This is a genomic window from Paenibacillus larvae subsp. larvae (genome assembly GCF_002003265.1).
Lineage (GTDB): Bacteria > Bacillota > Bacilli > Paenibacillales > NBRC-103111 > Paenibacillus_H > Paenibacillus_H larvae.
This window is the reverse complement of the sequence record NZ_CP019687.1, coordinates 2527707-2584256: the sequence shown is the minus strand read 5'-3', so window position 1 is coordinate 2584256 and position 56550 is coordinate 2527707. Positions and strand designations below refer to the sequence as shown.

Sequence of the window (56550 nt, the reverse complement as noted above, 5' to 3'; positions counted from 1 at the left end):
TATTTCAGTTCGAGAGGGATCCGGGCATATGCATTACGTGAACTGGTGGAGCTGGATGGTTCCGCGCAGCTCAAATCAGAAGAGCGCTTTAACTCCATCAAGTACACGATATTTTTTGATGGACATATGGTTGCCGTTCCGAATGACCTGTACCATGTTCCGCTGCGCAAGGTGGTGCCTGATCGTTCGGTGACGGAGCTTATGCCGCTTCAACTTCGGGTAAAGGAAGGATTGGATGAGGAAGTGTTTCCTCACGCAGTCAAAGCTTTGTGGTGGGTTGAGCAGTTTTTTAAGGACGGTGACATTCGGATTGAACATGGTGTTCTGGTAGATCCGATGGGGATTCGCGGGCCACAGGAACAAAGCCGTTATATTTTGAGCGCACGTGCCCTCATTGCCCGCAAGGAGGAAGTTGCGAGGAGCATTCGTGAGCTGTCGCTGAAGCTGGAGGAACTCGATGAATCGATCCGGCAAGATACAAAACGAATGCAAGAGCTAAACAGCATCATTCATTTGGTTCGGGAAGCAGAGGCATTTATGACGAGGGAGCATGAGCGGGCCAGTAGAGTCATAAAACAGGAAGAGGAAACAGCGAGACGAGAAGAACTTGTGGAGCATATACGGGAGTTGCGAAAAGTTCAAAAAGAGCTTATAGAAAAGCGGCTGAAGTTGGAACGCGATCAGGGCGAGCTGAAGGGAGAAGCCGAGTTTTATGTGAGACTTGGTCAGCAGAAGGAGAAATATCAAGATCTGAACGCCAAGCAGCGGTATCTTCGAAGCTTGAGTGGGCAGCATGAAGAACTGGAACATCAGCATGAGAATTGTGAGGATCAACTGGACAATTTAGAGAAGGAGCTTCGAAAGCAGCAGCGTGAGCTGCAGGACATCCAGGATCAACAGGAGCGCGAGGAACGCAAGTTGCGCCAGATTCATAATCAACTGCAGTCAAGAATCGACTCTCTTGACACTGTGAAGGGAGGGTATGTGAGCTCGATTCAGGAATTGGAAGAGTTTAAGCGGTTAGCTCCGCATATTTACAACGAAGTGGCAAGGGGGGATAGTTTGCAGTCAGTCAACCCAAGCCAACTTTCTTCCTTATCTCAAATCCGTTCGGACCTTGAAACAGGCAAAGTAAAATTCAACCATGCCCGAAATGAAACGGGTATCGACCCAGAGGCGCCGGAAAATTATAAGGTGGTTGAAAAGGAATATCAACGTCATCAAGATGAATATAAACGGACGAGCGTATTGTTCGAGCAGGACCAAGAACGTACCGGCCAACTGAAGGACCAGTTGGAGACTACGATTAACATGAGAGTTCTCGAAATAAAACAGCGTTTCAAATCCTATATGGGTTTGTTTCAATTCGAGGGAGAAATTGAATGGGATCAATTTGAGGATCGTCGGGGGCGGACACATTTCAATCTGTATATTAAAGCGCGCAAGGAGGGACACAGAGGAACTCTGGAAGATGTCAGCGTTAAGGCTCGCGGCGGCAAAGTCGGCAAGGGTGTATCCGGCGGCGAGGAATCCTTGAGTTCCCTGCTGTTCGCACTCGCCCTACTGCAAAATTTGCAAACGACCCCGGGATTCATTGTATTAGACGAGTTCGACAGCGCCTTGGACGAGCAGCGGAAGTTGAAGGTTTTCGATCTTTATGGACGGGAGCTTGAGCGAAAGCTCATCATACTTACACCAAAATCCCATGAGAAATCGTACCTCGACCGATTCTCTAAAGCGTACATTGTACATCATGATCCGACTGTACCCCGAAGTAAAGTTACGGGAATAATAAAAAAATATTAATTTGATTATGGTAGTTTCCGATAATTCCCTGAATAAGTGATTTTAGTGGATTATTGGTAACGAGATATAGGGACGCGAGACGATTCGCGTCCCTATTCGTGATTATTGACGTCGAGGTGATTACTGACGAAAGCATCGAGAAGATCATCGAGCATGCGGAATTGGAAAGAAGAAATCGTGAATTACCATCAGTGTCGATGGACAAATGCAACCGCAGAAGGCCGTCATAACCGAATTAAGGCCTTTCAGCGTCAACGTTACTTCACTCGAAATCGAAGTCATTATAAAGCTGGCATTCTACTTGAATGCAACTGTCATCGGATATGAAGTAGTTGTCAAGCACTGATTTTGATGTTGAGCCATAATTAAAATAGATTAATCATCTAAGAAAACTCGTCAAAGAGTCGGTGGAATCTACTTTACACTGAAGCCCTCGTTATTCGTCAAATAAACTCCGATCATTTTCTCTCCATTTCAAGTACATCTTTCAATTCTACTTCAATCTCTGAACTAAGCGACATTTTCGAAATGGCTTTAAGATGACATTATAGCGAAATCACGTCATTAATTACAAATATTTGGATTGAAACTTAAAATTACCTGTGATAATCTACCAACAACAAAAAGAGGAGGATTTGTCATATATTGTTTCGATCGACCGTAAATTGTCTTAATATGCTAAATTTACTGAAACAGAATTTGTTATCTTTATCGTTGATATAATGAGGGATCTTCAGTTATAGCGATAACAACTTCAAAGAAATTTCATGTGTGCGATTTGGAGTTTTTATTTTATGCAAATTCCGTAGAAGCGAATCGATGGAGTCTCAGATAGAATTTACGGGTGATAGTTTCTAAATCGAAGTCTATTGAAGCTGATTGCGCATCGTACCGATGTTCGCGATGATAAATTTCAGAATTCAAAGTCAAAATTAAGTGCATAGCTTTAGAACCCGTTTTCTCGTACACTTCAACCGGATATCCTGCGAACCAGTACATTCCATTGCATAATGAAATGTCATACACAACCAATTGGCCGTTAAAAATTTGGTTTTATGCAGTACAAACTGCAAAAAAAGGAGGGGAAACTCAACTCGCGGACAGTCGAAAAGTATATGAGCGTATTGATCCAAGTATAAGAAAGATGTTTAAAGAAAAAAGGTGATGTATGTCCGCAACTATGGAGAAGAAGTGGACCTGCCGTGGCAAAATGTATTTCAGACGGAAGATAAGTCGGTTGTCGAGCAATTTTGTTGGGAACAGAACATAAAATTCTTTTGGCAGGGCGATCGACTGAAGACGTATCAGGTGTGTCAAGCTATTGCTGTTCATCCCAGGACGGGCGAGATGGTGTGGTTTAATCAAGCGCATTTATTTCATATTTCCAGTTTGGACAAGATAACTCGTGATTTTCTATTAGCAGAATATTCAGAAGGAGGCTTGCCTCGCAATGTGTACTATGGTGACGGTTCATCTATAGAAGATTCGGTTTTGGATGAGGTCCGTCATTGTTACAAACAGGAGACGATTCTTTTTCCTTGGAAGGAAGGGGACATCTTGATGCTTGACAATATGCTGATGGCTCATGGTCGTACACCATTTACTGGAGAACGTCGCGTTGTCGTTGGAATGGCGGAACCATACAGTAGTGTACCGTCAAATGATTATCGAAATTGATGTAATGTTACAACCCGTACATGAATGGGGGTTTAATCCTAGGCTATGAGTATAATGATAGTAAGCAATTTGAACAAGCAGTTCTTGGTTAAACAGAAGGAGCCTGGAATGCAAGGGAGCCTAAAAGCGCTTTTAAATCCGAAATACAAAACGGTTGATGCGGTTCGGAACGTCAATTTTCGTGTAGAAAAGGGGGAAATTCTAGCATTCATTGGTCCCAATGGTGCTGGGAAGTCAACTACAATCAAAATGTTGACTGGCCTACTATACCCTTCCTCAGGATCAGCTGAAATTCTAGGCCTCAACCCATGGAAGCAAAGAAGGCAACTTGCTTACCGCATAGGTACAGTTTTTGGCCAAAAAGCCCAATTATGGTATTATCTCCCTCCGCTAGATACTTTCAATTTACTTGCTAAGATTTACGAGTTGGATCAAAAAGAATTTCGTGCACAAGCCGATATGTTGATTGAATTATTCAAACTTCAGGACTTTTTGAACACACCGGTTCGCAAACTCAGTCTTGGACAGCGAATGAAGTGCGAGATCACAGCTTCCCTTTTGCATAAGCCTGAATTAGTGTTTCTTGATGAACCAACGATCGGTTTGGATGTTATTGCAAAACAACAGATTCGCGAAGCGATTCTCGCAATGAATGAAATTAACAAAACAACTATTTTTCTAACAAGTCACGACGCTGGGGACATCGAGAGCATCTGTCAGCGAGTAATTGTGGTAAATAATGGAGAGGTCATATTTGATGATCCCCTTTCATCACTAAAAAAAGGCTTCCTGACGCATAAGAACATCGAGGTTCGGTTTTCAGAGCCCTTACACGGTGAGTTCGCACTCCCTGGTGTTGAAGTGATCAAAAGCACGCAGCATTCGGTGAAGTTACGGGTTAATACCGGATCGGATTCAGTTTCACAGATCATGAAACAAATAATTGATGGTTATGCTGTGTCTGACTTCAACGTAGATGACCCGACAATGGAGGAGATCATTCGCACGATCTATAACACCCAACCTTTGCATAACGAGAAGGAGGCGATGTCCATTGAGGCTCAATCGTAAAGTCGATAAATACGTGGCAGTGACTCTCACGAATTTGCGTAGTAATTTAACGTATGTCGGTGAATTAGTTTATCGAACTACGTTCATCCTTATGATATTGTATATTTTTATCCAACTTTGGAAAACCGCTTATGGCGGGGAAGAGCAGTCAGCCGGTATGACTTTGATCCAGACAATCTGGTATCTGGTGATTACAGAGGCGATAATCCTGAGTAAAACGTCGGTGGCACAGACAATTGCACAAGAAGTGCGAGATGGCTCGCTAGCCTATTCAATTAACCGTCCTTACAGTTATCTTATGTATCACTTTTTTAACGGGCTTGGGGATACGTTCTTGCGTTTGGTTATCAATTTTATCGCCGGGAGCATGCTGGTTACTTATTTGATCGGTTTGATACCTGTCAAACCATGGGTCCTGTTGCCTGTCCTGCTCACCATATTGTTGGCGTTGATCCTAGATTATTGCATCAGTGCTCTAATAGGATTATTCGCTTTTAAAATGGAGGATATATCCAGTTTTTTGTTTATCTATCAGAAGATTTTATTCATTTTAGGAGGAGTTTTAATTCCATTAGATTTTTTTCCAAGCTGGCTAAAGGTGACCGCAAATTTGTTACCGTTCGGGTTAATTATCTATGCTCCCGCGAAGCTGTTTGTTAACTTTAGTTGGGCCGGATTTTGGGAGGTGGCAGGCTTCCAAGTCTTATGGAGTTTGGTGTTTGTAATTCTGTTGACGATTGTATATCGGAACGGTATTCGCAAAGTAACGTTAAATGGAGGATAGGACCATGCTCAAAGGGATTATTCGCGAAATGAGCTTTTTGAAGTCAGTTTGGCTAATGAACTTAGCCTCCGCAATGGAATATAGATTCAATTTCATCATTCAGATTGTATTTATGTTTATAAATAACGCGATCTACTTTGTATTTTGGCTCTTATTCTTTGAACATTTTGAATCTATCAAGGGCTGGAGTATGACAGAGATGTACCTTCTCTTCGCTACAGTCACTACTGGCTTTGGCATTGCACTAACTATTTTTGGCAATGCAACGCGCTTGAATAACATGATCACGATGGGACAAATGGATACCTACTTATCTTTTCCTCGTCCTGTGATGCTGTATGCCTTGATTTCACGTTCATCAGTGGCAGCCTTGGGTGATATCTCGTTCGGTGTGATAGCCTTTCTATTTGCAAAAAAGTTTACGTGGCAGGCTGTTGTTCTCTGGATGGGTTGCAGTGTATTGGTAGCACTGATTTTCGTCGCATTCTGCTCATTGGTTGGAAGCTTAGCTTTTTGGTTAGGTAAGTCTAATGTACTTGCAGAACAGGCAAACATGGTGCTACTCACGTTTTCGATGTATCCGAACGGCATTTTTGACGGCTTTGTACGTCTGTTATTATTTACGATTGTTCCCGCTGGTTTAATCGGTGCGTTCCCGGTGGAGATTGTACGAGATCTAAACGGTGATTTGTTTGTCAAATTGGCGATATATGCGCTAATCATCTGTGTTATATCGGTGATGGTGTTCTACTTCGGACTTAGGAGATATGAATCCAGTAATGTTATTAAGATGAACTCGTAATTGAAAGGAAAGCGGAACGATTGAACTGTTTGGTGAGACAGACTAATCGAAACAGATAATATTAAAAAAACATTCGCCTATCGTCGTTTCTTTTGGATTTATATTGACCAGAATCTTATATCTCTCATTTTCGCATCAGGGTAAATTATGCCGGTTTCATTATATCCTACCAACTCGATCAGTGGTCCACTTCCTTTTTAGTTGCCTCTTTCAAATGGTTCGTCCTGGTACAAACGATTATAGAGAGAGCAGCTTTTTTTCTGCAATTCCACATTTCGTTACAAATACGACGTATTTAGGTATTTCTTATTAGCAGGAAATGACCATTCTTTTATCGAAATTATTTTCCTGGATTTTCTTAATTGACGAAAACATAATTCGGAGGGGGGAAAGTATGAAGAATTTCAGAAGCTGTTCACGTCAGCAATTGACACTTCACGGAGAAAACGTAATAAAATGTTATTTGTTATGACCACCCGTTTCCCGCTATAAGCGCCTGCTTGTTTAAGAAAATTGAAATAAGATCAGATATCCATCATAATAGGCTCTTTCATGACGAATATATTGACATCTAAAATTAGTATATGTTATATAAAAGTAAGGATTAGCACTCTAAAGATTGGAGTGCTAACAGTGTGACATTCTAATTTAACGACTTCTTAGTTATATTACTACACCGATTAGAAATTGCCGGTTCTTTATTTTCAAATTGAAAGGAGATTTATTTATGGCAAAAAAACAGTTTAAAGCAGAATCCAAAAGATTGCTGGAAATGATGATTAATTCGATTTATACGCAAAAAGAAATATTTTTAAGAGAGCTTATTTCTAATGCGAGTGATGCTATTGATAAAATTTACTATAAAGCATTAACGGATGAACAATTGGTATTCAATAAAGAAGATTATTACATAAAAGTAGCGGCTGATAAACCTGGCAGAACATTGACCATCTCCGATACAGGTATTGGAATGACGAAAGAGGAGCTTGAGCACAACCTGGGGGTTATCGCCAAAAGCGGCTCACTCACATTCAAGAATGAGAATGAGCAGAAAGACGGGCACAATATTATTGGCCAGTTTGGTGTCGGCTTTTACTCCGCATTTATGGTAGCGGATGTAGTGACGGTTATCAGTAAGGCATTGGGCAGCGACGAGGCGTTTAAATGGGAATCTAAGGGTGCCGACGGATATACCATTGTGCCATGGGAGAAAGATTCGGTAGGTACGGAGATTATTTTGAAAATGAAACAAAACACCGAAGAAGAACAATATGATGAATTTTTGGAAGAGTACCGTTTAAAAGCGATTATCAAAAAATATTCTGATTTTATCCGCTATCCGATCAAGATGGATGTAAAAGGGCAAAGGCCTAAAGAAGACGACGAAAATGAGCTTGAGGAATATCAGGAAGAACAAACTATCAACAGTATGGTTCCGATCTGGAGGAAAAATAAGAGCGAGCTTACGGCAGAAGATTACGAGAATTTTTATACGGAAAAACGTTACGGTTTTGATAAGCCGCTCAAGCATATTCATATCAGTGCCGATGGTTCCGTAGTCTATAATGCCATTTTATTTATCCCGGAAAATACGCCGTTTGATTATTACACAAAGGAATATGAGAAAGGACTGGAGCTCTATTCCAATGGCGTCTTGATCATGAATAAATGTCCGGACCTGCTTCCTGACTACTTTAGCTTTGTTAAAGGGATGGTGGATTCCGAAGATTTGTCTCTGAACATTTCGCGGGAGATGCTGCAGCATGACCGTCAATTAAGCCTGATCGCCAAAAACATCAAGAACAAAATCAAAAGCCAGCTGCAAAGCCTGTTAAAGGATGAAAGGGAGAAATATGAGAAATTTTATAATTCCTTTGGCAGACAGCTCAAATACGGGGTATACAGCGATTACGGAATGAATAAAGAAGTGCTGCAAGACTTGTTATTGTTCCATTCCTCCAAGGAGAAGAAACTTGTTACCCTGGATGAATACGTATCGAGAATGCCTGAAGATCAGAAGTATATCTATTATGCTTCCGGAGAATCAATCGATCGAATAGAGAAGCTTCCGCAGACAGAGCTGGTGGCCGATAAGGGATATGAGATCCTGTACTTTACCGACGATATCGACGAGTTTGCCATCAAGATGCTCATGAAATATAAAGAAAAAGAATTTAAATCTGTTTCAAGCGGAGACCTGGGCATTGAACCGGATGAGAACGAAAAAGAGTCTGGTGCGGAAGAGAACGATAATAAGGACCTCTTCGAAGCTATGAAAAATATACTGGCGGACAAAGTGAAGAACGTCAGGGCATCGAAGAGACTGAAAAGCCATCCGGTATGCCTCTCAACAGAGGGCGAAGTCACGATCGAGATGGAAAAAATACTTAACGCCATGCCGAACAATCAGGAAGTAAAAGCGGACAAAGTACTGGAAATCAACATCCATCATGAGGTCTTCCAATCCTTAAAGGATGCCTATGAAAAAGATAAAGAGAAGCTGAATCTATATACAAATCTGCTGTATAATCAAGCTCTCTTAATTGAAGGATTGCCGGTCAGCGATCCTGTAGAATTCACCAATGATATTTGTAAAGTAATGGTTTCATAAGACTTAAAAAGCAGGAATAACCCGATGCTGGAAATAAGGTCCAGGTCGGGTTATTTGATGTTTATCTTTCAATAGTTTTGTTGGGAGATGGATAATTATGGTTTAATGACTCTTGTGGAGTGAGTCAAAAAATGGATAAAAGAGTGGCGCTGCGTTGTGAAATTGCTTTTCCTGATTGTGAAGGAGGGTAGTTTTTTTGTTTTAGGATAATTTCAGCCACGCAGGGGACAATAGCCTTCCGACTTCCTATTGGGAAGCGAAAGGGCTCCATAGTTTGCTTCTTGTTGTCCAGGGCTTGGGTAGTCTTTGGAATGCCGTTTGCCGCACAAACGGACCGTATTCTAGCAGTGTCGTGATGACGGATTATCCGCTTCTCTTGCCTCATGATTAGACGGTTATCTCAATTTCATAATTTGTAAACGCTCACCAGTTGTTTTATGAAATGGATTCGGTTGTGTTTTTTATCCATTTTGCATTGCGTCCCCGGGAGAGGAGTTTTATGGCGTTTTCTTTCTGGAGACACTCAAACACTTTGTTAATTGTACTTTGTGACACATCAGCAAATACGGCTCGTATATCTTCTTTTGTAAAAGGTGCTTCCTGCTTCATAATATAAACTTTAATTTTATCACTTTTATTTTTTTTCATTTGATAATCGGCATCCAGCAATGTATAGGCTTCAAAAATAATATTAAGCAGACAATGTAAGATGAAGGTTATATTGTACTCTTGAAAATCCCAGTTGGCAGAAGATTTTTTTAGTGATTCAAAATATTCGGTTTTGTATTTTTTTATTAATTTATCTAATGAAATGTATTTCACCAAGGAATGTTTACTTTTCAAAAGCAAGAGATAAAGAAGCAGTCGGGCTATTCTTTCATTTCCATATTCAAAGGGAGAGATACAAATAAAATGGAAAATAAAATGGGCTATTAATATTAAAGGATCAATTACTCCTTCCTCTATTAAATCATTATATTCCCGGCATAATTGTTCCATGTATGTAGGTATTTTTACAGAAGATACTGGTTGATGACAACAAAAAAAAAGGCAATTTTAGTTGTGGATTATCGGGAATTACCGTTTCTTTCTTTCTCCATGTTCCGCTATCTGATGAAGCATATTTAAATAGCTGAAAATGAATTTCTAAAATAAAACTTGGCTGGATAGATATATGTTTAAATTTATTATGAATAAGGGTTAATGTATCATAGCAGCACAATATCTCGTCTTCTATAGCAGTTTTCGGCGCTTTGTTATAAGCAAACAGTTCTTTTAATCTTTTACCGGTTATTTTCAAGTGTTTATGCATCGTTAAAAAATCTTGTGTCTGTTGAATTTTTATTGCTTTATGCAGATTTTCCAAAATGCATGGAAATTCTTTTTCGTAAACTTCCAGCCATCCTTTATAATAATTAATTCTCCCGATCAAGCTTACCGTCTCTAAATTCAGTGATAAATTTTTGAACTTTTCGTTAAAAAAATACATTATTTTCCCCTCCTTTGACATTAAATTATACAATAATTCTGTTTTTTGTACCATTTTCTAACCTCCCGGCATCTTTAAAGAAAAGATTTTTGCATAAAATTAAAGAAAAAAAGTGCAATTCTGAATTTTTTGGCTTATTTTCTGCAAAAGTGTATTATAACGGTAGATAATACTTAGAAGAAATTTCTAAGTAGAATTTCTCATAATTGGATCACTCCTTTTCCAATTGAAGCCGCAGTTTATACCAACATTTTTTACCTGCAAGTTTAAGCGTTACTGCTTGACTTGTTATTGAAAGGGGGCCCGGCATCAAGAGCATACCCACACTTGTCTGCACCGAATTTGTCTTAAAATCGGGTTCTGGTTCAGAACTAGAAAGGAGGAAAAGATATGGACGGCAAGAGCCCTATCATTTCTATTAAAAACATGAATAAGTCATACGGCGATTACAAGGTTATTAAAGATTTACATTTAGACATATACGAAGGGGAGATTATAGGGTTATTAGGACCGAATGGGGCAGGAAAAACAACCCTTATATCTATATTATCGACACTGCTGCTGCCTGATGAAGGGGAAGGAGTAATTTGCGGGTACAATTTGCTCAAAAACCGGCACGAAATAAAAAAAGTTGTCAGTATTGTACCTCAAGATTTAGCCTTGTATCCTACTTTAACGGCATATGACAATCTATCCTTCTATGCGGATTTGTATGGCTTAAAAGGGAGCAGAAAAAAGAGCCAAATCATAAAAGCGCTTCAGTTAGCCCAATTAGAAGACTGGGCAAATAAGAGAATTGATTCTTTTTCAGGCGGAATGAAAAGACGGATTAACTTGGTGATTGGTTTGTTAAATGAGCCCAAAGTTGTCTTTTTAGATGAACCGACAGTCGGAATTGATCCCCAATCAAGAAATCATATTTTCAGCTGTATTCGCCATCTTGTAGACGATCTGGGCATTACCGTTATTTATACGACTCATTATATGGAAGAAGCAGAAACGCTCTGCGACCGGGTAGCCGTCTACGATAAAGGAGAGATTCTGGATTTAGATACTCCTAAAAACCTAATAAAAAAATATGGGGAAAATGATGTGGAGTTTGTCATGGAGGATACCTCCCTAAGCTTTATTGAAAAAGTGCAATCGATTGAAGAGGTCAAGTCTTTTACACAGATGGGTCAAAAAATCATGATTCAATGTGCAGACAGTTTTGCGGTCACACAAAAAGTAATGAGTCTTGCTCAGGAGGAGGAGGTCCAAATTGATTCCTTAAATGTGAAAAACTCCAATCTGGAACATGTCTTTTTACATCTGACCGGAAAAACATTGAGGGCTTGAATGGAAGAACAGCGGCATGTTCCCCGTAAGAAAGCCGGAAGAGGCGGATAGACGGGATGAACGGGATGAACAATTTCAACGGGTTCTCCGGCAATTTGAACTCCTCCATTACAGCCAAAGAATGGCATGGACCTGAACATAAGGGATAGGCATTACAAATATGGGGAGGGGATAAGATGAAATCTTGGTACATAGCCAAGAAAGATTTATTGATACTGCTAAAAGATATCCCTGGTCTTATCTATTTATTCATTACTCCAATCATTGTTATTGCTGTTGCAAGTTTTGCTTTATCGAATGTATTTGACAGCAAGACAGAGAAATTCAAAATTCCGATTGTTGTACAAGATCATGGCGAGTTAGCAGAGAAAGTCGTTAAAGAATTGAAAAATATACCGGCACTGGACATCCAAGAAACTTATAAAGCGGATGGCACAAATCAGCCGTATACCGAAGAAGAGGCAAAAAAAGAGGTTCAAACCAAAAAAGCCGCCATTATCATTCCGAAAGACTTTACACAACATGCCTATTCGGGCATGGAGACTAAAATTATCGTAATTGAAGATAAGGTGGACCGCATCATACCAAGCATTGTTTCGAATGCCGTTACCCAAATCATATCGGATTTGGAAAAAGGGATAGCGGATCAGCAGCAAGCCTCTGCACAAACGCAGTTGAATATGAAAGTAGAGTCGAAGGAATTAGCAGAGGAAAGTGAACATAAGCCCACTCCCTTTGAATCCAACGTACCGGGTTATGCGGTTATGTTTGTGCTTCTTGGAACAGCATCAGCAGCAGGTGCCTTTGTAGAAGAACGGGAGAATGGAACGTTAAGGAAAATTCTTACTTTACCCGTAAACTCCTTGTCCATCATTTTGGGGAAAATGTTATCTTGTTTTATTACGGCTATTGTTCAATGTGCCGTGCTGTTCAGTGTAGGCCATTTTGTATTTGGCATGTGGCTCGGAAAGAGCATTCTGGCATTAGCCCTATTAGTAGTTTGCACGGCATTTGCGTCCTCCAGTTTGGCTATTCTGCTGGCTTCCATCTGCAAGTCCAGATCACAGGCTAACGGGATTTCCATTTTAATCGTGTTATCGATGTCTGCCTTGGGCGGTTGATGGTGGCCGTTATATATCGAACCGGAATGGATGCAGAATTTGGCGCACATTACCATTACGGCCTGGGCAATGGGGGGATTTAACGACCTGTTAATTTACAATAAAGGATTTTCAGCTGTTCTGGGTTCAGCCGCTGCATTAATGGGCATGGGGATTTTGTTTTTATCCATATCTATACGGAAATTTCATGTTTCCGCCAAAAGCAGGTGAAGCAGTTGAATCCGGTAAAAGTTGAAATCAAAGTTCGGTTTGGAGAATGTGATTTTATGGGAGTCGCCCATCATTCCCATTACTTTCATTGGTTTGAACTGGGGAGATTTGAACTCCTGCAGAACTCAGAAATAGGAGGGTATATAAAACGGCAAGGATATTATTTTCCTGTCATTGATATAGGCTGCAAATACAGAAAGGGGGCCGTATTTAACGATATTGTTATTGTCGAGACTTATTTGAGAAATAAGAGTAAAGCTTATTTGGAATTTGATCATAAGCTGTTTAGAAAAAAAGGCCGTGTCCTATTGGCAGAAGGGTTTTCCAAGCATGTATTAACAACTGCGGAAGGCCAAATGTTATACCGGCTGCCGGAAAAACTGTTAAACATGGTTCAATTATTTTGCGAGGAGGGAGTTACATGATTGCTTTTATTTTTCCGGGTCAGGGATCACAAACCGTTGGTATGTGTAAAGGCTATTATGATAAGTTTCCTGAGATTTTCAATCCGTTATTTGAAGAGGCAAATGATACATTAGGATTTGATTTGAAAAAAATATGTTTATACGGCCCGATGGAACAATTAACTGAGACAAGTGTAGCACAGCCGGCTATTTTAACAGTGAGTACAGGGATATCCCGGGTTTTGGCATCCATGAATATAAGGGCATCGATGGTTGCGGGGCACAGTTTCGGACAATTCTCGGCTTTAGTAGAGGCTGGAGTATTACCATTCAATGACGCATTGCGCATTGTCCGTAAACGCGGACAAGCCATGAGCCAAGTGAAGATCCCGGGGTCCATGCTCGGGGTTGTGACAAATACACGCGAAAAGATTTTACAGATTATTGAGGAAGCCAAACCGTATCAAATTGACATCGGGGCCTATAATTCCCCGACACAGGTTGTATTTTCCGGTGCCAGTGCCAATGTGGAACAATTCCAGAAAGACATCTCCCAGCTACCGGGCGTAAAAGTAAGAATGCTGGCCACAAGTCAAGCATTCCATTCCCGCTTAATGAGCGAAATGGTTGCAGAGTTCATGGAGTATGTACATTCATTTCCTATGCAGCGGGCCCGTATTCCTATTATTCTTAACTGTTCGGCAGAAAAAACAGTTGATGAAGGGGCTATTTTGGAAGATATAAAGCTTCAGTGTACAGAAACCATTCTATGGGAGACAACTATAAATGCACTATTGGATGCCGGAATAGAACATTTTATAGAAGTAGGTCCGGGAAATACTTTAACAAAGCTATGCTGGTTATTCCAGCAGAATATATCCGTTTTTTCTACAGAAACCCCTATGAAGCTGAAGAAAATGGCCGAATTATGGAAAAAAGAATGGAAGGGGGAATGCACAGATGTTTAACGGGAATGAAGTAGCGCTGGTAATGGGAGGATCAAGGGGAATAGGGAAAGCGGTTACGAAGGATTTGGCCAGGTATGGGCTAACTGTCTATTTTACCTATCAAAGCAACCGGCATGCGGCCGAAGAAGTAGCGGAAGAAATAGGAAAAGAAGACGGTAAAGGAATTGCCGTTCAGGCAGATCTTTCCGACGAACAGTCTATTCATGATTTATTTCAACAGATTCACTCTCAGGAAAAAAGAATAGATATTGTTGTAAATAATGCGGGTGTGACCAACGATGGATTTGCGGCGATAATGAGCAAGGAAAAATGGAGCGGCGTGCTGGATGTAAATTTAACGGGGACATTCTTATCGTGCCGCCAGGCATTAAAAATCATGATGAGACAAAGAAGCGGGGTTATTTTAAACGTAACCTCCACAAGCGGAATAGCGGGAGCAAAAGGACAGAGCAATTATTCCGCTTCCAAAGGAGGTATTATTTCATTAACAAAAACCTTGGCATTGGAAGCTGCAGAATACGGTATCCGCGTCAATGCTGTTGCACCCGGATATATTAAAACGGATATGATCAAAAGCATGAATCAGCAAGTTTTGCAGCAAATGCTCAAGTTTGTTCCGCTTGGACGAATGGGGGAGCCTGAGGAAGTGGCATACTTAACCACATTTTTATGTTCAAATTATGCAAGCTATATTACAGGAAAAGTATATACGATCGACGGCGGGCTGATTCACTCTTAATGTACTTCCCGATAATAACAAATTGTATAAATCTATCAATTTCATATCGGATGGATATTTAAGTTATGAAATTGATTCAATCTTTGAGGAAATTTAAATAAGCTAAAGAGAGGTATAGAGACATGCTAACGTATGAAAAAACAAAAACCCAAGCTGAAGAAAGAAAACAACTAACCCATAGAATTAAAGAAATTATTATAAACCGCTTAGATTTGAATATTGAACCGCACCTTATTACGGATGACCAGCCATTATTCGGAAGAGGATTAGGAATAGATTCACTGGATGCATTAGAGCTTTTACTGGCTATCGAAGAAGAGTTTGGAATAGCTTTGTATGATGAAAATATGGTAGTGCTGGGTTCTATTAATAAAATTGCAGATTTCATTGAAGAAAACAAGGAGGGTTGATGTGGAGTGAGGCCAGTTTTAACCGCAGATCAAATTCGGGATTTATTGCCCCACAGGTGGGCGTTTCTTTTACTGGATAAAGTCATTGAATTGGAACCGGGAAAACGGGGAGTAGGCATTAAAAATGTGACCATTAGCGAACCTTTCTTTGAAGGCCATTTTCCGAAAGAATCGATTATGCCGGGAGCTCTCATTATTGAAGCTTTAGCTCAAATGACAGCGGTTGTTTATGTAACAGGGGAATTGGAGAAAAACGGCAGTCAAATGAATGGCGAAAAGTTGGAAGTAGACCCGAGTTCATATGTAGGATATTTAGTATCTCTACGCAATATGAAATTTTTAAAACCCGTTGTACCCGGAGATCAACTGCAATTACATGTTCAAATAGGACGGTCATTAGGATTCATTTCCCAAGTGGAAGTTCAGGCGTACGTGGAAAATAAGAAAGTGGCGGAAGGAAGCATTCAAGTATCTAAAAGGGCTGAACCGGTATGATTTCTAATGAGCCTATCGGCATTCGCGAATGTACAGAGAGTGACAGTTACCGTTTGGCGCAATTTTACAATAAGTATCAGTACGGGCCTGTCCAGTACGGGTATCCGTTAACTGAGCAGGATATCAAACAGCTGTTTCAAGAACGGAAAATCAATTTATATCTTGCAGCAGAGTATAAAGGGGACATCATTGCAACGTTATTATTCTCGAATTTGTCAAGCCAAAGAGCGGCGGAACCGGATGCAACATGGGCCGGATACTTTTTAATTCACCCGGAGTTTCGTTCGGGAAGTATTCCGGACAAATTTTTTACCTATGCTATCCGGAGACTGATTCAGCAAGGTATCCAATACATTGATACGGAAGTGAACCCGGAAGATAAGCTGGCCATGTCTCTCTATAAACGGGTTGGGCTCTATCAGACCAGCAGGTCTTACATAAATTACGACGGCTATTTAAATCTACGAAGTTATTTGCCGTATCTAATCCGTTATTTTTTGCAAGCTTTCCAACCGGCCGATCAGGAAGCCTTGGTATCAAGGGGATGGAAGACGGTCAAACCGGTACAGTCCATGCGGAATCTTAACAGTAATGCCATATTGGAAAATGGTATTGAAACGGTCAAGTATTCCATTGATCTTGGTTCAAGAGAGGTAAATGGCTGGATTGATGTAAAAAGCCAAAAAATGACAAAGGTAAAAACGAAGCATGTTTTCTTTACAAGCTGCATCAAGGAAGGCAACGATCTGACAGCAGGACAGGAAGTGTATGTCCGGTACGTGTTTCAGCATCACTTTAAAGAAGCTGTCACAGCCGGCATCTCGGCATTTTTGGGTAAACAAACCATCTCGGAAACAAACCGATCCTTTTATCCGGATCAGCTATATGAATGGGAAGATGTAGTCCAATTAACCGAAACCTTTGAAGGTGAACTGGTTACAAAGTTAAACACAAAGGATTTTCAACTGGATATCTTTTTTGGAGTAACCGTTAAAGCTCCTTTGGAAGTGTATGTGAAGGAACCGCCCAAATTATTAAGCGGCAAGGAAAGTATCTGCCCTGTCACCGTAAAAAATAATTCCGGCGAAAATTTGATGTATACATTGCAAGTTCAGTCTGATAATCCAAAAGTATTGGATGCGGCGGTTTTGGAACCAGCTGAAGAGTTTGTTGTTGAATCCGGCTCAAAAGTCATGCATGAACTCGAATTAAACGCCCGAACTAAAGGAGTTGCCAACCTGCTGATTTCTGCCGCGGGCCGGCAAAACAACGATTCGGATAAGGCAAGTATACAAGTTCCCGTCCATACAAACGGGCACTGCAACACATACGAGGATGACCAGCATCTGATCCTGGAAAGCATGTATATAAGTGCTAAAGTAAATAAAAAAACAGGATGTATGTATCTGTATGATTTTAAAACAGGACAGCTGTTAGCTCAAGAAGCCTGGCCGGATCTGGATTATCCCTTTTGTAATGGCGTGAAAGAACCGAAGCTGAATGATCTTATATGGGTCAAGCATTCGGAAGACAGTGTTCACATCTTTCACCAGCAGACAGGCTTGAAACGACATATCTCCTTTTTCTCGGAAAAAACATTGAAAATAGAAGATTATGCCGAATCAGGAGAAAGAATAAAGATCTATCCCTGGTGCATGCTTTATGCCGCTCAGATGACCGTGCCTTTGAAAACGCAGGATATAAAGTTTCCTATGATCTACGGGGAAAAACCGTTTTCCTTGCATGACTTTGAATATGTGAATGGTTTTGATTTACCTGCTCAAAACGAAGAATACCGGATGAACTATACCGTATTCGAAGAGCAAAATAAGACAGTAGGAATGATGTGGGAAGGAACGGCAGAACGTGTATTATACGGGTTAAGATGGATGCCCGCACTGATATTTGGGAAGGGCCCGAATGACAAATATATGAGCAAAACCCATTATTATACGGTTGAAGAAAAGGTAGAAGAAGTATACGCGAATATAGTAAAGAGTAAACATGTACCCGCTCTGCCGTCAGGTGCAGCCGCCATTTGGGTAGAGGAAAAAATCATCCATACGGAAGAAGAGCAGCATTATATTATTCAAAATAACAGGTTTGATATAAAAATTGGGAAGCGGCAGGGGGCAATTACCAATGTTGCTTATAAAGACAAAGAGATTGGAAAAGCAAAGCCTTCATTGGACGGATGTATTTTTTTGCCGGGTTTAATGATTCCTGATAATATTCCGTATTCATTCAATGATAAAGGTCTGGTTTTTCAATCCATGTCAGAACACCCCCGGGTTCAAGACATACAAATTACTGATAAAAATCTGAAAGGCCATGTTCTAAAACTGCTTTCCTGCGACATGGGAACTTGGCAAGTTGAATATTTAACGGGTTATCCTCTTCCGGTACTGCAAGTCAATATGAAAAAAACAAAAGATGATAAACATTTTGTTTTTCACTTTTTCTGGGGACGGCAGGGAAAATCGTATATAAAAAAAATGTATGGTTGGCAAAATGGAAAACAAATCGTTATTTTACCGAAAAATCAAAATAGAAAAATATACTTGGACAGTAAAATGACTATCGAATTAGCTAATAGATTATATGTGACTATTTTCGTTACATCGTCCAATACAAAACTGGCTGTTTATGAATGGTTTAAAAAAGGAATACAAATCGGACTGTTTACATGTGAAGAGGGGGAAAATCTGCAATTTCATTTCGCCGTTGGAGAAACGCTGCAGGAGAGTATTTATTTTTCACAAATGCTACTATATAAGTTGAATCAATATTCTTAGCAAACCTTGGCAAGGAAAAAGGAACCATTTGTCGAATAAGAAACAGATCAAGAATAGACAAGTGGGGATGACAATGGATAAACATACCGAACTGGCAAAAGTAACGGCAGCCATGCAACAAACCAAAGAGCGCCGAATGTATGAACGCTACCAAGCGATCTATTTGCATTTGAAAGGCACATCCATGAAGGCGATCGCTGACATTTTGAATCGAAACCGAATGACGGTGAGCAGTTACATTCATACGTACGAGAACGGTGGACTGGGAGCCTTGCAAATCAAGCATTCCTCAGGTGCTCCTACTCGGTTGACGAAGCAGCAGCAGGATCGCTTGAAACAAACCGTCGCCTATTCGGTTCCCCATGAGGTCGGCTTTACGGCAAAGCACAACTGGACGCTTGAACTGATTGCCACGTACGTGGAACGCGAATGGGGCCATTGCTATTCGCTCCGAGGCATTTCCAAGGTCATGGAGCGGCTAGGGCTCAGCTATACGAAACCGACCTACACGCTCGCAGCAGCAGATCCCAAGAAACAACGCCATTTCACCGAAACGACCTTTCCTGAACTGAAAAAAAGCTACTGAACGAGGAGATTGATCACTTGCTGTTCGAGGATGAGTCGATGATCCGGGACTACCAGGCGATTCAGAAGACCTGGTTCCTTCGCGGGAAGCAACGCATCATTCCAACCACGGGCAAGCATCGTGGGGTCAAACTGCTGGCCACGGTTGACTATGAAACGGGACACATCGTTTGGCAAGAAGATGAACAGTACACCGCTGAAACGTTTCTTTCCTTTCTTCAAAAGGTCATGGCGACTTATCCAACAGGGAAACTGGCTCTGGTTTTGGACAATGCCCGGATTCATCATGCAAAGCTGCTTCGGCCGTTTCTGGAAGCGCAAAAAAATCGGCTTGAGCTTGTGTACTTGCCTCCATACAGCCCTCAGTTAAATATCGTAGAAGGACTCTGGAAATGGCTCAAGTCCAGTGTGATCAATAACGTATTCTATTCGGCCGTTTCCGAAATCCGTCTGCGTGTCGGGCAATTTATGGATGAAATCATGAAGCATCCTCATGCCATTATTGACCGGCTGTGCGTGCGACTTTGATTGCTATTTTCTTTCGTTCAACTTATATAATAAGTTTGGATTCATTAAACCCTCCTCTAAGGCGAGGATTCACCCACATCTGAAGGTGGCGTGATGAATCGTCTTTTTTTGTTATCAAGATCCAAGGATTGTATTCCATTTCTACCAAAATGTCCAAACAAAACTGTGAAAGATTCATAGAATATAGCAATCAACTATGAGAGGAGGGGAAAATGTTGCCGACTTATTTAGACGCTCAGATCTCTCAAAACTCAGGATCATTTGGAGCTCCGCTGACTCTTGTTACCAGTATTCCAGTCTTATTTGGAACGTTGGGGTTAATCACAGCAGGTGCAGGAGCGAATTTGCGTGTACAATTTAAATCCACCGTTACAATAGGTGCGATTGTTACTGTTGCTTCATCCGTTATCATTCAAATTGTCAGAGGAGTGGGCGGACCAGGAGTAGGAACGACTGTTTATACAGCGATCCATACTTTACCTCTGCTCGGTGATGCCACTTTTAGCACAGAAGTCATCACAATTACTGGTTCCGACTTCCTGCCTCCGAATCCTGGCTTCTTGACTTATCAGGCTTTTGTCAGCGTAACTGGTATAGCTGTAGCAACTCGCGTAGGTCCCGAAAGCTTCAATGCTCTTGCGGTTTCCGATTAAATTCAAATAATCCCAAGGCCCCTTTTCTTGGGGTTATTTGCTTTCTTTCATCTGTACAGAATATGTCCAGCCCGCCGAAGCTTATATTCAGCCGTATATCCTCATTTGGACCGAATTTCAAAAGATCGTAATTATGGCGTAGGATTTTTAGCAAATAAGGTAGCCCATGCCGGGACGGCAAGCCGAAGGCTCTGGGTTTTACAAAAAGGTTTTATGATAAACAGCTACTGTGAAAAAATAAGGTCAAGTAGACTGAAACTAACCTAGTTTGAGGAGAATTTAACTACTATGACAACAAAAGAAAGTTGGTAACGAAATTGCTGCAGTACTTCCCGTACAGCCACGAGGTGCGCACGATGTAGTAGTTGTCGCAGATCACCTGGACGAATTTCTCTCCGTGCAGTTTGGAGCTGCGGTATACGCTGAGCGGATTCGTACAGTCCGATTCGGCATAGATGCCTTCTTTTTTCCTGTCGAAAACATAGTCCGTGCTGATAAAGACCAGCCTCGCATCCGCCTTCTTTGCGGCAAGCGTGACACTACGGGAGCCAACGAATTGATCATATATGTGGTCTCCGGGTCCCGCTCTGCCTGATCAACCTGAGTATAGGCAGCCGCATGAATGACGATGTCGGGGCGTGCCCCCGCGATCGTCTCGCTCACCGCCTGCATGCTCGTCACATCCAACTGGGACCGGGTCAACGCGGCGATGTCATGTTTCGGACCAAGTACGCCACCAGATCTTTGCCATGCTGTCCTCCCGCTCCGGTAATGACGATTCTCATCCGACGTGCCCTCCCGTCCCGGCCTGATTAGTCTGACGGTAAGTCCCATCCAGTATGCTTTGCTACCATGCCGCGTGGCTCACGTACCATTGCACGGTTTGCACAATGCCGTGTTCAAACCGGCATGCCGGATTCCACCCGAGCTGCGAGCGGATTTTACCCGAATCGATCCCATAACGCCGGTCATGCCCCAACCGGTCAGGGACAAACTCGATCAGCGAGGCCGGCTTGCCCAGCTCCTGCAAAATGCGGTGAACGAGCTCCAGGTTCGTTTTTTTCGTTGCTGCCCCCGACGTTGTATATCTCCCCCGGAACCCCCGCCTCAATCACCCTCTCGACCGCGGAACATTGGTCGTGTACATGCAGCCAATCGCGCACGTTCAGGCCGTCGCCGTATACGGGAAGCGGCTAGCCTGGGTGATGAGGGTCGGAATCAGCCTCTCCGGAAACTGGAAAGGTCCGTAGTTATTCGAGCAGCGGGTGACGATCACGGGGAAGCCGTACGTTTCGAAGTACGCGCGGGCAAGCAGATCCGCCCCCGCCTTGCTTGCCGAGTAAGGACTGTTGGGCTCAAGCGGCGTCGTCTCCGTAAAGAGCCCCTCCGGCCCAAGCGTACCGTACACCTCGTCGGTGGAAATTTGAATAAACCGGGTGACGCCCTGCCGTTGTGCTGCTTCCAGCAGCACTTGCGTGCCAAGAACATTTGTTCTGACGAAGCTTTGCGGGTCCGCAATGCTGCGGTCAACGTGGGATTTTGGCGGCAAAATGCACGACCGTATCGATCTGCGCTTCTGCCATCACCTTGGCGACAAAGTCCGCATCGGCAATATCACCGCAAACGAAACGATAGTGCGGCCCCTCTTCCAGATCGGCCAGGGTTACGCATATTGCCCGCATAGGTCAGCAGATCGAGATTGACGACGATATCCGCAGGATGGCGCTCCCGCCAGTAACGCACGAAATTGCTGCCAATGAACCCCATCCGGCCGGTTACAAGGACCCGCCTCATGGCGTGGCCTCCCCTGCCATTCTTTGGGCAGCCTCCCTGAACGAAAGGTGGGTTCCCGCATCGATCCACCATCCTCTCAGAATGTCGTAGGAGAGCATGCCGCAGGCCGCATACATATTGTTCACGTCGGTAATTTCCATTTCGCCTCTCGCGGAAGGCCGGACCGTTCGGATGATGTCAAACACCCCGGCGCCGTATATATAGATGCCGGTCACGCAGTAGGACGATTTCGGCAATTCCGGCTTCTCCTCAATCCGCACAATGCGCGAGCCGTCCATGACCGGCACTCCGTACCTGCGGGGTTCTTCAACTTCTTTTAAGAACACGCGGGCTTGCTCGGGCTGCTCCCTGAAGCGGGCGAATTCCTCCGTCAGCGAGTCTTCGAACAGGTTGTCGCCGAGAAGTACAACGAATTTTTCCCCGGGATTAACGAAGCCCTCCGCCAAGGCAAGAGCCTGAGCGATGCCTCCCGGCTCTTCCTGCACTTTAAACGACATACGGACGTTCCACTCCCGGCCGCTGCCGATATAGTCCATAAACAACCCGCCGGAATGTTTTCCTGTAACGAGCAATATATCACGGATTCCCGCCTCGGCCATTTTGGAAATTGCATAATGAATCATCGGGTAAGGACCGACAGGCAAGAGATGCTTATTAAGAAACCGGGTCATCGGCTTTAGCCGGGTACCTGATCCTCCGGCAAGAATAACTCCTTTCATCAAGCGGCCGCCCCTTTCTGCACAATGGTTGGCATATTTTTTTACCATAGTTAAATGATATGCTCCATTGACAGAAGCTCATGGACGCTTATCGCATAAGGCGAAAAAATTGGCTCATGTCCTTGCTGGCGTGGCGGCGGGAACACTTCGCATACCGGGTCCCCCACTTGCTGACAAATTCAGCCAAAAACGCCGAATATAGATGAGTGTTTGGCACGACACGAATTTAAGACGTACGGAGAAACCTACCGGGCTGTTGGCGGGTACATTCGGTCTTACAACGAGCAACGAATTCATTCGAGCATTTGTGATCTTTCTCCATATGAGTTTTACGACAAAAACCAAATTCAATCCATCTCAATTAAGACTGTCGGGCATAAATTGCAACCTTGAGAAAAGTGATGATTAAGATAGTATGTGTCCAAAATAAATAATGATCCCAAGTAAAAAAAATTTATACAACAGGGTAACAAACAATAGATATAAAGGCCAATCGTGTGACTTTAAAGTGGAATCGTTCTGAAAGTAATGTTGGCATAAAAGGGTACTGCTTTCTTATCTTTTTTCATCAACTCTGAATAAAAATACATGGGGAAAGGATGAGAAAAATGAGTAAATCATGAGGGGACCATGTAAGTTTTCTGATAAAACTCCCCCCATATTTGTAAAAATAGTTCGTTCAAACTATTGATACCACTAGTTTTTTCCCTTTCCTCAGCTTTTTCTCAGAAGCTTTTTTTCCATATTATAGTTATTTATTTTTGGTAGATACATATGATAGTTTGTAGAGCAAATAGAGAGCCCGCAATCCGGGCATATGAATAAATGTCGAAACCTATTTTGGAACGGAAAATAGAAATCGATCATAGAATGAATCTACTTCATCAAAAAACTACTGTTGATCGTTTAATAGACCAGTTTAGATGGAAGTCTGGGCTATTCGAGAAATGGAGCTATCTTAACAAAAGGAGTAAACTAGTATGAAGCACGTGAAAACATGTATTGCCAGTGCAACTGCCTTGCTGACTTTGGTTGGATTTACGGCTCCCACTAGCGCACAGATGACGGAAGGAGCCAAAGTGACCCAAATTACCCAATCCTATCAGGATGTGCTTGGTTCCTACGCGATAAACCCCGGAAAAGAATTTCAAGAGTTAATTAAAGGACAAGCTTCTACCACGGCTGACCATGATACGGTGGTTTTGGAGGAAGATGATACATTATGGAATGTCTCCAACCGTCTGGGGGTAGATGCTTTGGAGCTTATGGCTATTAATATAGACGCCGACCCATTAAAACTGACCAAGGGCATGGAATTGAAGGTACCTAAAAAGGTAGAAATGGCCTCACAGGAGACGGCGGAACCAGCAACTGATTCTAAACCGGAGCAACCCTCCCAGCAAAACCAGCAAGCTCCGCAGCAAACTTCTAAACCTGCCAAACCGGCAGCCAAAACAGAAGCTGTCAAACCTGAAGCGAAGACACCTAATAACAAGGAAACAGCTGCGAGCGGCAACTCGTTGACCACTGCTTCAGGCAAGACAGTAAATTACAGCAAAATGGTGAACATGAAAGCTACCGCTTATTCCGGTGATCCCAGTGAAAACGGTCCATGGGGTGGTGTTGATTCTTTCGGCAACAAGCTGACTTTGGGTACTATTGCGGTTGATCCTAAAGTTATTCCGCTAGGTTCAACGGTATACATTACAGGCTATTCTTTCCCGGGACTTCCTGCTAAAGGAATGATCGCCAAAGCTGTCGATACAGGCAGTGCGATTAAAGGGAATAAAATCGATATTTACATCCCGGGTTCAAAAAAACACGTAAATAATTTTGGGGTTCAGCAAATCCAATTGTATGTTTTAAAATAAATAAAGGGAAAAGGTTTTGCTTCCGGCCCTGTTCATTCCAGGAAATTTGAAAGATACTGTATCGTGATTTCCCGGAATGAAAGGCACCCGCTAACGCTCTCCAGCTAAAACCTTTTCCCCCGTAACAATGAATGCAAAGGCTTTGCCGGCAGTAAGAAAGGGACTTCCCGTAAATTGGGGAGTCCCTTTCATTGAGCAGACAAAGTATGCAAAGGGAAAAGATTTTTGCTTCGGCGCTATTCGTTCCGGAATATCTGAAAAGAAATTGGGTCGTTATTTCCTGGAATGATATTTTTCTATTTATTACCGGGAAGAGGGTATATTCAGAAGTTCCGGTACGGTAACAAATCGATATCCTTCGGCCGCAAGTTTCTCAATAAGCTGGGGAAGTGCCTTTACAGAGCCGGACAAATCATGATTTGCATTCCCTGCCCCGCAATGTTGGAGGACAATAGCCCCCGGGTGTCTGTGACTCCATATATTTGTCAAAACCTGTTCTGACGAAAGTCCCTTCCAATCGAGGGAATCAATATCCCAGTTTGTGACCAGATAATTTTTGGAAGCCGCCCAAACAAGCTGCTCTTCATTAATGGCACCATAGGGAGGGCGGAAACACTTAGGTAAATAACCGGTTAAATTGAGTAAAATTTGTTCCGCTGATTCTACCTGCTGCTGGAATTGCCGGAGACTCATTTTGGTCAGAAGAGGATGGGAATAAGAATGATTGCCTACCGTATGCCCCTCTTTGACAATACGTTTTACAATATCGGGATTCGCCTTGGCCTTGTTTCCAACTAAATAAAAAGTTGCATGTACCCTATATTTTTTCAGGATATCCAAAACCTGAACCGTAAAATGGCGGTCAGGCCCGTCATCAAAAGTAAGGGCTATGTTTTTTTGCCTGGACGGGCCGCTGAGAATGAATGTTTCTGCATACTTTCGCCTCAATTCCCCCAAAGATAGCTTTTTTTGCTGGGCAGATTGTTTACCGGATCGTTTCCCCGCTTTATCCGATTGTTTTTGTACCGGCAGCGACGGCTTATTAGTTTCATGCCTCTCTCCCTTAGGTTTTGGAGTCGGCTTCGGAACAGGCGAAACCGGAAGAGTAGGGACGGGAATCGGACCGGGCGGATATTTGTCAAGGACGGGGGTGTATTTGGTTTGCTGTTCGGTCCATTCCTGCATTATATCCTGGGATTTTGTACCGGCAGGTGGCTGTACGGATTTAGAAGGAGAACTGGAAGGCATGCATCCGGTGGCTATAAACGTCAATAAAATGACACAAATCCAAACAATACCAGGTTTACTTTCCATTAGAAACCGCCTCCGTTCTAAGATTTTAATGAGAATAGTTTTTGTAAGCGGAATCTTTTTTATGCGGACCGAGCCAATGAATCAATTTCATAACTCAGAATTCAATCCGAACGGTTACAAGAAGTAGTTAAATCTGAACCGTATTCATCTATATCTTGTCTATTAAGCGCTCACCAGTTGTATTATGAAATTGATTCGAATTATAAAAGTTTTTAATAGGCGGCAGGGTTGTAAACTCTGATGAATTATGCTAACCTTTCAACAGGGAAATTTGTTGTACTTTTATAAGAATATGATGCCGAGTCCTGCTCTTTCACAATCAGGGAGCAGGTACGGGGGACGATTTACTGGGGTGAATTTGCTAGATTTACGCATTAGGGAATACCTCTTCCCGAACCCGTCAACTAACCTCGGAGGCTATAAGGAGGAAATGTTTTTGTCCACGAAATGGTTGAAAAGTCTTGTCCTTTCAGGTGCTTTAGTAACTACAGGTTTATTTGCATCCGCTACGACTACACACGCAGCTATTCCAGACGGGGTTAAAGTTCAGATCAACGACCATCTGGTTGATTTTCCGGATGCTATGCCTTATTTGTATCAAGGATCATTGATGACTCCTCTTCGGGCAGTAGCCGATGATTTAGGTTATAAAGTGGAGCATCAAATGATTAATAACGATTCTCAAGTCAGGGTCAAAGTCACAGGAAACGGCCATGTGCTTGAATTGGGATCCGGTAAGGTTGAAGCAAAGGTAGATAATAGAAGCGTAACTTTGCGCACTCCACCTGTTATTAAAAATGGGCGTGTTTATGTACATATCCGCTCTATAGGAGATCACTTTGGACATATTGTCCAATGGGATGCAAACAATGAAATTGGTATTCTTGGAGCAGACGGCAAATACCATGCTCCGGCTTGGTATAAGCCTGCAGTACCAGACAACGATACAGCCTCATCTGTTAAGAAAGCAATCGTATCTACAGCCAAACAGTATATCGGAGTCCCATACCAATGGGGAGGAACATCTCCAAGCGGGTTCGACTGCTCTGGGTTTGTAACTTATATCTTTAATAAACAGGATATTACTCTTCCGAGAACTTCTTCAGGCATGTACAGTTCTGCGGGAACTTCCGTATCCAACCCGGAACAGGGAGACCTTGTCTTCTTCGCAAGCGGCGGTAAGGTGTTCCATGTGGGCATTTATATCGGCGGTAACCAATTTATTTCCGCTACCAGTGATGGAGTCAAAATCGATAGTTTAGGAAACAGTTATTGGAAAAATGTGTATGTAGGCGCTAAAAAAGTAATGTAAGGACATACCTATATTGGAACGAGTTAGAGAGTCAGACCGCTTTCGGACATTGTCCGGAGGCGGTTTTTCTTGATAGATAATAGAGTCTAAATACCGGTCTTACTTGGGGCGCTAAAAAAGCACTACGGAAATAGTAAAAACTGTAATTTCTACTTGTCCCAGAAAAACTCAGATATTCTTCTTTGTTTTATTGTTTTCATTATAGAATAAGCCGTACAGGCAAATGGTTACAACTTGACAACAAAAATGACATGGGTGACGCCGTTCCCTTTTTAATAGAGTTTCATAGACTGATAGGGAAAGGAGGCGAAACCCGATGAGCCTTTTCATATTCAGCAGCAGCACAGCAGTTCTAGGGACAATTATCACGTATGCTTTCGGCGGCTGGTCCGATCTGCTTTCATTCTTTCTTTTAACCATTGCTATTGATTATATAACAGGTATCGCCGCTTCAATAAAAGAAGGGAAGGGTCTGGACAGCAATACCGGCTATTGGGGGTTGGCTAGAAAAGGTCTTATTTTACTGGTCATACTTCTGGCCCATCGTCTGGATCTACTGATGAAAACAAATGTTGTGATGAATGCCTCTGTTTTTTTCTACTTGGCCAACGAACTAATCTCTATCACCGAAAACTATGGCCGGCTTGGACTTCCAATGCCAGATAGGTTAAAGCAGGCGATAGAAGTTTTAAAGAATAAAAATCAAAAACCATAAGTGCTGATCCCCTTCTTATTTGTGGATAAATTTGAACCGTATTTGTGCATTGGGCACGATTTGATTAAAAAGATCACAGGCATTTTTACAAAATGAAATGGTTTAATCTTTAGACAGCATCCTTTGGACGATTTTTTCAAAAGAGCGCCGCCAGGGGAAAAATGCCTTGGCTGCAAGAGTCGGGCGAATTCCTTTTCCCGCCGTATAACGGAGCTTAGGATGTTTGGCACGTAAACTTTGGAGAAGAATCTCAATAACGTCCATTGGATTTCCTGCGGAGGCTGCACTTTTTCGAATTTCTTTTTCTAGACGGGCAGTCTCCTTTTTGAGACAGCTGTGGGCAATCCTATCCTGAGCAGAGGATATGCTTTTCTCCCATATTCCCGTTTGAAAGGGACCGGGTTCGATCAATATAATATCAATGCCCAAAGGACTCGCTTCGTGCCTTAGTGATTCGGCAAATCCCTCTAATGCAAATTTCGAAGCTGCATAGGGGGCCAGACCGGGAAATCCTACCCTCCCGCTTATAGAACTGATCAGAACAATTTTCCCCCGCCCTTGCTCTCTCATAAAAGGCAATACCTCTTTGGTGACGGCTACCGTACCAAAGAAATTTACCTCCATCTGTCCCTCCACTGTTCCATCGTAACATCTTCTACATAGCCACCAACCGCAATTCCCGCGTTGTTGACGACCCGTCCATTCTTCCAAATTTGTCTATAGCCGCTTTAACTGCCGACCGGATGGATTGTTCGCAGGTAATATCCATAGGAAGCAGGTAAAGGCTGGATACGAGCCCCTGCTCTCCGGCCTGTTTGAGCAGATGATCCTTACTGGATAAATATGTAAGAAGAAAAGTTTGTATGCTTGGAATTCTATCATGAATTTTCTGTCCATGAATGGGTGAAAGAGAAGCAAAAATGGATTCTATTGTATAGACGGGAGAAAAAGGAGGGAACCCTTCAGATAAGGTTGCAATTTTAATCAATTTCTGTTTCTATAAAAATAGAAGTAACTTACTAAAATAAATTTTATATAAAGGATGATGGTCATGATTCAAGTATATCCTGCTTCGTCCCGTTTTCACGCTGACCATGGCTGGCTGAAAACCGATTTTAGCTTCTCATTCGCTGAGTATTACGACCCGGATAACCTGTTTTTCGGCCCGATGAGAGTGTTGAATGATGACTATATCGCGGGTCACAAAGGCTTCGGAATGCATCCTCACAGGGAAATGGAGATTGTTACTATTGTTCTGAAGGGACAATTGGAGCATCAGGATAGTCTAGGAAATAAGGCGGTTACCAGTTTTGGAGAGGTACAACGCATGTCAGCGGGCAGTGGTATTATGCATTCTGAAATCAACCCCGCCGCAGAAGAAGTAAATTTACTGCAGATGTGGTTCTTACCTGAAGAAGAAAACCTGACACCGTCTTACGAAACGTCCAAATTTGACCCGCATAAAATGGTGAACACTCTGCTGCCAGTGGTATCCAAGCATAAATTTGAGCATTCTGCCCGTATTCATCAGGATATGACAATCTATCTATCTGAGCTTAAGCCAGACCAAGCCGTTGATTTTGTACAGGAGAAGGGACGCCGTATTTTTTTCTTTGTGCTGGAAGGAAGCGTGAAGCTGAATGGTAATACCGTATTGGCCAGAAGAGATTCTGCCAGGATTACGGAAGAGCATGAACTCAGCATCGTTTCTTCGGAAGGTGCGAAGTTTATGCTTACAGATCTCCCCTGATCAACCCGTATAAAAAGCAGCAAGCCCCGTTAATCGGCACGATGATGTGCCGGTCAACAGGGCTTTTTTCATAATAAAGGATGGGATTAGGCAGGCAATTGATTTCCTTTGATCCAAACTTGTTGAAGTTCCAGACCGTTTTGGCTGACAAGCAGCATGTCCGCGTCTTTTCCTTCTGCAATGGACCCGATGCGGTCATCCAGACCCATATGTTTGGCTGGAGTTGTGCTGGCAAACCGGCTGGCTTGAGGTACGGATACCCCGATTTCCCGGACAAGAAAGCGGAAGCCGCCGATGGTAGTCAGTGTGCTTCCGGCAAGACTGTCACCATCTTTAAGACGGGCAACACCATCTCTAACTACCACATCCTGGCCGCCTAATTGATACATGCCGTCACCCAGACCGGCTGCGGACATGGCATCGGTTACCATGATGAAGTTGTCCTGATCTTTAGCTTTTACCAGCAGTTTGCCGCAAGCTTTATGCACGTGAATACCGTCTGAGATCAGTTCGGCTACGATGGCCTCCTCCGTCATCACGGCTCCGACCGTACCGGGTTTACGGTGATGCAGTCCAGTCATTGCATTGAATGTATGGACAGCGTGGTTAAGACCATGCTTAACTGCTTCTACGACGGCATCATAATCCGCGTCCGTGTGTCCTGCCGCGGCAACAATGCCTTGACTGCGGACGAATTCGATCACTTCAAGGGCATGTTCACGTTCCGGAGCGAGGGTTAGCATACGGATTAATCCCGGATAGTGGTTTGTCCATTCTTTCATCCATTCCAGTTGAGGATTCACGATAAAAGCAGGATTTTGTGCACCTGGCCATTTTGGGGAAATGAAGGGACCTTCCAAATGTACCCCCAGCAATTGGGCATATTTCATTCCTTTACGCTGATAGGCATCCACAGCGGCAAGTACATCTTCAATGGCTTCCTTGGAAGCCGTCATCGTGGTTGCCAATAGACCAGTCGTTCCCTGGCTGGCATGGAAGCGGGTAATCGTATCATAGGCTTGTTCATCCGCGTCCATGAAATCAGCTCCGTAGCCGCCATGAATGTGCATATCAATGAAGCCGGGCAGAAGCCAGCTTCCTCCGGCATCTATTACGTTGCCTTGTGCTTCCGGGTATTCTCCGTTTTTCAGAATACGGGCAATTTTTCCATCCTTAACAAGTACCGTACCGTTCTCAATAACTTCCTTTTCCGTTACGATTGCAGCGTTTTTGATAGTCAGTTCATTGGAACTCATTTAAATAACCTCCCGGCTTCCGCATCTAGCAGCACAATAAGGTTCGGGTGCATTTGCAGCAGGCTCGCCGGTATTTCAGTAGTAACCGGACCTGTTAGGGCACGGTGGACAATTTCTGCTTTATCTGCACCGCGGACAACCAGCACAAGAGTTTTGGCTTTCATGATAGTGCCAACCCCCATCGTAACTGCTTGTTTTGGAACTTCGTCAATAGAGTTGAAGAAACGGGCATTGGCTTCGCGGGTTTCTTCTTTTAATTCTACCACATGAGTTCCACTGATAAGCTCATGTCCCGGTTCATTAAAACCAATATGTCCATTATGACCGATACCGAGAATTTGCAGATCTACCTGGTTTACTTTCTCCAGTTTTTTATCATATTCCGCACACTCTTTCTCAAGATCTTTGGCTCTACCGTTTGGCAGATTAGTCTGCTCAGCAGGAATATCAACCAGATCGAAGAGATGTTTTTTCATGTAGGCAACATAGCTTTCAGGGTGATCTTCGGAAATGCCGACATATTCGTCCAGATTATAAGTGCTGACGTTTTTAAAACTGACCAGGCCTTTATTATACGTTTTGACAATTTCCTCATAGATGCCGATAGGTGTTCCACCGGTTGCAAGCCCCAATACGGCACGGGGATTCATTTGGACGAGGCTGGTAACCAGCCCGGCTCCGACTTGATTCAATTCTTCCTGTGTCTTAAATACATAAATAATCATTCGTTATTCTCTCCCTTTGTTTCTGTATTTTCTTACAAGCTGATAGCTCCGTTCCAAACGGGGGATGAGTTCATCAAACTCTTCACTCACCAGGCTGGTGAATAAAATATCAATCACATGTAGCTGGGCAATACGCGAGGCCATGTCTCCCCGGCGCATCCCTTCCTCAAGTGTTGAAGCAAACAGCCGGATGTCGGAAAGGTTAGCCAAAGGATTAGTTCCGAATTTAGTCAGGCTGATCGTTACAGCCCCCCGTTCCTTCGCACATCTCAGGGCCTGGATTGTCTCTTCCGTATCACCTGAGTAGGAAATGGCGAATACCACATCATTTTCGCCCAGATTAGAAGCGGAGGTAATTTGCATGTGGGGATCCGAGAAAACGGATGTACGTTTTCCGATCCGCACCAGTTTCTGATAGAAATCTTGGGCGACAATACCGGAGGTAGCCACACCATACAAGTCGATCTGCCTGGCATTCTTAAGAGCGCTTACGGCCTGCTGAAGCTGCTTTATGTCATTTAGTTGGGTAGTATCCGCAATCGAACGAAGATGATTGGCCTCGATCGCTGATACAATTTCACTCAGTGGATTTCCGGCAACGATATCTTGATAGGAATGTTCGGAAGGCTGCTTTGCGAGTTCGCCGGATAGTTTCAACTTAAAGTCGGTAAAACCTTGAAAATGAAGTGATTTACAAAAACGAGAGATTGTAGCAGGGCTTGTCTGGGAGCGTTCCGCCAGTTCCGTAATCCCCATGCTTACCACCTCATGGGCATGTTCTACAATATAGGATGCCAGAGCCTGTTCTTGACGATTCATGTTTTCCTTATTTTGCTCCAACGCATGTAAAATACCGGACATCGCAACCCGCCTTTTTTGGAAATTTTTTCTGAAATAATCCTTATTAATAGGAAAATATTTTTCATTTCTATGATACGTGATTTCTTTCCGCCGTTCAACCGTGTTTTTGCTGCAATAAAGACGATTATTTGACAAAACGCTGTATTTTTGACATGCTAACTCTGATTGTATAAAAGGAGAGATACTATGACTGTAGAGAAACCGGAATCCATGATTTTTGATCTCGACGGAACATTGTTTAAAACAGAAACGCTTCTACTGCCTGCTTTCCATGTTTCCCTGACACAAATGATTCAAGAAACAGGATACGAAGGTCCGGTACCGGAGGACCGCGAAGTTCTGGGTACTCTTGGCATGCTGATGGATGAAATCTGGAAACGCCTGCTGCCGGGATGCACACCTGAACAAATTGACAGGATGAACGAATTACTCGCTTATCATGAACTATCAGGACTGGAATCCGGTAGGGGAGTCCTGTATGAAGGAGTTGCGGAAACCTTGACCCGTTTACAGGATGCCGGAGTCCGGCTGTTTGTAGCGAGCAACGGTCTGGAGTCTTATGTAAAAGGTGTATTGAACATGAGAGGAATCTCTTCTTTCTTCGAAAAGATATACAGCGCCGGCGAGTACAGGACTAAATCCAAAGTCGATCTGGTTAAGCTATTGCTTGAGGAGAATCATGTCCAGGATGCTTTTATGGTAGGAGACCGTTCCTCTGATGTGGAAGCGGGACATAAGAACGGACTGACGGTGATCGGTTGCGATTTTGCAGGCTTCGGTGATCCCAAAGAGTTGGAGGATGCTGATATCCGTATAAAGGACTTCCGGGAATTGGCCCGGCTTATCCGGATATAGGCATAAATAAGCTTTGCTAAAGAACATAAAGGAGGAGCATTTGTTATTATGACCTCGGAAAGAGTCAAAAAGTCAGCTATCTGGCTCATTTTGGCGTTTGCACTGTTTCTCAGGCTGTATTATGTCTTGAATGAAACGTATGAGCCCGTTGAATGGGATCAAAAGAACTATACGACCATGACCGTCCAGATGATTGAAGACGGGGTTTACGGGTACCTGGATACGAAACCGAACACGTATGTAACCCCCGGTTTTCCTATGTTTTTGTATGTTGTGTTTAAAATCTTCGGATACAGTGATATTATGCATACTCATATGATCGTAAGGGTCATTCAGGCCTTTATCAGTCTGGGTGCCATTACTTTTATCTATTTAATAGGAAAAAGGCTGTTCAATCGTCCTACAGGATGGATAGCCGCTTTGTTCGCCGCTTTTTACGGCACGTATGTATGGATGGCTTCCCTTATTTTAACGGAGACTCTCTTTCTGACCTGCTTTATGGGACTGATGTATATGCAGGTACGTATTATCCAGGAAAATAAAAAATGGGATCACTTGATCGGAGGGCTGCTGCTGGGTATATCTGTCCTGATCCGGCCGAACTGTATAGTAGTTGCCCCGGTACCGTACGTTTTCCTCTGGTTCCAGGAGCGCAGGCTGTGCCTGAAGGAGATCAGCTGGGGTGTCGGCATGTTTATTGTAGCGATGCTTCCCTGGTGGATTCGCAATTATATGACGTTCCACGAAGTTATTTTACTTTCCAAAGAAGGATCAGGAAATCCCTTTCTCGGGGGACTGACCCTTATCATATGGGGACTATTGACTGGAGCAAAGTGAACTACGATGACCAGTTTGGGGAAGGGCTGAGAAGAATCAAGCAGGGGCTTAAGGAAGACCCGTGGCTATGGATCCGCTGGTTCACGGTTGGCAAGTTCAAGGATATGTTCATTCATCATATTTACCTTGGTCCGTATCCGAATTTTATGGGGAATATTTACGGAGTCTTTCTGAAATGCTTCCATCTCTTCCTGGTATATGCAGGAATTTTCTTCAGCATGATCGGCATGTTCATCAATAAATCAGTCCGTTTTCTTGCCGTGAATTTCCTGATTATGCTGGGTGTGGCTTTGCTCTTTATTTCAGAGGCTCGGTATACGATTCCAATGATGCCTTATCTGATGATTACTACAGCGGCCGTGATTGTCTGGGCAGGACAATCGGCGGCAAGGCGGTTTGCAGGCCGTAGAGTTTAATTTAGACCGGATTCAATATTGAACCTGAACCTGATTATTGTAACCATATGTAAAGGGAAAAAAAACGTGTTACAAAAGCTTTGGATCAACTATAAAGAAATCATAATCGGTTTGCTGATTACCCTGATTCTGGGTCTGGTTTGGGGATTTTGGGAAAAGGACGGGGCAGCAAAATCCAGAGGCCTGGTTTTGAAACAGGTAGAATCGTCCAAGTCCATTCAGGACCATTATGATGCTGTAGTTATTGGAACGGACCCCGAAGGGGTAGCTGCGGCTGTTTCATCTGCCAGAAACGGGATGAAAACGTTGCTGGTGGACGGACGGGGCCGGGATATTCTGGGTGGTCTTATGACACTCGGGGGCTTAAACAGCCTTGATCTGAACTATGCGCCGGAAATGAAACAAGTTGGAGGAAGATATGAGGTACTCAATAAAGGCATTTTCCAGGAATGGTACAAGAAAATGTCGGGGACTTCCTTCGATACGACTGTAGCGGCTAATGAGTTTTATCAAATGGTAAAGAAAGAAAGTAACATTGATCTGCTCATAAAGACACAGTCGGTCAAACCCCTGCTTCAGGAAAAAGGAGAACGGCAGCTGGTTCAGGGCATTGAAGTAACCAAAGAAGACGGATCTTCCCAAAGGATAACGGCAGATGCTGTTATTGATGCTACCCAAGATGCTGATTTCGCCGCACAAACAAAGGCACCCTTCACCTTTGGCAGGGAAGACATGGGAGATAAGAACAGCCGAATGGCAGTTACCCTTGTCTTTAAGCTGGGGAATGTAAGCGAGGAAGCCTGGAAAAAGCTGCAGCAAAGTGCAGGAAAGGGCTTCTATGACGCCAACAGTATTTGGGGGATGGGTAAGATGTGGGATTATCCCACTACGGACAAGAACAAAGTCCGAATGAGAGGACTTAACATCGGGCGGCAAAATGACGGCACTCTGTTGATCAATTCTATGCAGCTGTTCGGAGTAGATCCTTTGAATCAGGAGTCCGTTGCCGGAGCATTTGAGACAGCGAAAAAAGAACTCCCTCATGTCCTGGAATATATGAAAAAGTTATATCCTGAACTGAAAGATGCCACCATTGCAGACGTTGCCAAAGAACTGTATGTGCGTGAATCCCGTCACCTGGTTGGGGAGTACCGTCTAAGCATCGTAGATCTGCTGGATAACCGCGATCAATGGGACCGTATCGGATTTGGCTCTTACCGGGTGGATATTCAAAGTACTTCTTATAAACACCGTGGAGAGGAAATGTTTAAGCCTCTTCAATATGCAGTTCCTTTCCGTTCTATAGTGACTAAGAATGTAGACGGACTATTGGTTGTGGGGCGTTCCGCCAGCTTCGATTCCATGGCCCACGGCAGTGCGCGTGTCATCCCGACGGGTATGGCAACCGGTCAAGCGGCAGGAGCAGCGGTGAAACTGGCCAAAGAGCAGGGGATTACTTTCCAGGAGATGTCCAAATCGAAGGAAGCCATTAGCACTCTGCAGGCAAGATTGACGGAACAGGGAATGGATTTACAACCCAAAACTTTTGAACTTCCTCCTTACGCGACCCATAAGGATTATCCTGGCTTGAAAGCGGCTGTTGGTATGAATATGGCTCACGCTACTCATGATTTTGATTTCCAACTGGATAAGCCTTCTAATCCTGCCCGCCTGGCTAACCAGCTTGCCAGAATCAAGTCTTTTCATCCTGAGCTGAAGGGCGGGGATGTACAGGATTTGTTAAAGGCATTTACCGATCCCAAGACTGCCCCGTTAACTGCAGATCAAGCGGCTTATATGCTGGGAACAGCGGTTGGAACACAGGTTAATCAGAATGGGGCAGCTGACGAACTGGTGAAACAAAAATTGCTTAAATCGGAAACGCTCCAGGGAATTAGTAACAAGCAGCAGCTTACCAACGGGGATGTATATATGATGATTCAAAATGTAGTTGAAGCCAAGACTGGGGTCAGCTATCAATAGAAAATAAGAGACAGTACCTGTTCCTTGGGGGAACAGGTGCTGTCTTGTTTATCAGCGATCCGATATGAACCGGTTTTGAAAGAGTCCGCATAGATTTTGATACCGTTCCAGGTTCCTGTGTACCGTTTTGCAGGGCAGGGCCTATCCTGGCATTGCCTGGTTTTTAAGTTTACGGATAGCCTCTTCCTGCTAATGAGTCTCAATAGAAGTTAGGTGAGCACTTCCTGTTCTTTTTCAGAGGATTGAGGTGACAACTGTTTTTGGGTCAATCCTTTGATCAACTGTTCGACATCAAGCCCTGATACATTCTTAAGCATTTCAGGAGCTGTAGCCATAAGAGAAGTAACATAATTGCTCAAGCGGGCAGCTCCTTCCCCATGACCGGTATCCACTATGCTCAGTTTTTCAATCGATTTCATTGGTTCGGCAATTTTGCCTGCAAGCTCAGGGAGCATCTTTACGATGATATCAAGGACAGCCGCTTCACCGAATTTCTCGAAGGCCTCGGCCAGTTTCTGCTTGGCTTCGGCTTCGGCCAGCCCACGCAGCCGGATCACTTCTGCTTCTGCGGTCCCGCGGGCGCGCTCTGCATCTGCAGCAGCCAACCCGTCCAGCCTTTTTTGTTCAGCTTGAGCTTTGGCTTCAGCTTCGATGCGGTATTGTAAGGCATCGGCTTCTAACAGGCGCCGGACTTTTTCCGCTTCAGCCGCCTGCTGAACGGCATAACTTTCGGCATCCGCTTTCTTCTTGACCTCAGCGTCGTATTGTTTCTCCCTCCGAAGGATCTCTTTGGCTTCCAAATCAATCTCCCGTTCTTTTTTCACGAGCTCCACCCGCATTTGCTCCTCGACTACACTTTGTTTGGAGCGTGCCTCTTGAATATGGTAGGCCAGGTCTGCTTCTGCTTTTGCTGTATTCTGATCCCGTTTAAAAGCCGCTATCTTCAATTCTTTTTCTTTGGTTGCTTCGGCGATATTCGTATCCCGCAGCAGTTCGGCCTTTTGGCCTTCCTCTTCCGCTTTAGCCTTTTGAATCCGGGCATCCCTCATCGCTTCCGCTTCAGCAACATCGGCATCACGTTTAACGGCGGCAATCCGTGGCTTACCAAGTGCATCCAGGTAACCGTGTTTATCTCGGACATCCTTGATTGTAAAGGAAACGATTTGGAGACCCATCTTTTTCAGATCTTTGGCGGCAACTCCCTGTACCTCTTGAGCGAAACGATCCCGGTTGCGGTATACTTCCTCAACGGTCATTGAGCCGAGAATGGCCCGCAAATGGCCTTCCAGTACTTCCTGGGCTTCACTTTGCAGGGATTGGGTCGGTTTTCCGAGGAATTGTTCTGCGGCGGTGGCAACATCTTCTACAGAGCCTCCGATCTTGATAATGGCCACTGCATCGGTCATCACCGGGACCCCTTGTTCGGTATACACTTCAGGCGTTGTTACGTCCAGTTTGTGGGAAAGAAGGGAAAGAAATTGCGACTGCTGAAAGATAGGGATGATGAAGGCTCCTCCACCCCGGACAATCTTCATTTTGCGTCCTGATTCGTCTTCACTGACATTTTTGGTTCCGAGGAAAGAACCCGTTACAATCATGGCTTCATCGGGGCTGACGGTTTTGTATCGGGCCCAAAAAGCTATGCCCAGTATAAGAATGACTCCAACAATAATAATTGGGATGAGAAGCATATCCAGCACATTTTCCATGGACAGGTCTCCTTTTCTTTTATTTTAGTAAGATGAAATCTTAGTCAAGCGGTGATACATAGAGTACGCCTTCCCTGATTTCAACTACCACAACCTTTGTTCCTCCGGCAATCTCTTTGCGGTCAAAACTGGCAGCAATCTGGTTGGTTACTCCTCCACCGGCTTTTAATAGTACCTCGCCGTATCCAAAAGCCGGAATCGGGACAAGGACTTCTCCTATACTTCCCTGTAAATCAAAAATGGAAAAAGCAATTGAAGTTTCAGAATTTTTCATCGGTCTAACATACAAAAAATAAAGCGCGATAGATAAAAGGAGTGTCATTAGAAGAGAGAGCAAAAAAACGGGAAGGGCATCAAGAGAAGTATAACGTTCTAGAAGCAGACCTGTTCCCCGAGGATCGTTATCCCTCCGATGAGTATTACAGGCTGGAGAAAAGGGAGCGAATGAGAAAAAAGGGAATCCAATCCGCTTAACAGATGGCCCAGGACTTCCCCGAATAAAAGCGTGAGGAGAGCCAGCAGCATGCCAAGACCAAACAGGATGCCGTATAAAGAAAGCATATCCACCCTCCTTTTCGGTAAAGTAAAAATGCCTATGTATAACAATTTATACGCAAAGATGCTTCCGGTGGTTTCATCAATTAAAGAAGGCCGTATGTCTGATACGGCCTCCAAGTTTTTATTATCCTGTTTCTTCATTAGCTTTTTTCCGGTTACCGGGAGAGGAAAGGGAATGATTTTTGTTTCCAAATTTTACGCTAAGGTAAACACCGAGCCGCTCCCATGACCCGATCCAGCCTGTTACCTTTTTGCTGTCAATAATCCAGTCAGCAAGCTTGACGCAGCAATAAGCAAAAATCATTCCCCCGATGACATCAAGCACCCAGTGAATCTGAAGGTATAGCGTAGATAAGATGATGGATCCGCAGTAAATACCGGCAACTAGGCGAAACCACGGGTTTTTTTCTCTTCTTGAAAGTAGAAGTCCGGCAAAAGCAATGGATGTGTGCATACTGGGGAAGCAGTTCCAGGCTGTCGTAAAAGCCTCTTCCGGTGTGAGCATGCGCTGAAGCATGTCCGGGACTCCATGTACATACCAGACTTCTTGAAGAAGAATCGTATTGTAAAACGGAAGAATAAGAGGAACCTGTAGCAAATAACCCGCAAGTGCATAACGAAGCAGTTTCTTCACATCTTTACTGAAAAAGGAATAGATCAGACAGATCCAGTAAGACAAGGCAAAGCCGTAACTATAGACCCATTTCATATATTCCGTAAGCCATTCCGGCTGCCAAAAACGGAAGATAGCCCCATCATTCAATGGGATACGGTCAAAAAATTCGTTCCATTGGAAGATATGCTGGATATATTGGGTTTGCCAGCCGATGACCTGATGCCACAGCGGATTTGCATACTTATAGATCAGAAAAAACAAAGTAATGGCAATAAGTCCTGGAGGCAGAAACTGGTCCCAGGTTAGGTTACCCTTCATGTCTTTTCGGACACCAAAGAGCGCCGCGATAACCGTCAGGCTGGTCCATCCCCAGTTTTCTACCCGAGTGATCGCAAATAATACAACTGCCGCAAACAACAATAAAATAAATGCGTAAAGTTTACTTGAACGTATAATAGCGGAGTCTCTCCTTTTTTCTTTACTTCATATCTATTATACTTAGGATAGGAAGGGAAACAAGGTCATCCTAGGAATCATTGCTTTTATAGTGTAAAGGAGATTGAACATGCCAGAAGAAAGTAAAGTGCTCATCATTATACCGGCTTATAATGAAGAGGATTCGATTGAAAAAACGGTTGAGAGCGTCATTCAGAACTCTTCCTACGATTATATTGTCATCAATGACGGCTCGAAGGACAGGACACCCCAAATTTTAAATGAACGCCAGTTCAACTGTCTTCATCTTCCTGTAAACATGGGGATCGGGGCCAGCATGCAGACCGGATACAAATATGCTTACCGGCATCATTATGATTACGCTATTCAGCTTGATGCAGACGGACAGCATGATCCAAAGGATCTGGATAAGCTGGTTGCAGAAATAAAGAAGTCCCAGTATGACTTGGTCATCGGTTCCCGGTTTGTAGAGAAGAGCTCTTACAAGGGCAGTGTTTCCCGCCGCATCGGCATTTATTATTTTTATTTGCTGATCCGGCTTTTGACAGGGAATAAAATTACAGATCCGACGTCAGGATACCGGATTGTAAACCGCAAGATCATTAAGGAATTCTCCCAGTATTATCCCATTGATTACCCGGAAGTAGAGATTTTGGTCAGCATGGCCCGCAAAAAATACCGTATCAAAGAAATCAGTGTCGAGATGAAAAACCGGCAGGGCGGGGTCTCCTCTATTAATTTCATGAGATCGGTTTACTACATGCTGAAGGTTACCTTATTTTCCATTATACGGAGAAGTTTCTAGGAAGGGGTTTATACATTGATTCGAGCTATCAGCATTGGAGTAGCTGTCATTTTTCTGCTCCAAATTTTTTACTACACAAGCAAACACAGGCTAAGGGACCGTTATGCCTTCTTATGGATGATGATCGGCCTCTTGGGCCTTGCCACGGCTATTGCGATCCCTTTGCTTAACAAACTGGCTTCCAAGATCGGCGTGGCCTATATGCCCGCACTTGTGTTCCTCATCGTGATCATTGTGGCGCTTAGCTTATTGGTGCATACGACGACGGTATTATCCAAACACCAGGAGATCATTAAAATTCTGGTTCAGGAAAATGCGTATATGAACAAGGAAATCAAGGATTTAAAGGCTAAGGTAGAACAACAGGAACGACAAGTAATTTCTGGAGAAATGAGAGAGAGCTGAATTATGAACATTGTGAACGCTGGACTTATTTTGCTGAATACGGTTTTATTGGTATCGGGACAGTTTCTATGGAAAGTGGGATTGGCCCGTAAAGTAAATCCGTTTGAGAGTATCCGCAGTATTATCGAGCTAATGTTTTCGCCGTTTGTGCTTGGAGGTTTGTTTATTTATGGATTTGCCACTGTTTTATGGATGTACATTTTGAACAGGGTAGATATTAGTATTGCCTACCCAATGCAAAGCATCGTCTACGTGTTTGCTATCATCGGCGGATATTATTTCTTCCATGAATCAATTACTCCGCTGAAAATTTTGGGCTGCCTGGTTATTTTGATTGGAGTCTTGATGATTGGTCTATCCTCCAAATACTCTTGAAAACTTATCCGGATCCCAATAGTCTGAAAGGAAGCTAACGTTGAAACAAATATCGAAATCAGTCAAGCTGGTTTGGCTTGTACTTGCTATTTCTTTTGTAATCAAAGTAATCGTTATTTTGAGTCAGGGTTCTTCGTTTATCTTGGATTCCGATGACGTACAGTATATTCAGACAGCTAAAATATGGCTGGAAACAGGTAATTTTACTTATAATGATCCTTCCCGCCCTACTGTGTTTATTACCCCGCGTATCCTGCATTTATTGCTTTTTTTATGAGTTTTCTTGGGGATGGCTTTGTACTCGAACAGACAATCCGGATAGTTCAAACACTTCTGGTTACGGCATCTTTTTATTTGTTGTTTATTATTGGGCGGAGGGTCTTTGATGAACGGACTGCTCTCATTGCAGTGATTCTTTCAGTACTCTACATTCCGCTTTGGCATGTATCCAATCTGATTCTGACCGAGGCACTATTTACGTTTTTACTGTTTTTGCTCGTATATATTGCGATGAAAGCCGTGGAATCTCCCAATATGGGGTGGGCAGCGGCCTTTGGTCTTGCCTGGGCAGCCACGCTCTATGTAAGGCCCACCATTGCCTTATGGCCCGGTCTGTTTCTTCTGTACATCATGTACCGGAAGCTGGTTCCCTGGAAAAAGCTGATTCCATGCTTATGCGTAACGGCTGTATTCTTTATTGCCTGTCTGATGCCCTGGTGGATACGTAACTATAAAGTCTCAGGCGGAACGTTTATTCCGCTTACCAAATCTGGAGGAAGTCCCCTGCTGCTGGGATCATTTCCGTATCATATTCCTTCCGTTGAGGAAATGCGCAGCTGGCCCAGAGTAGATAATCTATGGATTAATGACGAAAATGATGTCAGGTGGGCAAAGGCAAGAATAGCGGATGGTTTCCAAAGCAAGCCGCTTTTGTATGCTTCCTGGTATACAATCGGCAAATTTGCTGTTTTTTGGGGGATGTTTATTATTGGCTTCCTCTCATGGATATCCCGCTTTGGGTTCCCGTTATTATGCATGAACTTCTTGTATTAGCTGCTTTTGTGGGGATATGGCTGGCCCGGAAGAATCGTAGAGCGGATTTGCTGCTGCTGCTTTTTGCCTATATGTCCATCCTGCATATGGTTTATTTTCCTTTGTCCCGTTATGCAATACCGCTGCTTCCGCTCTTATTCCTTTTTTCCGCACATGCTTTCATCAAATGGAAGGAAAGGAAAAGCAAGAGTAAACTTCGGGTAAGGGCATAACAAAAGATCGCAGATCCTCAGATCATGAGGATGCGATCTTTTGTTCGTCTTTCCTTACAGTGGCTAAATCGTTGTCCGTCTCGTCATCTCGAAGAACTTCCCCGTCTGGTATCGATTTAATTTCTGCTTCGTGAAGTTCGGAAGCGTCTTCCCCGTCCGGCGTTGCCTTAATTCTGGCTACCTGCAGTCCGGAAGTTTCTCCCTCATCCGGCAGGGCTTTAACCTCAGCTTCTTGATATTCGGTACTTACTTCTTCATCCGGCATCGTTTTAATCTCAGCTTCCTGATAATCGATACCCTCTTCTTCATGATCGTTATCTTCAGATAAGGGTTCTGCTTCCTCATCCGGAATAAAAAGGTGGACGGAGGCCTTTGGCTGCTCCATTAACCAGATAGCAAATTCAAGGGGGTTGGTTATGGCTTTTCGGTAAGTATCCATGTCCCCGATTTTTCGGAAGACTTCTCTGGAAGGCTTCGGGTTCACCTCAAGCAACCAGACTTTTCCTCTCTCATCCACGGCCAGGTCGATACCGAGCTCGCAGATTGTACCGAATCTTCCCTCCAGAAAAATGGCAACCTGCGTGCTTATACGAGACATATTGTGCTTGATCCGATTGATTTCTCTTAGGCTTTGAAGCCGGGTAAGAAGCAGTTTCTCCATAGGAACAGCCATCCCTCCGCCGTGCAGGTTGGAGGTAATGCTATGGGTCGGACCTATCCGTCCGGCGCAGCCGGTTACTTCCCATTCTCCCTTCTTGTTTTTTTGCAGAAGAAGCCGATAATCATGTACTCTTCCTCCAGGCAGACGCAGGTTAATGCCCTGCTGGATAATATAGTTTTCATTGATTTGAAGCTGCCGCAGTTTTTTTGGAAGCAGTTTCTTCCCAATCCGCTGAACCTTAAGAATTGTCCGGTCTTGTTTTCTTCCCTGCAATTCATACATATGGTTGCCCTTTTTTTCAATACGAAGTATTCCGCGTCCGCCCGTACTGTTTTTGGGTTTTAGGTAGACCATGTCATATTTGCCGGTATACTGAAGGACTTGGCCGGGACCTGAATAACCGGCTGTTGCCGGTAAATGCGGAGCGATTTCAGGCTGTTCCATTAACAGCCTATGCATTTCTAATTTGTTGGTCAGTGGCTTTGCCATGTATTGAATATGTTTATGTTTACTCCGGAATGCTTTCAAAATGGCATAGTTCTCCTTCCCTTTATACCGGCAGCGGTCATAGACCAGCGGAGGCATGGGACATGTTTTCCGTTTCCATTTTTTCTGGGAGGAATCGTAGATCCAACCTTTCACCGTCGTCCCGGAGGAATTCACGTCGAGAGGGTGGAATACAATAATTTCCAAATCCAATGATTTTGCATGCAAGCTTAATTTCCGGTAGTAGGTTATTTCTTCGTGGCTTTTGGTCGGAACCTGAACCGTAAGGACACCAAGTTGTTTGTTTGCCATTAGGATCAACCTCTTTTTTGTTTCGCGGTTAAAAACATGCTGTATTGGATTATCCGTTCCAATGATTTTTTGCGGATATCCGGCTCATCAAACTTCATAGGTTTTGAATTCGCCTCGAAAAACCATATTTTCCCTGTTATATCAATCCCCAGATCCATGGACATTTCTCCGAGTTTCTGCCTAGAGGCTTTCTCAATCTGCTGGGCCAATTCGAGAGCCGCACGTTTGGTCCGGTTCAGGATCCGCATGGCTTTCTGCTCTCCGAATCCTTTTATCAGCAGTTTAATCGGATTGTCAATAGAACCCCCTCTGGGTACATGGGTGGTGATGCTTTCCCTTCCGGCTATTCGGGCACCGATTCCCGTAATACTCCACTTGCCTTTGGATGTCTTTTGAATCAATGCCCTGAGATCGTAGGGGCGGTCTTTATAGGAGGCCAGTTGAATACCTTGTTGAATGATGTAGTCGTTGTTTTCCGTGATTCCTTCAATTTTGGCCCAAAGCCTTTCCACAGACGGATGAAGAGACTGTTGTGTTTTCTTTTCCTTTTGTACTGAGAGGCGGTAGACCAGACTACTTGGCTTGGTAACCCGTTCTATTTTCATGATCCCTTTGCCTGCTTTTCCTTGCACAGGCTTCAGGTAAACAACCGGATGCTGCTGGATGACCGTTTCGAGAACCTGCTTGGACGTTAATTTTTTGGTAGTCGGAATATAAATCCGGCTAGGCCTGCTTTTCAACCATTCAAATAGTGTCCATTTATCAAAAAAACCCTGATTGAATACAATCATTTTTTTGTTTTTGATACAGGCATTTAAAGTATTTTGAACATCGGGATGTTTTTCCGTATCCCGGTTTGGGATACGGTTATAGATGACTTTGGGCATCGAAATGACTTTACGGGTCCAGGACTTATTGGTGAAATCATAAGTATAAGCCAGAATGTGTTTGGCCCCGGGATGAATATCGGATGTGGTAATCACGACCACCTCAGCTCCCAGTTCCTTGCCGGTCTGAATTAAATCAATAAAATTCTGGTGATTTCCCATGAATAGCCGTTTCGGATGAGCTACTGACAAAATCCCCAATGCCGGAACAGGTTTAACAGAAGTAAAGGCCTCCATCAGCCATCCCTCCTTGCCCGAAAACGGCTTAAATAGAGACTATAATCATATACATTGGTAAGGGTATCCTGTTCCTCTTTTTTTAAATGGGGGTGTTTGAAGATAGAACGGCCGGGTTTAGCATTTGCTTCGAACATCCAGATCCGCTCGTTTTGATCAATCCCGATATCAAATCCAAGCTCACCCAGAAGATGATCGTAACTTTTTTCCAGAGAGTTTGCTATACGGACCGCTGTGTCTCTGGCATACTGCAGTATTTGGTCACCTCTGTTTCCGTATACCTGTCTCATAACCTGTTCAGCGGTCATTAGCTGCCCGCCGTTGCGGACATGGGTGGTTACACTGCCTTTACCGGCTTTCTTAGCTCCGATGGCTGATACGACCCAATGATTAGAACCGTTTTTGTTCATATGAAAACGAAAATCGATCGGACAGTTATCAATTTCAATTAGCCGGATGCCTTGCTGGGCTACATAACGATTCAACCGTCCTTTATTTACCCCGAGCATTTTGACCAGGTTTTCGAATTTCTTGAATCTCAAGAGAACGTTTTTACCGTCCTGCCTGTAGCGGACGAAGTATCCCCGCTGAGGAGAATAAGTAATTCGGTATATACCAATCCCTAAGCTCCCGGCCGTAGGTTTCAAATATATAAATTTATGTTTATCGAGCATTTCATTCAGTTGATCGGCAGAGGGATCCATCACAGAATCGGGGACATATTGGCTGGCTTCGTCATTCTCAAGCAGCTTGTAAACATCGGATTTATCAAAAAAGCTCCAGTTAAAAAACGGAATTTTACGGCTCACAAAATGCTGCTTGAAATCTTCGGTATAAACTTGTTTTTCCGCTTTTCGGCTGGTCAGCCGGTTGTAAACAACATCAGGTAAAGGAACCGTTTTTCGTACCCATCCCCCATCTGATTGGAGCATGTAACCATTAATGGTCTCTTGCTGCCAATTTACATCCTTGGGAGAAAACACAATAAAAAAAGACTTTTTTGCACCTATCTGTATAAGCTGCTTGATAAAAGAAGTTCTGCTGCCGAAGGGGGAGGTGCTTGTGCCATGAGATGAAAGGTTCGTTAAAATACCTATTAAAGGACCTAGGCGCAGTTCTTTATCAGAAGCGGTTATTAAGCAAGAACCAATGTGAGGAAGCTTAAGGGTATTCATTACGGAGGAGGGTAAATACAGATGATTTCCTCCTTTTTTAATCCAGCGGACCGGGATGAATGCGGATTTGCGTCCAATGGAAATGGAGATCCGCTTCGTCTTTGCTATTTGAAGAGCTTTACCGAGCTCTCCGGATATATAAACCACCTTTTCTGGTTTTTGTGTAGCATGGATGGTACATGTAGTCAAACTCATTCCGTTACCCTCCTAAACTAGATGCCTATTGTCCCATTCCGGCTGATCTAATGGAACGGTGGTGATAGAGCAGGGCGGGAGCGGAACCTGCTGCTGACCACGAGAGTGCCTGGCTAAGCAGGCGGCATATCGCACCGGATTGGCCACAGCTTTACGGAATATTTTGGGGTTGCCCAGCTGCCTGAATGCGGAACGCCCGGGCTTGGAGTTAATTTCCAACAGCCAAATCCGGCTATCTGGGCTAATGCCGAAATCAATGCCGAGTTCAGCCATTCTCCCCCGCTTTTTTTCCAGTACGGCGGCAATACGCCATGAATAACCAGCCACATCTTTCGCTAACTGCCGGGCTTTGTACTTTCCAAAGTGAGCGGTCAGAAAAGGCAGAACCTCGCGGGCCTTTCCTCCACCATGAAGGTTCGAGGTTGGACTGCCCGGTTCACCAGTCCGTACTGCCATACCAGTTAACTCCCAATGTCCGTGCTCATTTTTCTGCATCAGGGATCGGATATCGAACGGTATACCTTCCGAGGCGGTCAGATTCAAATCGGGCTGAATCAAATACGGTTTCCTTCCTGCGAAAGTCCGGACAAAGGATGAAAAATCGGTCGCCGTATGAAACCAATGGGAAAATGATTTATTCTCCGTATTTTTGCCCGTTAGATAATAAAAGCCTTTTTTATCTTTCAGGATCCGGACGGCCCCTTTTCCCTGGCTGCCACCATCAGGCTTGAAAAATAAGATTTTTCCACGATCCAGTGGCCTGAGAAGCTGGGTAAGGTTTCGATATCGGATCGTTTGGGGAAGAATAGAACTTATCTGCTCATCTTCCTTGAGCAGTTGGTATACTTCCCATTTGCCTTTCACCCCGGCTCCCAGAAAACGAAGCCCGGGGGTATTCCTCAGACGGGATACGGTATATTTGTAAAGCCGGTATCCGGCGGCATCCCGGTTGAAACAACGATCGTAGACAAGTCCGGGAAGAGGAAAGTTTATTTCAATAAACCCTCCGCATTCCGGCAGACAAGTAAACCCCCTTGTTGTGGCCTGCTCCCAATCTATTAGAGTGGGGGTGAACACAAATACGGTAAGCCCAAGCAGCCTTCCCTCCCGGATAAGTTTGCGGTAGAAAGACTCATCACCTGTGGGAACACCTTGAGCACAATCCGTGGCCAAAATACCGAGTGACAGGTAGGATTGAATAGAAATACTCATATAGCCGCCTAAAATTTCGCCAGGAATCTGGCGTATTGGACAGTTTTTCGGACAGATGGCCGAATTCGCACCGTTCCGTCCAAAGGTGTATTATCGTTTTTGGACGGTTTTGAGTTCACTTCAAGCAGCCAGATTTTACCCCATTGGTCAACAGCCAGGTCAACCCCTAACTCGGCAAAGTGTGCAGGAATAAAAGTTTCAATTCCTTTTGCAATGTCCAAGGCTGCACGCCGCATTTTGGCAGGCAGTTCTGCCCGGTGGTCCGGACTTAATGAAGAGCGTTCAAGTGCTTCACTCACTTTGCTGAGGGAACCTCCCTGGGCAACATTGGAGACAAAATGCTGCTCTTTGGCAACCCGGGCAACTACAGAAGTGATCGACCATTCTCCCTGAGAATCCCGCTGTACAAGGGCCCGGAAATCTAGAGGCTTACGATGGACCGTGGCAAGATGAATGCCTTGCTGGATCTGGTAGTTTTGGGTTTTGAGTTTTCCGGAAATTCTGTTAAACAGCTTTGAAAGCCTGGAAAAAGTTTGTTTGCGCGTCCCGGACAGACTGCTGAACGAACAGGAATAAACTCCGCTATCCTCACGTTTAATTCGGATAATGCCTTTGCCAAGACTGCCTGTTACCGGTTTGAGAAACAGGATAGAATGCCTGCTGGACATCGTTTTTAACATTTGATAATTTTTAAAGAGGTAAGATTCGGGTAAATAACTTTGAAGCTGTGCATCTTTTTTTAGTGCATCGAATACTTCATTCTTATTTAAATATTTTTCGTTGAAAATGTCCGTGTTGTACTGAGTTTTAACGTGTTCAAGAAATTGCTGGACTTTTGGCATATTTTCATATTTTCGGGAAGTAAGCCGGTTATAAATGACATTTGGTATGGGGAAATGCCTCGATTTCCAGCTGTCATTATACGTCCACCCTTTAAGACGCGAAGCTGAAGCGTGAATATCGTCCAGTGTAAAGAAATAAACAAAAGCTCCCGACTGCTCACAGGCTTGGTGCAATTCCTTGCAAAACGAGGTAATAGAGCCAAATAACCGCTCCGTATGTCCGTCGTGTACCCGGCTGATCATAACCCCGATAAGCGGACCCAACAGAAGAGTCTGTGTGGAGGACTTGTATTTCAGGCATAAAGCAGTTCCCTGATGAAATCCGAGCTTCTCCAGTACGGAAGAGGAGAGGCGGATACCGTCCAGCCCCTGAACTTCAACCGCCTTGCCATTTAGCGTAAGTGAGCCAAAGCGTAAGGTGATGGGTTGATTTACAGGGATTTTCCATTTTTTGACGAGGTTCCGGCCGATCATAAAGGTTTGATCATCGAGCGGGATGCTGGGGCTTTGTGCAAAAATACTGACAATGGTTCTTTTCATACTGTCATCTCCTTACCAGCATCAGTGGCAGATTACGCTATGAGTCTTACCCATTAACTACTCCATCATATGAGGACATATATCCCTTGGTGCCAGGGTAAATACCCGGGGAAAGAAAGGAAAAGCCCATGAATCCGTTGTTTATGATTATGATCAATATGGCGGTTGCCGGGTTTGTTGGAGGAATTACCAACCACTTGGCAATCAAAATGCTGTTTCATCCCAGGAGACCTGTTTATATAGGAGGAAGAAAAATCCCCTTTACTCCCGGATTAATTCCGAAACGAAAAGATGAAATTGCTGTATCTCTCGGACAAGTGGTAGGCGAATATTTGGTTACCTCGGCCGGTTTAAATGAATCTCTTCAGCGTCCGGATTTCCGTCAAAAGCTGATCCGTAAACTGGAAGATTGGCTGGAGGAATGGACAAGCAGGGAAGAAACGTTAGAAGAATGGATATTGGCCTGGAAATCTCCCGAACAGATAGAGAAATTCAAAGCAGGGCTGAAAGACTGGCTCCAATCCAAAGTCCGGGAAGGGGCAGCCTGGCTCTGGATGGACAAGGGAGTGGGAACTAAGGAACTGAAGTCTTTCGTTCCGGGTTGGAATGAACAAAAGAGGAGCAAGCTTGCGGGCCGTATGGCCGATCTGCTGGCGGAGGAAGTGAAATCGGAGCTTATGTCTTTGCGGGGCGAGCGTTTGCTAAGGCATATGATCAGCCGGATGACACAGCGTTCCGGAGGATTCCTTGGTGCACTTGCCGGCTTCTTCGTCGATGAAGACAAACTGCTTCCGAAAGTACAGGCCGCTCTCTTCCAGCAGTTGGATTCGCAATCGTTTCGCGCTACAATCCAGGTTCATCTTGACGGGCGTCTTGCCGGCCTGGAGAGTATGACCCTGGCTGAAGCGGCACGGCATCTCGCAGGTGAAGAACCGTTTGAACAGTTGCTGGAGCATATTGAGACGGTCCTTCCGATCCGGAAGTGGCTGGACTCTCTCGGCAGTATGAAGCTGCCGCAGCTGACGGAACCGTACCGTGAAGTGCTGAAGGCCTCTATTCCCAAGGCGGTGGATATGTTCCTCCGCCTGGCAGAAAACCGGCTCGAACGGGTGATTGAGGCGATTGAACTTCCTGCGGTAGTGGAGGCGCAAGTCTCGAAATTCCCGATTGAACGGATTGAAGAAATTTTGCTGAGCGTGTCCGGTAAAGAATTCCGGGCCATCACATGGCTCGGCGTTCTGCTTGGAGGCTTCATCGGTTTGTTCCAATCCGTCTTTTTATTATTGCAGCAATGAGATAGAATAAACCTATACAACGAGCCACACGGAAGGGAGAAAAGCAGAATGAATGTGCATGATAAAGCCCATGAACTGGCAAGGGCCATCCAGGAAAGTCAGGAATTCAGGGAATATAAAAGGTGCAAGGAAGAAACCGATGCCGACCCGGATACAAAACGGATGCTGAGCGATTTCAGACAGCGCCAGTTTGAACTGCAAACGAAAATGTTTTCCGGGGAAGAAATGAATCAGGAAGAAGCAGATAAGATAGAGAAGTTATATGAAGTGCTGAACATGAATCCGGCCATCAGCCGTTATTTTGCGGCAGAACAGGGGTTTACCGTATTGATGGATGACATTCAGAGGATCACCTTTGGTCCTGTAGAGGAATTAATCCGTGATTCTAAGGCTGCTGACGAACAATAAAACCGGGATGTGAGAGCCCGCAGGAAACCCCTACGATATTAACAGGGAGCTTCCTATGGGGTTTTGTATTTAGATTGTTGATATGAGATGAGTGCAAGAAGGTAATGATGGTAAGCAGAACCTGCACTGATAATAGATAGAAGGTCTTTCATTTTAACGGTCTGGAAAGGGAGGAAAAAATGTATGGAATTTTTTCATGCTTTAGTGGCTTATAAGGAAGGGGAGAATGTGAAACTGTCTTTGAAGAAGCTCGGGCAGGAAGACCTGCCGGAGGGGGAAATACTAATCCGCGTTGATTATTCTTCAGTGAACTATAAAGATGGTCTGGCCTCCTCGGCCAATGGCCGGGTAGTCAGCCGTTATCCGATCGTACCCGGCATCGATCTGGCAGGCACAGTCCTCTCCTCGAAGGATAGCCGGTTTCATCCCGGCGATGAGGTAATCGCAACAAGCTATGATATCGGGACAGGCCGATACGGAGGTTACAGTGAGATAGCCTGTATTCCGGCTGACTATGTGGTACCGCTGCCGAAGGGGCTGACTATGAGGGAAGCCATGATCCTCGGCACGGCGGGATTTACAGCAGCGCTGTCGGTACAGCGGCTGGAAGATAACGGGCTGCACCCCGGCCAGGGTCTTGTAGCCGTAGCAGGGGCTACAGGCGGCGTGGGCAGCCACGCCGTATCCATGCTGGCAGGACTCGGTTACGAGGTCCACGCCAGCACGGGCAAAAAAGCTGAGCATGAGTATCTGCTCAGCCTGGGCGCGGCGCAGGTACTGCCACGCGAAGCCTTCACTGCAGCGGATGAGAAGCCGCTGCGGAAGCAGCTTTGGGCCGCCGCTGTGGACCCGGTCGGCGGCAAGGTGACGCCGTACCTGCTCAGCACGGTCAAGTACGGCGGTTCTGTTGCGCTAAGCGGAATGGCCGCGGGAAACGGAGTAAGTACGTCGGTATTCCCGTTCATTCTTCGCGGCGTAAATCTGCTGGGCATCGATTCGGTATACTGTCCGATGCCGGTCCGCGAGCGCGTGTGGCAGCGGCTCGCCGGTGATTGGAAGCCTGCGGGCCTGGAAAGCATGGTTAACCGGGAGGTTGGACTGAAGGAATTGCCGCAAGCACTGGAAGATATACTTGCTTCCAGGATCCGCGGCCGGGTACTGGTGAATTTGCAGAAGTAAGAATGGGAAGTAAGCAAAACGTCTTGTGATCACTAGAAGGAACACATTGCCCAACCTCCACAGACATTGTAGTGGGGGTTTTTATAGGGTTTTTCTTATCTGTTCGTATCCTAGTGAATATTGACAATCCGGGTAGATTCCGTCCTCAATTCATCCCCAATGGAGACATGAATCCATATATAAAAAGAGCTTCCCCTAAGTAAACCGATGAATGATAAGAGGGGCACTTCACCAGCTAATGCTTTCTTTTTGATAGACTGATCAATCGGAATAATGAAGTAATCAAGAAGGCTACGGCGACTGCAAGAATAATTTTACCAATAAGAGCCCCAATTAACTTCAAAACGAAAACAACCATAATGGCAATCAGGCTAATGGCAATTACAACGATTGAATAAGTTTTCATCAAAGCTCAATCTCCTTTAGATTCCCATCGTCAAGCTGAAAAAAACGGTTGCCCAGTTCAGTATACAGATAGCGTTGATGGCTGGTAAACAGTACACATTTTTCGGAAAAGGTACTTGTCAACATGGAAATCGATTGTTTTTGTGATGTTTCATCAAGCGAAGTAAATGGCTCATCAAGAATGATAAACTCTGGCGACCTCGCAAGCATGCAATTTAAAAACAGCTTATACTTCATACCTAGAGAGTAATGTTTCACAGGCATTTCAAGTGCATGTGTCAAGTCAAAAAAGCGGCAAAGATCTTGAAATTTTTCTTCATATAATGCTCTCCCTTCTTTCCGAAGCCTCCACAGAGATCGAATTAATTCCTTATGTTCAAGACCCGTCAGTGCATCGTATACAAGCGGTTTATCAGGGATATATGCAACTATTTTCTTAAAGCGGTTCGTTCCTGGATGAACATGGTCATTTAACAAAATGGCATTTGATGTTGAAGGAATCAGCCCGGAAATGAGCTTCAGTAGCGTCGATTTACCGCTCCCATTTTTGCCGAGAATACATGCCCGGTCACCCTGTTTTAAATCAAAGTTAATATCCTTGAGCAGCGATCCGCTTTCATCGGTTTGTTCATATTGAAATGATAATTGAGAGACTTGCAATTTAACCATTAAGGAATCCTCCAATGACAAACATACCAGTTACTAGCAAATACAAAAGAGTAACCGCCAAAGCTCCCTTTTCAGACCCCTCCGCATAATGAACAATTCCATGATAAAGAAGGCGTAAAAAATATGTACTAACTGAGAAAGAAAGCAATTGCGTTATAACAAAATAGTGGTCTAAATTTAACGTTATGACGCAAAATAGAGCAATACTATTCACTAGTAGGATAAAAGCATTATAGACAAGGATGACAAGGTACATTTTACGAAAAACAAAATGCTTATTAAAAAAACACATAAAAATCGAAGTCAAGACTGTACTCAAAAAATTCAATATAAAATATAACGGAATGGCCAAAAGAAAGATAAAGACAAAAGTCGCTATCTGCTTTTCAATAGATAACGTCTCATTGGATAAAATGTCTAAATAAACAATTCAAAAAGAGATGCCTGTTTCTTCTTCTGTCGTCCCGATTTCATACTCATGGATAAAGTTGAATTTCGTAATAAGCGGAAACAAATAGATCTGAATCAACGGAAATATTAAAAAACCAATAAACAGAGCGATAATAGGAATCATGATAAGTAATCCTAATACACCTGCCACGAGCAGCGTCGTTGCAGCGGGTGAACCTATCAACTTCTGAGCTTGAAGAAAAGCAGACCCTTCTGAAAACAAAAATACCTGAATGGAGTGAAGGTGATCGGAATAAAGAGAAACCAACTGCTCAGATAATTGAATCCAAGGCGCATTATCAACATTCTGGCTGATTATGGAATCCGTGTAAATATGATTATGGTAGGAAACCTGCTGGAGTCTCCTATGTTCCAAAGTCTGATTCCACAATATGCGAAGAAACTGGGCATCCGGGAAGATGAGGTTGTTCAGGTATACAAAGATAAAGTTCCTCTCAAAAGAGGATGCCACTATGAAGATGTAGCCAATGCGGTTGTTTTCTATTCCTCAGACCAGGCTTTTTATATGACAGGGCAATCTGTTAACGTGACAGACGGACAAGTCATGCATTAATAAACATGGAGCGGATAAGATATGGAGATATTAATAGATTCTGCTAATATTCAAGACATCAAGAGATTGTGCGGGTTTCTTCCCATTCAGGGGGTTACAACAAACCCGGCCATTATTGTGAAAGAAAAGAAACCCTTTTATCATCCTTGAATTTCTCATACGTTTCCTTTCGTTCAGCTAGCATTTTGTTGTAGATAAGAACGCAGCCGAAAGTTTTCGCCAGGAGTTGTTCTTGTTCTTGTGTTGGGTAAAAACGGAACTTATATGATTTGTTTGCCATAATGAATCACCTCATTTCTATTCCATTATATAACAAAACGTATGTTTTGATAAAAGAAAACACCATTTATCTCCCACCTATAGAGGAAGGAGACTTCTGGTGTATTACGTTAAAAAAAGCTTGTTAAAATCGACCCACCCGTATCGGTTTACAGAAACGCCCTGCACGGATGGATGAAAGGCTACATGAAACGACTTATGAAGAAGCAGCAGAATTGCATGCTCCTGTGTAACGATGCTCTGCAATTCTCGCATCTTTTGCAGGCGGGCATTCTCATCCTTTTCCTGAATCAGATGCTGCAGGATTTGATCCACTTGTTTGAGCAGCGCAGCGTCCATGAAAGAGCGGACATATCCATTGGACTGCCGGAAGATTTCCATCATGGAAAGGTAGGAATCCAGCACAATCTGATACAAAACCATATCGGCCTGTATATAGGAGGAGGGATTCAGCATATCCTCAATTGAAGCAAACTTTAGTTCAACCTGAATCCCAAAAAACTCGCACCGCCGTTTAATCCATTCGGCATCCTCCTCGTGGTGAGATAACGTATGAAGGTGCAAGGGCTCTCCCTGATAGCCGGATTCCTCCAGGAGGCGGCAGATTTGTATCGGGTCCGGCGGCGGGAATTTCTGCCCGCAGCCAAGTTCCGGACTGAAGCCTGAAGCGGCACTTACTCTGTTGCCGGCAAGCTCTTTCACCATAAGGTCACGGTCAAGAAGAGAATGCATCGCTTTTCGAAAAAGGGGATGCTGCTGGGGCCCCTGTTTGCCCAGATTGAACACAAGAAGACTGCATCCGTCGTACAGTATCTTTTTGGTACTGCGCCAATTACCGGTCTCGTTTTGCTCCATCAGACTGCTTTGAGCTTGCTTTCCTTCATAAATAATCAGATGCCCCCAAAATGAGGGAGGATGAGAAACCGGAAGATTGAGAGGAAGAAACCAGATTTCAATTCGATCCAGGTGGGCCCTCTCCGCATAATAATTTTCAAAAACCTTGAGTTTGCAAGCAGACTCATTGTGCAATTCTATCTGAAAAGGTCCCGTCCCTACAGGGTGGCGGGCAAAGTCGTCTCCTTGTCCCCGGACCACTTCCTCCGGCACAATGGAGGCAGCCCGGTAAGACAGAAAATGGTCGAATAGACAATTGGGCTCTTTCAGCTGAAATTGGATAGTAGTAGGTCCTGTAATCAAAATATCCTCTATCTCTTCTGTCAACCAGCTATGGTAAGATGCGACTTTTGGATGTTTAAGACGGTCAAAAGTATATTTGATATCGCCCGCTGTCATCTCACGGCCATGATGAAAGTAGATTCCTTTGCGCAAATAGAATGTCCAAATCTTCTGTTGCCCATCGGATTCCCAATGATGAGCCAGCTCTGGTTCAAGCTTTCTGCTTTTTTCATTGTACCGGACCAACGTATTGAATAAATGCTGCAAAATATTACATTCTTTTCCGTAAACGGCATAAGCAGGGTCCAGGGTATGAATAAGCCCAAATAAGGGAAAACGAAGCGTATCCAGTCGGCTTTTCTCCTGTTCGATGCTCTTGATGCCAAATTGGCTGAACAGCCATTCAAGAAACGGTTTCCTTGGTGCATATTGTTCGCCGAATTGCTGGATCAGCTCCATGGCGGACGTAAAGTCCCCTCTGCCTG

General features: G+C 44.0%; 58 protein-coding genes, 5 pseudogenes and 1 riboswitch (2 of these 64 running past the window's edge). Of the genes and pseudogenes, 38 read left to right on the top strand and 25 right to left on the bottom strand.

Annotated elements, in window-relative coordinates; translation table 11 throughout:
• From BXP28_RS13440 to htpG, 8 genes and pseudogenes are all read left to right on the top strand, one after another.
• Window positions 1-1806 carry the 3' portion of a coiled-coil domain-containing protein gene (locus tag BXP28_RS13440; RefSeq protein WP_235430719.1) on the top strand. The gene continues 1359 nt to the left of window position 1, outside the view, so 1806 of the gene's 3165 nt are visible here — the last part of the coding sequence; its start codon lies off the left edge, out of view; it ends in the stop codon at window positions 1804-1806.
• A gap of 150 nt (window positions 1807-1956) precedes the next feature.
• Window positions 1957-2133, top strand: a pseudogene (locus BXP28_RS13435) (transposase); the annotation flags it as partial.
• 688 nt (window positions 2134-2821) lie between these two features.
• Window positions 2822-2971, top strand: coding sequence for a TauD/TfdA family dioxygenase (locus BXP28_RS25175; protein ID WP_367869714.1), 150 nt, complete (start codon window positions 2822-2824; stop codon window positions 2969-2971).
• A complete protein-coding gene (locus BXP28_RS13430) occupies window positions 2971-3483 on the top strand; it encodes a TauD/TfdA family dioxygenase (RefSeq protein ID WP_024093456.1) in 513 nt (170 codons plus the stop codon). Before BXP28_RS25175 ends, BXP28_RS13430 begins: the two co-directional genes overlap by 1 nt.
• 108 nt (window positions 3484-3591) lie before the next feature.
• Window positions 3592-4554: an ABC transporter ATP-binding protein gene (locus BXP28_RS13425; RefSeq protein WP_311795094.1), complete on the top strand. Its 963-nt coding sequence runs from the start codon at window positions 3592-3594 to the stop codon at window positions 4552-4554.
• The gene (locus tag BXP28_RS13420) at window positions 4538-5338 is read left to right on the top strand and encodes an ABC transporter permease (RefSeq protein WP_036655269.1); all 801 of its coding nucleotides are present in this window, start codon (window positions 4538-4540) and stop codon (window positions 5336-5338) included. The genes BXP28_RS13425 and BXP28_RS13420 overlap by 17 nt, the downstream gene beginning before the upstream one ends.
• A gap of 4 nt (window positions 5339-5342) precedes the next feature.
• Window positions 5343-6140 (top strand): ABC transporter permease, encoded by a 798-nt coding sequence (locus tag BXP28_RS13415; protein ID WP_036655268.1) that lies wholly within the window; start codon window positions 5343-5345, stop codon window positions 6138-6140.
• 727 nt (window positions 6141-6867) lie between these two features.
• Window positions 6868-8751 carry a molecular chaperone HtpG gene (gene htpG, locus BXP28_RS13410; protein WP_024093460.1) on the top strand — a complete coding sequence of 628 codons (1884 nt, stop codon included), beginning with the start codon at window positions 6868-6870 and terminating at the stop codon, window positions 8749-8751.
• 435 nt (window positions 8752-9186) lie between these two features.
• On the opposite strand, the gene BXP28_RS24325 is transcribed toward htpG, so the two are convergent.
• Complete coding sequence (locus BXP28_RS24325; RefSeq protein WP_235430718.1) at window positions 9187-9750, bottom strand: Fic family protein; 564 nt, start codon at window positions 9748-9750, stop codon at window positions 9187-9189.
• Window positions 9725-10294, bottom strand: a complete 570-nt coding sequence (locus BXP28_RS24320) for a hypothetical protein (RefSeq protein ID WP_023484480.1) — start codon at window positions 10292-10294, stop codon at window positions 9725-9727. Before BXP28_RS24320 ends, BXP28_RS24325 begins: the two co-directional genes overlap by 26 nt.
• 336 nt (window positions 10295-10630) lie before the next feature.
• On the opposite strand from BXP28_RS24320, the gene BXP28_RS13400 reads away from it, so the two are divergent.
• The 11 genes from BXP28_RS13400 to BXP28_RS13355 all read left to right on the top strand — a co-directional run bounded on the left by BXP28_RS13400 (window position 10631) and on the right by BXP28_RS13355 (window position 20486).
• Window positions 10631-11578, top strand: a complete 948-nt coding sequence (locus tag BXP28_RS13400; protein ID WP_023484171.1) for an ABC transporter ATP-binding protein — start codon at window positions 10631-10633, stop codon at window positions 11576-11578.
• A gap of 176 nt (window positions 11579-11754) precedes the next feature.
• Window positions 11755-12699, top strand: coding sequence for an ABC transporter permease (locus tag BXP28_RS13395; protein ID WP_023484172.1), 945 nt, complete (start codon window positions 11755-11757; stop codon window positions 12697-12699).
• Window positions 12700-12738: 39 nt separating this feature from the next.
• Window positions 12739-12909, top strand: coding sequence for a hypothetical protein (locus BXP28_RS24315; protein WP_235430717.1), 171 nt, complete (start codon window positions 12739-12741; stop codon window positions 12907-12909).
• Window positions 12910-12914: 5 nt separating this feature from the next.
• A complete protein-coding gene (locus tag BXP28_RS13390) occupies window positions 12915-13334 on the top strand; it encodes an acyl-CoA thioesterase (RefSeq protein ID WP_036655264.1) in 420 nt (139 codons plus the stop codon).
• A complete protein-coding gene (locus tag BXP28_RS13385; RefSeq protein WP_023484174.1) occupies window positions 13331-14281 on the top strand; it encodes an ACP S-malonyltransferase in 951 nt (316 codons plus the stop codon). The genes BXP28_RS13390 and BXP28_RS13385 overlap by 4 nt, the downstream gene beginning before the upstream one ends.
• Window positions 14274-15020, top strand: coding sequence for a 3-oxoacyl-ACP reductase FabG (fabG, locus tag BXP28_RS13380; protein ID WP_077585085.1), 747 nt, complete (start codon window positions 14274-14276; stop codon window positions 15018-15020). Before BXP28_RS13385 ends, fabG begins: the two co-directional genes overlap by 8 nt.
• A gap of 122 nt (window positions 15021-15142) precedes the next feature.
• Entirely contained in the window at window positions 15143-15430 is a 288-nt protein-coding gene (locus BXP28_RS13375) for a phosphopantetheine-binding protein (RefSeq protein ID WP_024093465.1), read from the top strand.
• Window positions 15431-15436: 6 nt separating this feature from the next.
• The gene (gene fabZ, locus BXP28_RS13370) at window positions 15437-15925 is read left to right on the top strand and encodes a 3-hydroxyacyl-ACP dehydratase FabZ (RefSeq protein WP_036655262.1); all 489 of its coding nucleotides are present in this window, start codon (window positions 15437-15439) and stop codon (window positions 15923-15925) included.
• Window positions 15922-18720 carry a GNAT family N-acetyltransferase gene (locus BXP28_RS13365; RefSeq protein ID WP_023484177.1) on the top strand — a complete coding sequence of 933 codons (2799 nt, stop codon included), beginning with the start codon at window positions 15922-15924 and terminating at the stop codon, window positions 18718-18720. Before fabZ ends, BXP28_RS13365 begins: the two co-directional genes overlap by 4 nt.
• Window positions 18721-18787: 67 nt before the next feature.
• Window positions 18788-19833 (top strand): IS630 family transposase gene (locus BXP28_RS13360; protein ID WP_104932612.1). Its coding sequence is split into 2 segments (ribosomal slippage): window positions 18788-19291 and window positions 19294-19833, totalling 1044 coding nucleotides; the frame shifts between segments, so codons are not numbered across the junction.
• A 212-nt stretch (window positions 19834-20045) separates the two neighbouring features.
• Complete coding sequence (locus BXP28_RS13355; RefSeq protein ID WP_023484069.1) at window positions 20046-20486, top strand: hypothetical protein; 441 nt, start codon at window positions 20046-20048, stop codon at window positions 20484-20486.
• A gap of 286 nt (window positions 20487-20772) precedes the next feature.
• Here the strand turns inward: BXP28_RS13355 and BXP28_RS25170 are convergent.
• From BXP28_RS25170 to BXP28_RS13335, 3 genes and pseudogenes are all read right to left on the bottom strand, one after another.
• Window positions 20773-21158, bottom strand: a pseudogene (locus BXP28_RS25170) (SDR family oxidoreductase).
• A gap of 175 nt (window positions 21159-21333) precedes the next feature.
• Window positions 21334-22280: pseudogene (gene rfbB, locus BXP28_RS13340) on the bottom strand (dTDP-glucose 4,6-dehydratase).
• Complete coding sequence (locus BXP28_RS13335) at window positions 22277-22999, bottom strand: sugar phosphate nucleotidyltransferase (RefSeq protein ID WP_036657096.1); 723 nt, start codon at window positions 22997-22999, stop codon at window positions 22277-22279. Before BXP28_RS13335 ends, rfbB begins: the two are co-directional and overlap by 4 nt.
• Window positions 23000-23209: 210 nt before the next feature.
• On the opposite strand from BXP28_RS13335, the gene BXP28_RS25165 reads away from it, so the two are divergent.
• Both BXP28_RS25165 and BXP28_RS13325 read left to right on the top strand, forming a co-directional pair.
• Complete coding sequence (locus tag BXP28_RS25165) at window positions 23210-23392, top strand: IS3 family transposase (protein ID WP_158225756.1); 183 nt, start codon at window positions 23210-23212, stop codon at window positions 23390-23392.
• Between the two features lie 587 nt (window positions 23393-23979).
• The gene (locus tag BXP28_RS13325) at window positions 23980-24870 is read left to right on the top strand and encodes a 3D domain-containing protein (protein ID WP_051427936.1); all 891 of its coding nucleotides are present in this window, start codon (window positions 23980-23982) and stop codon (window positions 24868-24870) included.
• Window positions 24871-25173: 303 nt separating this feature from the next.
• Here the strand turns inward: BXP28_RS13325 and BXP28_RS13320 are convergent, their stop codons facing one another.
• Window positions 25174-26184 (bottom strand): polysaccharide deacetylase family protein, encoded by a 1011-nt coding sequence (locus BXP28_RS13320; RefSeq protein WP_024093325.1) that lies wholly within the window; start codon window positions 26182-26184, stop codon window positions 25174-25176.
• A 286-nt stretch (window positions 26185-26470) separates the two neighbouring features.
• Window positions 26471-26618: riboswitch (cyclic di-AMP (ydaO/yuaA leader) on the top strand.
• A 2-nt stretch (window positions 26619-26620) separates the two neighbouring features.
• Between BXP28_RS13320 and BXP28_RS13315 the strand changes: the two genes are divergently transcribed.
• Both BXP28_RS13315 and BXP28_RS13310 read left to right on the top strand, forming a co-directional pair.
• On the top strand, window positions 26621-27496 hold the full coding sequence (locus BXP28_RS13315) for a C40 family peptidase (RefSeq protein WP_051427935.1): 876 nt from the start codon (window positions 26621-26623) through the stop codon (window positions 27494-27496).
• 316 nt (window positions 27497-27812) lie between these two features.
• Window positions 27813-28211, top strand: a complete 399-nt coding sequence (locus tag BXP28_RS13310) for a phage holin family protein (RefSeq protein ID WP_023484075.1) — start codon at window positions 27813-27815, stop codon at window positions 28209-28211.
• A gap of 102 nt (window positions 28212-28313) precedes the next feature.
• Here BXP28_RS13310 and BXP28_RS13305 read toward each other — a convergent pair whose 3' ends face one another.
• A complete protein-coding gene (locus BXP28_RS13305; protein WP_024093327.1) occupies window positions 28314-28835 on the bottom strand; it encodes an SDR family NAD(P)-dependent oxidoreductase in 522 nt (173 codons plus the stop codon).
• Window positions 28836-28866: 31 nt separating this feature from the next.
• On the bottom strand, window positions 28867-29199 hold the full coding sequence (locus BXP28_RS13300) for a hypothetical protein (RefSeq protein ID WP_023484077.1): 333 nt from the start codon (window positions 29197-29199) through the stop codon (window positions 28867-28869).
• A 63-nt stretch (window positions 29200-29262) separates the two neighbouring features.
• Here BXP28_RS13300 and BXP28_RS13295 point away from each other — a divergent pair, with 63 nt between their 5' ends.
• Window positions 29263-29961 carry a pirin family protein gene (locus BXP28_RS13295; RefSeq protein WP_036655259.1) on the top strand — a complete coding sequence of 233 codons (699 nt, stop codon included), beginning with the start codon at window positions 29263-29265 and terminating at the stop codon, window positions 29959-29961.
• An 86-nt stretch (window positions 29962-30047) separates the two neighbouring features.
• On the opposite strand, the gene nagA is transcribed toward BXP28_RS13295, so the two are convergent.
• Genes nagA through BXP28_RS13280 form a run of 3 tightly spaced genes read right to left on the bottom strand, consistent with a single transcriptional unit; the run spans window position 30048 to window position 32803 of the window.
• Window positions 30048-31217: an N-acetylglucosamine-6-phosphate deacetylase gene (gene nagA / locus BXP28_RS13290; RefSeq protein ID WP_023484079.1), complete on the bottom strand. Its 1170-nt coding sequence runs from the start codon at window positions 31215-31217 to the stop codon at window positions 30048-30050.
• A complete protein-coding gene (gene nagB, locus BXP28_RS13285) occupies window positions 31214-31942 on the bottom strand; it encodes a glucosamine-6-phosphate deaminase (RefSeq protein ID WP_023484080.1) in 729 nt (242 codons plus the stop codon). The genes nagA and nagB overlap by 4 nt, the downstream gene beginning before the upstream one ends.
• A 3-nt stretch (window positions 31943-31945) precedes the next feature.
• Window positions 31946-32803, bottom strand: a complete 858-nt coding sequence (locus BXP28_RS13280; RefSeq protein ID WP_023484081.1) for a MurR/RpiR family transcriptional regulator — start codon at window positions 32801-32803, stop codon at window positions 31946-31948.
• A gap of 186 nt (window positions 32804-32989) precedes the next feature.
• Here BXP28_RS13280 and BXP28_RS13275 point away from each other — a divergent pair, with 186 nt between their 5' ends.
• From BXP28_RS13275 to BXP28_RS13265, 4 genes are all read left to right on the top strand, one after another.
• Window positions 32990-33658, top strand: coding sequence for an HAD family hydrolase (locus tag BXP28_RS13275; protein WP_023484082.1), 669 nt, complete (start codon window positions 32990-32992; stop codon window positions 33656-33658).
• 48 nt (window positions 33659-33706) lie between these two features.
• Window positions 33707-34495 carry an ArnT family glycosyltransferase gene (locus tag BXP28_RS13270; RefSeq protein WP_257125638.1) on the top strand — a complete coding sequence of 263 codons (789 nt, stop codon included), beginning with the start codon at window positions 33707-33709 and terminating at the stop codon, window positions 34493-34495.
• A complete protein-coding gene (locus BXP28_RS24310) occupies window positions 34468-34911 on the top strand; it encodes a hypothetical protein (RefSeq protein ID WP_257125637.1) in 444 nt (147 codons plus the stop codon). Before BXP28_RS13270 ends, BXP28_RS24310 begins: the two co-directional genes overlap by 28 nt.
• Before the next feature lie 66 nt (window positions 34912-34977).
• Window positions 34978-36894: an FAD-dependent oxidoreductase gene (locus tag BXP28_RS13265; RefSeq protein ID WP_036657089.1), complete on the top strand. Its 1917-nt coding sequence runs from the start codon at window positions 34978-34980 to the stop codon at window positions 36892-36894.
• Window positions 36895-37103: 209 nt separating this feature from the next.
• Here BXP28_RS13265 and floT read toward each other — a convergent pair whose 3' ends face one another.
• The 4 genes and pseudogenes from floT to BXP28_RS13250 form a co-directional block, all read right to left on the bottom strand.
• Complete coding sequence (gene floT, locus BXP28_RS13260; RefSeq protein WP_023484085.1) at window positions 37104-38603, bottom strand: flotillin lipid rafts scaffold protein FloT; 1500 nt, start codon at window positions 38601-38603, stop codon at window positions 37104-37106.
• A 40-nt stretch (window positions 38604-38643) separates the two neighbouring features.
• On the bottom strand, window positions 38644-38877 hold the full coding sequence (locus BXP28_RS24305; protein WP_257125636.1) for an NfeD C-terminal domain-containing protein: 234 nt from the start codon (window positions 38875-38877) through the stop codon (window positions 38644-38646).
• Between the two features lie 45 nt (window positions 38878-38922).
• Window positions 38923-39128: pseudogene (locus BXP28_RS24300) on the bottom strand (NfeD family membrane protein); the annotation flags it as partial.
• 157 nt (window positions 39129-39285) lie between these two features.
• Entirely contained in the window at window positions 39286-40197 is a 912-nt protein-coding gene (locus tag BXP28_RS13250; RefSeq protein ID WP_023484087.1) for a phosphatase PAP2 family protein, read from the bottom strand.
• A gap of 145 nt (window positions 40198-40342) precedes the next feature.
• Here BXP28_RS13250 and BXP28_RS13245 point away from each other — a divergent pair, with 145 nt between their 5' ends.
• The 5 genes from BXP28_RS13245 to BXP28_RS24290 are packed head-to-tail and all read left to right on the top strand — an operon-like array spanning window position 40343 to window position 42871.
• Complete coding sequence (locus tag BXP28_RS13245; protein ID WP_023483334.1) at window positions 40343-41038, top strand: glycosyltransferase family 2 protein; 696 nt, start codon at window positions 40343-40345, stop codon at window positions 41036-41038.
• Between the two features lie 15 nt (window positions 41039-41053).
• On the top strand, window positions 41054-41443 hold the full coding sequence (locus tag BXP28_RS13240) for a DUF2304 domain-containing protein (RefSeq protein WP_024095155.1): 390 nt from the start codon (window positions 41054-41056) through the stop codon (window positions 41441-41443).
• 3 nt (window positions 41444-41446) lie between these two features.
• Entirely contained in the window at window positions 41447-41818 is a 372-nt protein-coding gene (locus tag BXP28_RS13235; protein WP_023483987.1) for an EamA family transporter, read from the top strand.
• 40 nt (window positions 41819-41858) lie between these two features.
• Window positions 41859-42095, top strand: coding sequence for a hypothetical protein (locus BXP28_RS24295; protein WP_237088929.1), 237 nt, complete (start codon window positions 41859-41861; stop codon window positions 42093-42095).
• Window positions 42092-42871: a glycosyltransferase family 39 protein gene (locus tag BXP28_RS24290; protein ID WP_257125634.1), complete on the top strand. Its 780-nt coding sequence runs from the start codon at window positions 42092-42094 to the stop codon at window positions 42869-42871. Before BXP28_RS24295 ends, BXP28_RS24290 begins: the two co-directional genes overlap by 4 nt.
• Window positions 42872-43105: 234 nt before the next feature.
• On the opposite strand, the gene BXP28_RS13225 is transcribed toward BXP28_RS24290, so the two are convergent.
• Genes BXP28_RS13225 through BXP28_RS13205 form a run of 5 tightly spaced genes read right to left on the bottom strand, consistent with a single transcriptional unit; the run spans window position 43106 to window position 49630 of the window.
• Complete coding sequence (locus BXP28_RS13225; RefSeq protein WP_023483989.1) at window positions 43106-44542, bottom strand: YheC/YheD family protein; 1437 nt, start codon at window positions 44540-44542, stop codon at window positions 43106-43108.
• A 5-nt stretch (window positions 44543-44547) separates the two neighbouring features.
• Window positions 44548-45666 (bottom strand): YheC/YheD family endospore coat-associated protein, encoded by a 1119-nt coding sequence (locus BXP28_RS13220; protein WP_023483990.1) that lies wholly within the window; start codon window positions 45664-45666, stop codon window positions 44548-44550.
• On the bottom strand, window positions 45666-47036 hold the full coding sequence (locus tag BXP28_RS13215; RefSeq protein WP_036655256.1) for a YheC/YheD family endospore coat-associated protein: 1371 nt from the start codon (window positions 47034-47036) through the stop codon (window positions 45666-45668). The genes BXP28_RS13220 and BXP28_RS13215 overlap by 1 nt, the downstream gene beginning before the upstream one ends.
• 12 nt (window positions 47037-47048) lie before the next feature.
• On the bottom strand, window positions 47049-48248 hold the full coding sequence (locus BXP28_RS13210; RefSeq protein WP_077585081.1) for a YheC/YheD family endospore coat-associated protein: 1200 nt from the start codon (window positions 48246-48248) through the stop codon (window positions 47049-47051).
• Window positions 48249-48256: 8 nt separating this feature from the next.
• Window positions 48257-49630: a YheC/YheD family endospore coat-associated protein gene (locus BXP28_RS13205; RefSeq protein WP_023483993.1), complete on the bottom strand. Its 1374-nt coding sequence runs from the start codon at window positions 49628-49630 to the stop codon at window positions 48257-48259.
• 128 nt (window positions 49631-49758) lie between these two features.
• On the opposite strand from BXP28_RS13205, the gene BXP28_RS13200 reads away from it, so the two are divergent.
• The 3 genes from BXP28_RS13200 to BXP28_RS13190 all read left to right on the top strand — a co-directional run bounded on the left by BXP28_RS13200 (window position 49759) and on the right by BXP28_RS13190 (window position 52512).
• Entirely contained in the window at window positions 49759-50925 is a 1167-nt protein-coding gene (locus BXP28_RS13200; RefSeq protein WP_024095152.1) for a DUF445 domain-containing protein, read from the top strand.
• Between the two features lie 48 nt (window positions 50926-50973).
• Window positions 50974-51333 (top strand): YlbF family regulator, encoded by a 360-nt coding sequence (locus BXP28_RS13195; protein WP_023483995.1) that lies wholly within the window; start codon window positions 50974-50976, stop codon window positions 51331-51333.
• 183 nt (window positions 51334-51516) lie between these two features.
• On the top strand, window positions 51517-52512 hold the full coding sequence (locus BXP28_RS13190; RefSeq protein WP_023483996.1) for an acrylyl-CoA reductase family protein: 996 nt from the start codon (window positions 51517-51519) through the stop codon (window positions 52510-52512).
• Window positions 52513-52747: 235 nt separating this feature from the next.
• Here BXP28_RS13190 and BXP28_RS23325 read toward each other — a convergent pair whose 3' ends face one another.
• The 3 genes from BXP28_RS23325 to BXP28_RS23320 form a co-directional block, all read right to left on the bottom strand.
• Window positions 52748-52918 carry a hypothetical protein gene (locus BXP28_RS23325; RefSeq protein ID WP_167552507.1) on the bottom strand — a complete coding sequence of 57 codons (171 nt, stop codon included), beginning with the start codon at window positions 52916-52918 and terminating at the stop codon, window positions 52748-52750.
• Window positions 52918-53586 (bottom strand): ATP-binding cassette domain-containing protein, encoded by a 669-nt coding sequence (locus BXP28_RS13185; RefSeq protein WP_023483997.1) that lies wholly within the window; start codon window positions 53584-53586, stop codon window positions 52918-52920. The genes BXP28_RS23325 and BXP28_RS13185 overlap by 1 nt, the downstream gene beginning before the upstream one ends.
• A gap of 430 nt (window positions 53587-54016) precedes the next feature.
• The gene (locus tag BXP28_RS23320; RefSeq protein WP_052304475.1) at window positions 54017-54412 is read right to left on the bottom strand and encodes a hypothetical protein; all 396 of its coding nucleotides are present in this window, start codon (window positions 54410-54412) and stop codon (window positions 54017-54019) included.
• Between BXP28_RS23320 and BXP28_RS13175 the strand changes: the two genes are divergently transcribed.
• Complete coding sequence (locus tag BXP28_RS13175; protein WP_040931924.1) at window positions 54404-54610, top strand: SDR family oxidoreductase; 207 nt, start codon at window positions 54404-54406, stop codon at window positions 54608-54610. The two genes, BXP28_RS23320 and BXP28_RS13175, sit on opposite strands and share 9 nt — an antisense overlap.
• A 21-nt stretch (window positions 54611-54631) precedes the next feature.
• On the top strand, window positions 54632-54760 hold the full coding sequence (locus BXP28_RS22825) for a transaldolase family protein (protein WP_144029595.1): 129 nt from the start codon (window positions 54632-54634) through the stop codon (window positions 54758-54760).
• Here BXP28_RS22825 and BXP28_RS13170 read toward each other — a convergent pair.
• Together BXP28_RS13170 and BXP28_RS13165 are read right to left on the bottom strand one after the other, a co-directional pair.
• Window positions 54741-54890: pseudogene (locus BXP28_RS13170) on the bottom strand (helix-turn-helix domain-containing protein); the annotation flags it as partial. The gene BXP28_RS22825 and the pseudogene BXP28_RS13170 sit on opposite strands and share 20 nt — an antisense overlap.
• Before the next feature lie 104 nt (window positions 54891-54994).
• Window positions 54995-56550: the 3' portion of an ABC transporter substrate-binding protein gene (locus BXP28_RS13165; protein WP_036655250.1), read on the bottom strand. Its footprint extends 256 nt past the window's final position; only the last 1556 of its 1812 coding nucleotides appear in the window; its start codon lies off the right edge, out of view — the gene reads right to left on this strand; it ends in the stop codon at window positions 54995-54997.

What these genes read in the sequence shown, in the direction of transcription:
- BXP28_RS25175 (WP_367869714.1), top strand. Translation starts at nt 2,822, where the DNA reads ATGTCATACACAACCAATTGGCCGTTAAAAATTTGGTTTTATGCAGTA.
- BXP28_RS13430 (WP_024093456.1), top strand. Translation starts at nt 2,971, where the DNA reads ATGTATGTCCGCAACTATGGAGAAGAAGTGGACCTGCCGTGGCAAAAT.
- BXP28_RS13425 (WP_311795094.1), top strand. Translation starts at nt 3,592, where the DNA reads ATGCAAGGGAGCCTAAAAGCGCTTTTAAATCCGAAATACAAAACGGTT.
- BXP28_RS13415 (WP_036655268.1), top strand. Translation starts at nt 5,343, where the DNA reads ATGCTCAAAGGGATTATTCGCGAAATGAGCTTTTTGAAGTCAGTTTGG.
- htpG (WP_024093460.1), top strand. Translation starts at nt 6,868, where the DNA reads ATGGCAAAAAAACAGTTTAAAGCAGAATCCAAAAGATTGCTGGAAATG.
- BXP28_RS24325 (WP_235430718.1), bottom strand. Translation starts at nt 9,750, where the DNA reads ATGGAACAATTATGCCGGGAATATAATGATTTAATAGAGGAAGGAGTA.
- BXP28_RS24320 (WP_023484480.1), bottom strand. Translation starts at nt 10,294, where the DNA reads ATGGTACAAAAAACAGAATTATTGTATAATTTAATGTCAAAGGAGGGG.
- BXP28_RS13400 (WP_023484171.1), top strand. Translation starts at nt 10,631, where the DNA reads ATGGACGGCAAGAGCCCTATCATTTCTATTAAAAACATGAATAAGTCA.
- BXP28_RS13395 (WP_023484172.1), top strand. Translation starts at nt 11,755, where the DNA reads ATGAAATCTTGGTACATAGCCAAGAAAGATTTATTGATACTGCTAAAA.
- BXP28_RS13385 (WP_023484174.1), top strand. Translation starts at nt 13,331, where the DNA reads ATGATTGCTTTTATTTTTCCGGGTCAGGGATCACAAACCGTTGGTATG.
- fabG (WP_077585085.1), top strand. Translation starts at nt 14,274, where the DNA reads ATGTTTAACGGGAATGAAGTAGCGCTGGTAATGGGAGGATCAAGGGGA.
- BXP28_RS13375 (WP_024093465.1), top strand. Translation starts at nt 15,143, where the DNA reads ATGCTAACGTATGAAAAAACAAAAACCCAAGCTGAAGAAAGAAAACAA.
- BXP28_RS13365 (WP_023484177.1), top strand. Translation starts at nt 15,922, where the DNA reads ATGATTTCTAATGAGCCTATCGGCATTCGCGAATGTACAGAGAGTGAC.
- BXP28_RS13355 (WP_023484069.1), top strand. Translation starts at nt 20,046, where the DNA reads ATGTTGCCGACTTATTTAGACGCTCAGATCTCTCAAAACTCAGGATCA.
- BXP28_RS13335 (WP_036657096.1), bottom strand. Translation starts at nt 22,999, where the DNA reads ATGAAAGGAGTTATTCTTGCCGGAGGATCAGGTACCCGGCTAAAGCCG.
- BXP28_RS13325 (WP_051427936.1), top strand. Translation starts at nt 23,980, where the DNA reads ATGAAGCACGTGAAAACATGTATTGCCAGTGCAACTGCCTTGCTGACT.
- BXP28_RS13320 (WP_024093325.1), bottom strand. Translation starts at nt 26,184, where the DNA reads ATGGAAAGTAAACCTGGTATTGTTTGGATTTGTGTCATTTTATTGACG.
- BXP28_RS13310 (WP_023484075.1), top strand. Translation starts at nt 27,813, where the DNA reads ATGAGCCTTTTCATATTCAGCAGCAGCACAGCAGTTCTAGGGACAATT.
- BXP28_RS13305 (WP_024093327.1), bottom strand. Translation starts at nt 28,835, where the DNA reads ATGGAGGTAAATTTCTTTGGTACGGTAGCCGTCACCAAAGAGGTATTG.
- BXP28_RS13295 (WP_036655259.1), top strand. Translation starts at nt 29,263, where the DNA reads ATGATTCAAGTATATCCTGCTTCGTCCCGTTTTCACGCTGACCATGGC.
- nagA (WP_023484079.1), bottom strand. Translation starts at nt 31,217, where the DNA reads ATGAGTTCCAATGAACTGACTATCAAAAACGCTGCAATCGTAACGGAA.
- nagB (WP_023484080.1), bottom strand. Translation starts at nt 31,942, where the DNA reads ATGATTATTTATGTATTTAAGACACAGGAAGAATTGAATCAAGTCGGA.
- BXP28_RS13280 (WP_023484081.1), bottom strand. Translation starts at nt 32,803, where the DNA reads ATGTCCGGTATTTTACATGCGTTGGAGCAAAATAAGGAAAACATGAAT.
- BXP28_RS13275 (WP_023484082.1), top strand. Translation starts at nt 32,990, where the DNA reads ATGACTGTAGAGAAACCGGAATCCATGATTTTTGATCTCGACGGAACA.
- BXP28_RS13270 (WP_257125638.1), top strand. Translation starts at nt 33,707, where the DNA reads ATGACCTCGGAAAGAGTCAAAAAGTCAGCTATCTGGCTCATTTTGGCG.
- BXP28_RS24310 (WP_257125637.1), top strand. Translation starts at nt 34,468, where the DNA reads ATGGGGACTATTGACTGGAGCAAAGTGAACTACGATGACCAGTTTGGG.
- floT (WP_023484085.1), bottom strand. Translation starts at nt 38,603, where the DNA reads ATGGAAAATGTGCTGGATATGCTTCTCATCCCAATTATTATTGTTGGA.
- BXP28_RS24305 (WP_257125636.1), bottom strand. Translation starts at nt 38,877, where the DNA reads ATGAAAAATTCTGAAACTTCAATTGCTTTTTCCATTTTTGATTTACAG.
- BXP28_RS13245 (WP_023483334.1), top strand. Translation starts at nt 40,343, where the DNA reads ATGCCAGAAGAAAGTAAAGTGCTCATCATTATACCGGCTTATAATGAA.
- BXP28_RS13235 (WP_023483987.1), top strand. Translation starts at nt 41,447, where the DNA reads ATGAACATTGTGAACGCTGGACTTATTTTGCTGAATACGGTTTTATTG.
- BXP28_RS24290 (WP_257125634.1), top strand. Translation starts at nt 42,092, where the DNA reads ATGAGTTTTCTTGGGGATGGCTTTGTACTCGAACAGACAATCCGGATA.
- BXP28_RS13225 (WP_023483989.1), bottom strand. Translation starts at nt 44,542, where the DNA reads ATGGCAAACAAACAACTTGGTGTCCTTACGGTTCAGGTTCCGACCAAA.
- BXP28_RS13220 (WP_023483990.1), bottom strand. Translation starts at nt 45,666, where the DNA reads ATGGAGGCCTTTACTTCTGTTAAACCTGTTCCGGCATTGGGGATTTTG.
- BXP28_RS13215 (WP_036655256.1), bottom strand. Translation starts at nt 47,036, where the DNA reads ATGAGTTTGACTACATGTACCATCCATGCTACACAAAAACCAGAAAAG.
- BXP28_RS13210 (WP_077585081.1), bottom strand. Translation starts at nt 48,248, where the DNA reads ATGAGTATTTCTATTCAATCCTACCTGTCACTCGGTATTTTGGCCACG.
- BXP28_RS13205 (WP_023483993.1), bottom strand. Translation starts at nt 49,630, where the DNA reads ATGAAAAGAACCATTGTCAGTATTTTTGCACAAAGCCCCAGCATCCCG.
- BXP28_RS13200 (WP_024095152.1), top strand. Translation starts at nt 49,759, where the DNA reads ATGAATCCGTTGTTTATGATTATGATCAATATGGCGGTTGCCGGGTTT.
- BXP28_RS13195 (WP_023483995.1), top strand. Translation starts at nt 50,974, where the DNA reads ATGAATGTGCATGATAAAGCCCATGAACTGGCAAGGGCCATCCAGGAA.
- BXP28_RS13190 (WP_023483996.1), top strand. Translation starts at nt 51,517, where the DNA reads ATGGAATTTTTTCATGCTTTAGTGGCTTATAAGGAAGGGGAGAATGTG.
- BXP28_RS23325 (WP_167552507.1), bottom strand. Translation starts at nt 52,918, where the DNA reads ATGAAAACTTATTCAATCGTTGTAATTGCCATTAGCCTGATTGCCATT.
- BXP28_RS13185 (WP_023483997.1), bottom strand. Translation starts at nt 53,586, where the DNA reads ATGGTTAAATTGCAAGTCTCTCAATTATCATTTCAATATGAACAAACC.
- BXP28_RS13175 (WP_040931924.1), top strand. Translation starts at nt 54,404, where the DNA reads ATGTTCCAAAGTCTGATTCCACAATATGCGAAGAAACTGGGCATCCGG.
- BXP28_RS22825 (WP_144029595.1), top strand. Translation starts at nt 54,632, where the DNA reads ATGGAGATATTAATAGATTCTGCTAATATTCAAGACATCAAGAGATTG.